Annotated in this window: 58 protein-coding genes and 1 tRNA gene (1 of these 59 cut by a window edge); 24 read left to right on the top strand and 35 right to left on the bottom strand. The window is 55.5% G+C overall.

Annotated elements, in window-relative coordinates:
- Positions 1–286: 286 nt before the first annotated feature.
- Positions 287–586, top strand: coding sequence for a hypothetical protein (locus ACT3TC_RS14220; protein WP_444640453.1), 300 nt, complete (start codon positions 287–289; stop codon positions 584–586).
- A gap of 94 nt (positions 587–680) precedes the next feature.
- Here the strand turns inward: ACT3TC_RS14220 and rpoH are convergent, their stop codons facing one another.
- From rpoH to ftsY, 4 genes are all read right to left on the bottom strand, one after another.
- Positions 681–1547, bottom strand: a complete 867-nt coding sequence (rpoH, locus tag ACT3TC_RS14225) for an RNA polymerase sigma factor RpoH (protein WP_087110047.1) — start codon at positions 1545–1547, stop codon at positions 681–683.
- Positions 1548–1780: 233 nt separating this feature from the next.
- Positions 1781–2827 (bottom strand): permease-like cell division protein FtsX, encoded by a 1047-nt coding sequence (gene ftsX, locus ACT3TC_RS14230; RefSeq protein ID WP_444640455.1) that lies wholly within the window; start codon positions 2825–2827, stop codon positions 1781–1783.
- Positions 2824–3492: a cell division ATP-binding protein FtsE gene (ftsE, locus tag ACT3TC_RS14235; protein ID WP_444640456.1), complete on the bottom strand. Its 669-nt coding sequence runs from the start codon at positions 3490–3492 to the stop codon at positions 2824–2826. Before ftsE ends, ftsX begins: the two co-directional genes overlap by 4 nt.
- Positions 3489–4949: a signal recognition particle-docking protein FtsY gene (gene ftsY, locus ACT3TC_RS14240; RefSeq protein ID WP_444640458.1), complete on the bottom strand. Its 1461-nt coding sequence runs from the start codon at positions 4947–4949 to the stop codon at positions 3489–3491. Before ftsY ends, ftsE begins: the two co-directional genes overlap by 4 nt.
- Before the next feature lie 90 nt (positions 4950–5039).
- On the opposite strand from ftsY, the gene rsmD reads away from it, so the two are divergent.
- A complete protein-coding gene (gene rsmD / locus ACT3TC_RS14245) occupies positions 5040–5648 on the top strand; it encodes a 16S rRNA (guanine(966)-N(2))-methyltransferase RsmD (protein ID WP_444640460.1) in 609 nt (202 codons plus the stop codon).
- A gap of 93 nt (positions 5649–5741) precedes the next feature.
- On the top strand, positions 5742–5924 hold the full coding sequence (gene zapB, locus ACT3TC_RS14250; protein WP_172118518.1) for a cell division protein ZapB: 183 nt from the start codon (positions 5742–5744) through the stop codon (positions 5922–5924).
- Here the strand turns inward: zapB and ACT3TC_RS14255 are convergent.
- The 7 genes from ACT3TC_RS14255 to prfB all read right to left on the bottom strand — a co-directional run bounded on the left by ACT3TC_RS14255 (position 5917) and on the right by prfB (position 12208).
- Positions 5917–6375 carry a GNAT family N-acetyltransferase gene (locus tag ACT3TC_RS14255; RefSeq protein ID WP_444640462.1) on the bottom strand — a complete coding sequence of 153 codons (459 nt, stop codon included), beginning with the start codon at positions 6373–6375 and terminating at the stop codon, positions 5917–5919. The genes zapB and ACT3TC_RS14255 overlap by 8 nt on opposite strands.
- A complete protein-coding gene (locus tag ACT3TC_RS14260; protein ID WP_444640464.1) occupies positions 6353–7192 on the bottom strand; it encodes a hypothetical protein in 840 nt (279 codons plus the stop codon). The genes ACT3TC_RS14255 and ACT3TC_RS14260 overlap by 23 nt, the downstream gene beginning before the upstream one ends.
- Complete coding sequence (locus tag ACT3TC_RS14265; RefSeq protein ID WP_172118521.1) at positions 7189–7497, bottom strand: BolA family protein; 309 nt, start codon at positions 7495–7497, stop codon at positions 7189–7191. Before ACT3TC_RS14265 ends, ACT3TC_RS14260 begins: the two co-directional genes overlap by 4 nt.
- 43 nt (positions 7498–7540) lie before the next feature.
- Positions 7541–8941, bottom strand: coding sequence for an MFS transporter (locus tag ACT3TC_RS14270; RefSeq protein WP_444640465.1), 1401 nt, complete (start codon positions 8939–8941; stop codon positions 7541–7543).
- Positions 8942–9086: 145 nt separating this feature from the next.
- Positions 9087–9473: a hypothetical protein gene (locus ACT3TC_RS14275; protein WP_172118523.1), complete on the bottom strand. Its 387-nt coding sequence runs from the start codon at positions 9471–9473 to the stop codon at positions 9087–9089.
- A 90-nt stretch (positions 9474–9563) separates the two neighbouring features.
- Positions 9564–11075, bottom strand: coding sequence for a lysine--tRNA ligase (lysS, locus tag ACT3TC_RS14280; RefSeq protein ID WP_444630226.1), 1512 nt, complete (start codon positions 11073–11075; stop codon positions 9564–9566).
- Between the two features lie 34 nt (positions 11076–11109).
- Positions 11110–12208, bottom strand: a protein-coding gene (gene prfB / locus ACT3TC_RS14285) for a peptide chain release factor 2 (protein WP_172118525.1) whose coding sequence is annotated in 2 segments (ribosomal slippage) — positions 11110–12132 and positions 12134–12208 — 1098 coding nt in all. Because the reading frame shifts where the segments join, the coding sequence is not laid out codon by codon here.
- Here prfB and ACT3TC_RS14290 point away from each other — a divergent pair.
- Entirely contained in the window at positions 12207–12377 is a 171-nt protein-coding gene (locus ACT3TC_RS14290; RefSeq protein WP_193055187.1) for a hypothetical protein, read from the top strand. The genes prfB and ACT3TC_RS14290 overlap by 2 nt on opposite strands.
- 99 nt (positions 12378–12476) lie before the next feature.
- Here ACT3TC_RS14290 and ACT3TC_RS14295 read toward each other — a convergent pair whose 3' ends face one another.
- The gene (locus tag ACT3TC_RS14295) at positions 12477–13829 is read right to left on the bottom strand and encodes an OmpP1/FadL family transporter (RefSeq protein WP_193055186.1); all 1353 of its coding nucleotides are present in this window, start codon (positions 13827–13829) and stop codon (positions 12477–12479) included.
- A gap of 304 nt (positions 13830–14133) precedes the next feature.
- On the opposite strand from ACT3TC_RS14295, the gene ACT3TC_RS14300 reads away from it, so the two are divergent.
- Entirely contained in the window at positions 14134–14562 is a 429-nt protein-coding gene (locus tag ACT3TC_RS14300; protein WP_444640466.1) for a MerR family transcriptional regulator, read from the top strand.
- Entirely contained in the window at positions 14559–17066 is a 2508-nt protein-coding gene (locus ACT3TC_RS14305) for a heavy metal translocating P-type ATPase (RefSeq protein ID WP_444640468.1), read from the top strand. Before ACT3TC_RS14300 ends, ACT3TC_RS14305 begins: the two co-directional genes overlap by 4 nt.
- A gap of 72 nt (positions 17067–17138) precedes the next feature.
- Here the strand turns inward: ACT3TC_RS14305 and ACT3TC_RS14310 are convergent, their stop codons facing one another.
- From ACT3TC_RS14310 to ffh, 11 genes are all read right to left on the bottom strand, one after another.
- Positions 17139–17756 carry a YitT family protein gene (locus tag ACT3TC_RS14310; protein ID WP_444640470.1) on the bottom strand — a complete coding sequence of 206 codons (618 nt, stop codon included), beginning with the start codon at positions 17754–17756 and terminating at the stop codon, positions 17139–17141.
- A gap of 69 nt (positions 17757–17825) precedes the next feature.
- Positions 17826–19580 (bottom strand): single-stranded-DNA-specific exonuclease RecJ, encoded by a 1755-nt coding sequence (locus tag ACT3TC_RS14315; RefSeq protein ID WP_193055418.1) that lies wholly within the window; start codon positions 19578–19580, stop codon positions 17826–17828.
- 63 nt (positions 19581–19643) lie between these two features.
- Positions 19644–21032: a threonine synthase gene (gene thrC / locus ACT3TC_RS14320; RefSeq protein ID WP_444640472.1), complete on the bottom strand. Its 1389-nt coding sequence runs from the start codon at positions 21030–21032 to the stop codon at positions 19644–19646.
- A gap of 6 nt (positions 21033–21038) precedes the next feature.
- Positions 21039–22355, bottom strand: a complete 1317-nt coding sequence (locus tag ACT3TC_RS14325) for a homoserine dehydrogenase (RefSeq protein WP_172118532.1) — start codon at positions 22353–22355, stop codon at positions 21039–21041.
- Positions 22356–22536: 181 nt separating this feature from the next.
- Positions 22537–23328 carry a DsbC family protein gene (locus tag ACT3TC_RS14330; RefSeq protein WP_444640474.1) on the bottom strand — a complete coding sequence of 264 codons (792 nt, stop codon included), beginning with the start codon at positions 23326–23328 and terminating at the stop codon, positions 22537–22539.
- Positions 23303–24184 (bottom strand): site-specific tyrosine recombinase XerD, encoded by an 882-nt coding sequence (gene xerD, locus ACT3TC_RS14335; protein WP_444640476.1) that lies wholly within the window; start codon positions 24182–24184, stop codon positions 23303–23305. Before xerD ends, ACT3TC_RS14330 begins: the two co-directional genes overlap by 26 nt.
- Positions 24185–24322: 138 nt before the next feature.
- Positions 24323–24679 carry a 50S ribosomal protein L19 gene (gene rplS / locus ACT3TC_RS14340; RefSeq protein WP_087110090.1) on the bottom strand — a complete coding sequence of 119 codons (357 nt, stop codon included), beginning with the start codon at positions 24677–24679 and terminating at the stop codon, positions 24323–24325.
- Between the two features lie 191 nt (positions 24680–24870).
- Positions 24871–25632, bottom strand: coding sequence for a tRNA (guanosine(37)-N1)-methyltransferase TrmD (gene trmD / locus ACT3TC_RS14345; protein ID WP_444640514.1), 762 nt, complete (start codon positions 25630–25632; stop codon positions 24871–24873).
- Between the two features lie 62 nt (positions 25633–25694).
- On the bottom strand, positions 25695–26240 hold the full coding sequence (gene rimM, locus ACT3TC_RS14350; protein WP_444640478.1) for a ribosome maturation factor RimM: 546 nt from the start codon (positions 26238–26240) through the stop codon (positions 25695–25697).
- 45 nt (positions 26241–26285) lie between these two features.
- The gene (gene rpsP / locus ACT3TC_RS14355; protein ID WP_009724081.1) at positions 26286–26534 is read right to left on the bottom strand and encodes a 30S ribosomal protein S16; all 249 of its coding nucleotides are present in this window, start codon (positions 26532–26534) and stop codon (positions 26286–26288) included.
- 296 nt (positions 26535–26830) lie between these two features.
- Complete coding sequence (ffh, locus tag ACT3TC_RS14360) at positions 26831–28258, bottom strand: signal recognition particle protein (protein ID WP_444640479.1); 1428 nt, start codon at positions 28256–28258, stop codon at positions 26831–26833.
- Positions 28259–28469: 211 nt separating this feature from the next.
- On the opposite strand from ffh, the gene ACT3TC_RS14365 reads away from it, so the two are divergent.
- Positions 28470–29267, top strand: coding sequence for a cytochrome C assembly family protein (locus tag ACT3TC_RS14365; protein ID WP_444640481.1), 798 nt, complete (start codon positions 28470–28472; stop codon positions 29265–29267).
- Between the two features lie 87 nt (positions 29268–29354).
- Positions 29355–30635: an HlyC/CorC family transporter gene (locus ACT3TC_RS14370; protein WP_172118542.1), complete on the top strand. Its 1281-nt coding sequence runs from the start codon at positions 29355–29357 to the stop codon at positions 30633–30635.
- Positions 30636–30667: 32 nt separating this feature from the next.
- Here ACT3TC_RS14370 and ACT3TC_RS14375 read toward each other — a convergent pair whose 3' ends face one another.
- Both ACT3TC_RS14375 and ACT3TC_RS14380 read right to left on the bottom strand, forming a co-directional pair.
- Positions 30668–31273, bottom strand: coding sequence for a 1-acyl-sn-glycerol-3-phosphate acyltransferase (locus tag ACT3TC_RS14375; RefSeq protein ID WP_140398993.1), 606 nt, complete (start codon positions 31271–31273; stop codon positions 30668–30670).
- Positions 31274–31326: 53 nt separating this feature from the next.
- A complete protein-coding gene (locus ACT3TC_RS14380; RefSeq protein ID WP_172118544.1) occupies positions 31327–31941 on the bottom strand; it encodes a TetR/AcrR family transcriptional regulator in 615 nt (204 codons plus the stop codon).
- Between the two features lie 190 nt (positions 31942–32131).
- Between ACT3TC_RS14380 and ACT3TC_RS14385 the strand changes: the two genes are divergently transcribed.
- Together ACT3TC_RS14385 and ACT3TC_RS14390 are read left to right on the top strand one after the other, a co-directional pair.
- Positions 32132–32818, top strand: coding sequence for an SOS response-associated peptidase (locus ACT3TC_RS14385; RefSeq protein ID WP_444640482.1), 687 nt, complete (start codon positions 32132–32134; stop codon positions 32816–32818).
- Positions 32818–35658: an insulinase family protein gene (locus ACT3TC_RS14390; protein WP_444640484.1), complete on the top strand. Its 2841-nt coding sequence runs from the start codon at positions 32818–32820 to the stop codon at positions 35656–35658. The genes ACT3TC_RS14385 and ACT3TC_RS14390 overlap by 1 nt, the downstream gene beginning before the upstream one ends.
- Positions 35659–35671: 13 nt before the next feature.
- On the opposite strand, the gene sbcB is transcribed toward ACT3TC_RS14390, so the two are convergent.
- The 4 genes from sbcB to minC all read right to left on the bottom strand — a co-directional run bounded on the left by sbcB (position 35672) and on the right by minC (position 39215).
- Positions 35672–37165, bottom strand: coding sequence for an exodeoxyribonuclease I (sbcB, locus tag ACT3TC_RS14395; RefSeq protein ID WP_444640486.1), 1494 nt, complete (start codon positions 37163–37165; stop codon positions 35672–35674).
- Between the two features lie 82 nt (positions 37166–37247).
- Positions 37248–37499, bottom strand: coding sequence for a cell division topological specificity factor MinE (gene minE / locus ACT3TC_RS14400; RefSeq protein WP_018918334.1), 252 nt, complete (start codon positions 37497–37499; stop codon positions 37248–37250).
- Complete coding sequence (gene minD / locus ACT3TC_RS14405) at positions 37496–38314, bottom strand: septum site-determining protein MinD (RefSeq protein ID WP_444640487.1); 819 nt, start codon at positions 38312–38314, stop codon at positions 37496–37498. Before minD ends, minE begins: the two co-directional genes overlap by 4 nt.
- Before the next feature lie 148 nt (positions 38315–38462).
- Positions 38463–39215 carry a septum site-determining protein MinC gene (gene minC / locus ACT3TC_RS14410; RefSeq protein ID WP_444640489.1) on the bottom strand — a complete coding sequence of 251 codons (753 nt, stop codon included), beginning with the start codon at positions 39213–39215 and terminating at the stop codon, positions 38463–38465.
- Between the two features lie 183 nt (positions 39216–39398).
- Here minC and ACT3TC_RS14415 point away from each other — a divergent pair, with 183 nt between their 5' ends.
- Positions 39399–42215 carry a DUF349 domain-containing protein gene (locus ACT3TC_RS14415; RefSeq protein WP_444640491.1) on the top strand — a complete coding sequence of 939 codons (2817 nt, stop codon included), beginning with the start codon at positions 39399–39401 and terminating at the stop codon, positions 42213–42215.
- 98 nt (positions 42216–42313) lie between these two features.
- On the opposite strand, the gene phbB is transcribed toward ACT3TC_RS14415, so the two are convergent.
- A complete protein-coding gene (phbB, locus tag ACT3TC_RS14420) occupies positions 42314–43060 on the bottom strand; it encodes an acetoacetyl-CoA reductase (RefSeq protein WP_193055168.1) in 747 nt (248 codons plus the stop codon).
- Between the two features lie 275 nt (positions 43061–43335).
- Here phbB and ACT3TC_RS14425 point away from each other — a divergent pair.
- A tRNA-Met gene (locus ACT3TC_RS14425) sits at positions 43336–43412 on the top strand.
- Positions 43413–43669: 257 nt separating this feature from the next.
- Here the strand turns inward: ACT3TC_RS14425 and ACT3TC_RS14430 are convergent.
- Complete coding sequence (locus ACT3TC_RS14430) at positions 43670–44650, bottom strand: D-2-hydroxyacid dehydrogenase family protein (RefSeq protein WP_444640493.1); 981 nt, start codon at positions 44648–44650, stop codon at positions 43670–43672.
- Positions 44651–44726: 76 nt separating this feature from the next.
- Positions 44727–45410, bottom strand: coding sequence for a GntR family transcriptional regulator (locus ACT3TC_RS14435; protein WP_193055166.1), 684 nt, complete (start codon positions 45408–45410; stop codon positions 44727–44729).
- 178 nt (positions 45411–45588) lie between these two features.
- Between ACT3TC_RS14435 and ACT3TC_RS14440 the strand changes: the two genes are divergently transcribed.
- From ACT3TC_RS14440 to ACT3TC_RS14460, 5 genes are all read left to right on the top strand, one after another.
- Positions 45589–46584, top strand: a complete 996-nt coding sequence (locus ACT3TC_RS14440) for a Bug family tripartite tricarboxylate transporter substrate binding protein (RefSeq protein ID WP_444640495.1) — start codon at positions 45589–45591, stop codon at positions 46582–46584.
- Positions 46585–46688: 104 nt separating this feature from the next.
- Positions 46689–47141: a tripartite tricarboxylate transporter TctB family protein gene (locus ACT3TC_RS14445; protein ID WP_226912029.1), complete on the top strand. Its 453-nt coding sequence runs from the start codon at positions 46689–46691 to the stop codon at positions 47139–47141.
- 1 nt (position 47142) lies between these two features.
- Entirely contained in the window at positions 47143–48657 is a 1515-nt protein-coding gene (locus ACT3TC_RS14450) for a tripartite tricarboxylate transporter permease (RefSeq protein WP_193055165.1), read from the top strand.
- Positions 48658–48661: 4 nt separating this feature from the next.
- A complete protein-coding gene (locus ACT3TC_RS14455; protein WP_193055413.1) occupies positions 48662–49714 on the top strand; it encodes an AbrB family transcriptional regulator in 1053 nt (350 codons plus the stop codon).
- Positions 49715–49971: 257 nt separating this feature from the next.
- Entirely contained in the window at positions 49972–50910 is a 939-nt protein-coding gene (locus tag ACT3TC_RS14460; RefSeq protein WP_444640497.1) for a co-chaperone YbbN, read from the top strand.
- A gap of 3 nt (positions 50911–50913) precedes the next feature.
- Here ACT3TC_RS14460 and ACT3TC_RS14465 read toward each other — a convergent pair whose 3' ends face one another.
- Positions 50914–52077, bottom strand: a complete 1164-nt coding sequence (locus ACT3TC_RS14465; protein WP_444640499.1) for a MalY/PatB family protein — start codon at positions 52075–52077, stop codon at positions 50914–50916.
- Positions 52078–52114: 37 nt separating this feature from the next.
- Here ACT3TC_RS14465 and ACT3TC_RS14470 point away from each other — a divergent pair, with 37 nt between their 5' ends.
- From ACT3TC_RS14470 to ACT3TC_RS14495, 6 genes are all read left to right on the top strand, one after another.
- The gene (locus ACT3TC_RS14470) at positions 52115–52546 is read left to right on the top strand and encodes a hypothetical protein (protein ID WP_444640501.1); all 432 of its coding nucleotides are present in this window, start codon (positions 52115–52117) and stop codon (positions 52544–52546) included.
- Between the two features lie 103 nt (positions 52547–52649).
- A complete protein-coding gene (locus ACT3TC_RS14475) occupies positions 52650–53474 on the top strand; it encodes a hypothetical protein (RefSeq protein WP_172119053.1) in 825 nt (274 codons plus the stop codon).
- 50 nt (positions 53475–53524) lie between these two features.
- On the top strand, positions 53525–53926 hold the full coding sequence (locus tag ACT3TC_RS14480; protein WP_172119064.1) for an acyl-CoA thioesterase: 402 nt from the start codon (positions 53525–53527) through the stop codon (positions 53924–53926).
- Between the two features lie 38 nt (positions 53927–53964).
- Positions 53965–54267, top strand: a complete 303-nt coding sequence (locus ACT3TC_RS14485) for a hypothetical protein (protein WP_193055160.1) — start codon at positions 53965–53967, stop codon at positions 54265–54267.
- Between the two features lie 12 nt (positions 54268–54279).
- On the top strand, positions 54280–54801 hold the full coding sequence (locus tag ACT3TC_RS14490; RefSeq protein WP_172119055.1) for a DUF501 domain-containing protein: 522 nt from the start codon (positions 54280–54282) through the stop codon (positions 54799–54801).
- A gap of 36 nt (positions 54802–54837) precedes the next feature.
- Entirely contained in the window at positions 54838–55383 is a 546-nt protein-coding gene (locus ACT3TC_RS14495) for an LOG family protein (RefSeq protein WP_172119056.1), read from the top strand.
- 29 nt (positions 55384–55412) lie between these two features.
- Here ACT3TC_RS14495 and ACT3TC_RS14500 read toward each other — a convergent pair whose 3' ends face one another.
- Positions 55413–55919 (bottom strand): hypothetical protein, encoded by a 507-nt coding sequence (locus ACT3TC_RS14500; RefSeq protein ID WP_441679765.1) that lies wholly within the window; start codon positions 55917–55919, stop codon positions 55413–55415.
- 19 nt (positions 55920–55938) lie between these two features.
- Positions 55939–56433 carry a tetratricopeptide repeat protein gene (locus ACT3TC_RS14505; protein ID WP_193055156.1) on the bottom strand — a complete coding sequence of 165 codons (495 nt, stop codon included), beginning with the start codon at positions 56431–56433 and terminating at the stop codon, positions 55939–55941.
- Positions 56434–56683: 250 nt separating this feature from the next.
- Here ACT3TC_RS14505 and ACT3TC_RS14510 point away from each other — a divergent pair, with 250 nt between their 5' ends.
- Positions 56684–56731 carry the beginning of an NADP(H)-dependent aldo-keto reductase gene (locus tag ACT3TC_RS14510; RefSeq protein ID WP_444640503.1) on the top strand. 984 nt of this gene lie beyond the right edge of the window, so only the first 48 of its 1032 coding nucleotides appear in the window; its start codon is at positions 56684–56686; its stop codon lies off the right edge, out of view.

Consider the following 56731-nt stretch of genomic DNA (forward strand, 5'->3'; position numbering starts at 1 on the left):
CTAGCACATACCTATGGCTAGGCGTATGGGAAAATAACCAACAAGCGATAGCATTTTACAAGTCACGAGGATTTGTCGTCATTGGTACACATGACTTCCTGATGGGTGATATTTGCGATACGGACTTCATAATGAAGCTAGAACTAACCAGTTGATATCTGATATCCAGAGCTTATCTTTTTCCTTAATCTTTAGACCTCAGGTGGTTCAAGCTCCAACACTTCGATGGCGGCCTATAGACACATCATCCATGCCAGATCAACCATTCCGCCAAAGGAAGGCGCTTTTGAATATTACCCACCTTGAGCACACGATTATCGCGCTGATCTTTCAAGGCTTGCTATGGCCGTTTGTTGGCCGCTGGGTGGCGGGTTGTTTGGTGGTGGCCATCTTTTTAGGCCGCGAGATAGCCCAGCATGAATATGCGGGTGGCGGGCCCAACGAGGTGTGGTACCTCTATGGTTTATTCAACCACTGGACGTTGGACTCGTTTTTGGACGTTGCAGCGCCCGCAGCAGCCTGCTGCTTTATCGCGTTAATACTGCCTGGTGGCGGGCTGTGGAAATATGTCAGAGCACGGCGTTAAAAAACCACTTCATACGCATAAAACAGCCATAAAAAAACCGGCGCTCTAATTGATAGAGGCCGGTTTTTGGCTATGAACAGCTAACTACGTAGACTTACGCCGCGATAGCATCGCCCATTTTTTGGCGCAGCTTTTTCATCGCGTTTTTCTCAAGCTGGCGAATACGTTCAGCGCTAACGCCGTACACATCGGCCAAATCATGCAGGGTCGCTTTATTATCGGTCAGCCAGCGGCGCTGCAAAATGTCCCGCGAACGCTCATCCAGACCTTTCAAAGCAAGCTGCAGACGGCGCGTTGAGTCTTCCTCAAAATCACTGTCTTCAAGCTTGGTCGCCGGGTCAGCAGAGGCGTCATCCAAAAAGTAAGCGGGCGCCTGATACGTGCTCTCTTCGTCATCGCTCGGTGAAGCATCATAGCCTGCATCATAAGCGGAAAGGCGGCCTTCCATATCCCGCACGACTTCCGGCTTAACGTCGAGGTCTTTAGCGATGGCATCTACTTCATCGTTGTTCAACCAGGCAAGGCGCTTCTTGGCGCTGCGCAGGTTAAAGAACAGCTTACGCTGAGCTTTCGTCGTGGCGATTTTAACAATCCGCCAGTTACGCAGTACAAATTCGTGTATCTCAGCCTTGATCCAATGAACCGCAAACGATACTAGGCGTACCCCCTGGTTAGGATCAAAACGCTTTACGGCTTTCATCAAGCCGACGTTACCTTCCTGAATCAGGTCTGCCTGGGGCAACCCATAGCCTGAATAACTGCGAGCAATATGCACAACAAAGCGCAAGTGCGAGAGAACCAAGCGGCGCGCAGCCTCTAAATCAGCTTCATCATAAAGACGAAAAGCAAGTTCGCGCTCTTCCTCAACGCTCAGCACCGAAATGCCGTTAACTGCTCGAATGTAGCCGCCCAAGTCGTGACCTGGAGAAAGCTGTCCCACCGGTAGAAGACTAGTGCTCATGTGCAGGTGGTCTCCCTTATCATCTATCGTGATTGACGTACGTAGTTGTAATGACGTCGTTGTATTTACGTCCGCACGCCTCAATTAACCATTAAGACCTTGCCTAAGCGGCAAAGTTCACTTGTTTCTGCTGCCTGTTTTGCCGAAATGTGCTATCGGCTTAAGCCAGATTGCGTCGGCGCTAGCCAGAGTAATAAAACATTATTACCGTTCGCAGACAGCGCCACACACGCTTAGCGGGGGCGGATACTGGAAAGATGACGGGTCACTGCCAGCCAAGCGCCCAACCAACCTAATAGTGTACTGCAGGATAGCAAAATTGTAGAGCCTGTGATATCCAGCTGCGGCAACGAAAAGCTTGCACCATAGCTAGCCGCTAACGCGGCGACCGGCAGCGACAGCCAGTGATTCCCCAAGCCCAGCAAACCCAGCGACAATATACCGCCCCCAAGACCATACCACGCCCCGCTGTATAAAAACGGGCGACGTACAAAAGCGTGCGTGGCACCAATCAGCATGACCACCTCGATTTCGCGGCGTCGGCTTTCAACGGCCAAGCGAATCGTATTACCGACCACCAAGAGCACCCCTAATCCAAACAGCAGACCTAGCGCTAACGCAACGCGTCGGCCAAGTGCAGCCAAATGGCGTAAGCGCTCCACCCAGGCCAAATCCACCCGAACCTCATCAACGCCTGTCAGAGAGGCTAACGAAACAGACAGTTGCTCCATGGATGCCAGCTCCACGCTTTGTGGACGCACCACGATGCTCGCGGGAAGCGGATTAGCATCCAGCCCCGCCAGCGCATCGTCCAGCCCCAGCGACTCTTGAAACTCGACCATACCCTGCTCGGCACTGATCAAGCGCGTCTCTAGCACCGCCTGCTCAGCGCTTACCGCCTCATCAATCCGCGCCGCTTGAGCCGGGTCAACGGTGGTTTCTAAGTACACCGTGAGGGTTGCGCTCTCATCCAGCTCGGCATCCAGCAATCGAGCACTATCCAGCGTCAGCCACAGCGCAGCCGGAAGCACGAGGGCAATAGCAATCGCGAGCATTGTCAGCAGGCTGCCGACGGGGTGGCGCAACAGCCGATAAAAGCTGTCCCAACTCATCGCCCGATGGTGGCGCCCCCAGGCACGTAAACGGCTTGAAAAACGCGTTTGCTGCGAATTGGCTCCGCGCCGTTTGGGAGGTGGGGCTTCCTGACGCTGGGTAGATACTTTGCGCCCCGCTTTCGGTGCAGCGCCTTTTGCGCGACGCGGTGTTGCCGATGGTTTCATACTGCGCCCTCATCAGCCACTAAGCGCCCATCACGCAAGCGCAAAATACGGTGGCGCAAACGAGCAATCAGCGCGAGGTCGTGACTTGCGATCATTACCGTGGTGCCGATGCGATTGAAGTCTTCAAAAAGCGCCATGATATCGGCGGAAAGCTGGGGGTCCAGGTTACCGGTTGGCTCATCGGCCAGGAGAAGCGCGGGCTTATTAACCACCGCTCGGGCAATGCCGACACGCTGCTGCTCACCACCGGAAAGCTCAACGGGCAGCGCCTTCTCACGGTGTAAAAGCCCCACTTTATCGAGCGCGGCGCGCACGCGGCGCGCCGACTCCCGCGGCTCAATGCCTTGAATATCCAGCGGCAGCGAGACGTTATGAAACACGCTTCTATCAAACAGCAGTTGGTGATCCTGAAACACCACCCCAATCTGGCGCCGATAAAAAGGCACCTGGCTTGCATGAAGCTGGGCAATATTGTGCCCCGCCACGATCACACGCCCACGGCTAGGCTTTTCAAGTCGCATAATCAGGCGCAGCAAAGAGCTTTTACCCGCGCCCGAGTGACCGGTCAAAAACACCATTTCACCGCGGGCCACACGAAAGTCCAGATGCGCCAGGGCTTCAAAGCGCCCTCCATAGCGCTTGCCGACATGCTCAAAAGCGATCATGCGCTGGCATCGTCCTCTTGGCGGTCAAACAGTGCGCTAACGAAGTCGTCTGCCTCGAAGGGGCGTAAATCGTCCAGCCCTTCGCCTACGCCGATAAAGCGAATGGGCGTCTCGAGCTGTTTGGCCAAGGCAAAAATAATTCCCCCTTTGGCCGTACCGTCCAGCTTGGTTAGCGTAATCCCCGTGATGGGCACGGCTTCGTGGAATGTGCTCGCCTGCGCAATCGCGTTTTGCCCCGTACCTGCATCCAGCACCAGCATCACTTCATGCGGCGCTGTGCTATCCAGCTTTTGCATCACACGATGGACCTTCTTTAACTCTTCCATCAGATGGCTTTTGTTGTGCAAGCGACCTGCCGTATCGGCAATAAGAATATCTACGCCGCGCGCTTTAGCGGCGGCGACTGCATCATAAATGACCGAAGCGCTATCGGCGCCAGTATGTTGAGCGATGACCGGTACGCTATTGCGCTCTCCCCACACCTTAAGCTGCTCAACCGCCGCCGCCCGGAAGGTATCCCCTGCGGCCAGCATGACGCTTTTTCCCTCGCGCTGAAAACGCTGGGTCAGCTTGCCGATCGTCGTGGTTTTACCCACGCCGTTCACCCCTACTACCAAAATCACAAAGGGGCCGTCCGTTTGCTTACTCAAATCAAGCGGCGTTGCCACCTGCCCAAGCATGGCAGCCAGCTCTTCCTGAAGCGCACGATAAAGCGCCTCAGGGTTATTCAACTCTTTACGCGAGACGCGTGCTTCAAGGCGTCCAATAATCTCGCTGGTCGCTTCAATCCCCACATCCGCCATCAGCAGTTGGGTTTCCAAATCCTCTAAAAGCTCATCATCAATCTGCTTTTTTCCCAAAAACAGATCGGCGATGCCGTCGGTTAAGTTAGCGCGCGTTTTGCCCAGGCCTGACTTAATTCGCGCAAACCAGCCCTTCTTCTCGCCACTAGTGGCCACCGGCTTTTCTTGAAGTGCAGGCTTCTGCTCGGGCTGGCCCTCCGGCTGAACGTCAAGCTCAGTCGGTTCCGGGTCGACTTCAGGCTCAGGAACCGGGCTAATGTCGGGCTCACGCGCTGGCTTAATTTCGGGTTCCGGCGATTCCGGCTTCACCTCGGGAGGCGCAGGTGCGGGCTCAACCTCAGGCTCAGCCGGCTCTGGCTTAACTTCAGGAGGCGCTGGCTTAACCTCAGGAGGCGCTGGCGCGGGCTCAACCTCAGGCTCAGGCGGTTCTGGCTTAACGTCAGGTGGCGCTGGCGCAGGCTCGACCTCAGGCTCAGGCGGCTCTGGCTTAACCTCGGGCTCAGGCTCTGTCACTGGCGCGCCATTTTCAACGTCGGCTAGCGGTTCCTGCGGCGGCGCGTCAAGCTGCGCATCATCATTGAGTTCCTGCGGGCGTTGCTCTTGCGGCTCCTGTTGGGAGTCGTGCTTTTTCTTACGTTTGAAAAAACCAAACATGGGAGTCATCCGACTTAAAAGGTGAACATTGTGACCATCCTACCACCGCCAACCAAGACTTTGGATAAGTAGCCCGCTACAATCCCCGATATGACACGACAACGCTCCTCTCGCCCATCCGCTTCCAAAGGCACGCCCACCCGGCAGCCTGGCAAGCTTCGTATTATCGGTGGTGATTTTCGCCGCCGCCAGCTACCTGTGCTTGACCGGCCCGGCTTACGGCCAACGCCAGACAGAGTACGTGAAACGCTGTTTAACTGGCTGGGGCAGCAGCTCTATGGCCAACATGTGCTGGACCTGTTCGCGGGCACCGGCGCACTGGGTATTGAAGCGCTTTCGCGCGGTGCCGCTCACGTTGACTTTATCGAACGTGACAACAGTGTAGCCGCCTACATTACTCAAAACCTGGCCACGCTTGGCGCAACCCAAGGCCAAGTCACTGCATGCGATGCAAACACGTTTTTGAGCCAGCCGCCTAGCCCTTATCACCTGGTATTTCTTGACCCACCCTTTCACAAGGGGCTTGCTACACGTTGCTGTAACGCACTGGAGACTCTTGGCTGGCTCGCGCCCGACGCCATGATTTACCTGGAAACCGAACGCTCATTAGACCCAACGCCTCCTGCTAACTGGCAGCTACACCGCGAAACCCAAGCGGGTGAAAGTACTGCCCGGCTTTATCAACGCCAGACCCCGTAAACAGCGCTTGCCGATGACGCCTACGGGCGTTACGCTCGCTTGATTCAACCTGTTGGCACGCCTGTTGTTTGTTTTTATAACCTGGAGGTTTACATGAGCCTGGAACTGTTCAATCAGCTTGAGCAAAAAGTCACCGATACGGTGGAAGCGTTGGAAATGATGAAGCTGGAAAATGAAGAGCTGCGCGACGAAAACACCAAACTCAAGCAAGAGCGCGAAGAGTGGGAACGCCGTTTGAACAGCTTACTCAGCAAGTTTGAAGGGATCGCTAACTAAGCGTACGCGACATTAGCAGTGCGTCTTCACGCCCGGCAGCACCCTGTACTGCCGGGTAATAGCCTTTACGCTGCCCATCCACCTCAAAATCAAAACGTTGATAAAGGCTAATCGCAGCCTTGTTGCTCGCCCGCACTTCCAGCAGTAAACGCTCACTTTGCCACTCAGCCGCTTTTAACATCACTGCCTGCATTAACCCATACCCCAGCCCTAAATGGCGGTGAGCAGGGTCTACGCCAATGGCTTGAAGCTCAGCATCAAAGGGTAAGCGCGCTACCAGCGCATAGCCTACCAGGACATTTTCTTGAAAACAGCCCACTACGCAGGCATCCGTATCGGTTAATGCCGCATTAAGCTGGCGCTCACTCGCTCCACTTTGGGCCTGCGCTTCAAGAGTGACTAAGCGTAGGCCGTCGCTTGCCTGAAGCTCAGCGATCATTGTCGGGGTCATTGAGTGTTTTCCACTGCTGGCCTAATGCGTGCAGCTGGGGCCAAAGGTCACGCTTGGCAGCGCCATTTTTAACAAGATGTTCAAGCGCTACGCCCTGCCATATCGGCAGTTCCAGCGTATCGCTACGCGCTTGCTGAATATTCAAAACGCTAAGGATATCAGCAGCGCTATCGTCTTCGGGTTGCTCCCCCCACCAGAGTACGCGCTCAAGCGCCCAGCCCTGTCGACTCGCACAGCCTGACATAAACGCAGAGAGCCCTTCTCTGGCTTCTTCAAGAGGGTCTTCTGCAAAGGTATTGGCCATTAACGGCCACTTAAACAGCGTGACGCTGGATAACGCATCCGGCGCGATACCAACGGCCTGCCAAATGTTGGCAAGCAGGCGCTGCGCCTGGGGCGTTATCTCGCCAGGGTGCAAGCTCAACCATCGCTGTCCTATACACACGCAGGAAAGCGAAAATTGCAGCGGTTTAGCTGATACCGCAGGCGTCGAGCCAGGTACGGCTTCAATGGGTACTGATTCAACGGGCATTGGTTCAGTAGGCGGCTTATCCGCTGGCGCTTGGCCGAGCAAAGCACGCACTGAAGAAGGCGCTGGCGCAGGCGAGTTAACGCTTGGTGCCTTGGGCTCGCTACGCGGGGTTGGCGCATCGTCAAGCAACGCCTGGAGACGCTCACGCGGGGGCGTTCTTTCCGGCGGCGTCTCATCCCACTCGCAAGCTTCGGTCGGCAGCGCATTGGGCAGTTGATAGCGCGATGCCCAGGCGGTAATGCCCATGGCATCCAGATAGTGGCGCCGGGTAACCTCTGGCGTCACTGGCCGCCGCCACGACAGTTGGGTGAATCAGGACGTTCTCCGCCTCTCGCCTGCCATTCAACCGGCGTATAAAGATGCAAAGCTAGCGCGTGCACCGGGCCGGAAAGCTCATCGGCCAACAGTGCGTAGATTTTCTGGTGACGCTTCACCGGCATCAGGCCATCGAAAATGTCACTAACCAGCGTTACCTTGAAGTGGGTTTCGGAGTTGGCGGGCACGCTGTGCATGTGGCTTTCGTTCTCCACGCGCACTACTTCAGGCACTAGCGCCGCTAACTTCTGTTCAATCTGTGCTTGCACCGTCATTAATGCTCTCCTCGATATTCAACATTTTTATTGTACGCGCTTACTAGCCACCAGACGATGCCCGGCGTTCAACCAGTGCACGCCGGGCAAGCGACACTCTTGAAAGGCTTGCCAAAAGCGCCAGAAACGACGTTGCCGCTCCCAGCCAGAGGGTTATCTGAACCTCAAACCCAAGCGCTAATGCTGCCCCAACTATCGCCACCCCAAACGACTGACCTACCGTGCGAATAGTGCTCATCACGCCTGACACACTGGCACTGCGCTCCGCCGGAAGGCTGCCCATCATTTCGCGGTTATTGGGTGGCTGGAACAGACCAAAACCGATACCGCACAGCGCCGTACGCCATAGGCTTTCCATGACGCCCATGGTTTCATCCACCAGTGCCAGCGCGACCAGACCGATAATGATCAACCCCAGGCCGGTGCTTGAAAGCACGCTTGGATTGATTCGATCCGCCAAACGACCCGCCAACGGCCCTACCAGCATGATCCCAAGCGGCCACGGGGTAAACAGCCAAGCGGTCTCCAGGGGCGAAAGCCCCATTTGCTCCTGATAATAAAACGACAGCGCGACAAAGGTCAGACCCTGACCAATAAACGCAAGGCCTGAGGCGGATACCGCAAGCGTAAAGCGCTTTTCAGCAAACATACTCAGCGGTAGCAAGGGATAAAGCGCGCGACGTTGGCGCATAATAAATCCGGCAGCACTTGCTATGGTAAGCAGTATCCAGGCGCCCAACAGGCCAAACGGTGCTGCGTGCCCCACCGCGTCCATGGCCAGAAAGAAACTCGCCAGCATCAGCATGGACAACAGCGCCCCCAGAACATCAAAACTTCCTTGCCGGGGCTTATCCCGAGGCAGTGCGCGCTTGGCAAACCATAACGAGCACAGCCCCAGGGGCAGATTAAGCGCAAACAACCACGGCCAGTCCGCAAAAGATAAAATAACACCGCTCAGCGTTGGCCCTGCGGCATAACCACCCGCGACAACGAGCGCACTTAACCCTAACGCACTACCCAATAGGCGTGAGGGAAATATCGCCCGGTAAAGCGAAGGGCCAATAGAGAGCGTGGCGGCGGCGCCTAGCCCCTGCAAGGCACGAAACACCAGCAGCGTTTCTAAATTACGTGACAGTGCCGCCCCCAATGCGCCCACCATAAACGTGCCAAGCCCAAACAGATAAATACGCCGCCGCGTTACCAGCTCGCTGACCCCGGCAAACACCAGTAAGAAGGCGGCACACACCACCTGAAACATGTTGGCGATCCACACCGAGCGTGCAGCAGAGGCGTTTAAGTCTGCTGCAATGGTCGGCAGCGCCAAATTAATCATGGTGGTGTCCATCACCGCCATTAGCGTGCCAGTAATCAGGGCCAATACCGCCAAGGCACGCTCCGGCCCGGGCAGGCCGTCGTCTCCAGGACGGGTTTGAAACAGTCGCATGAGTGGGGTATTCCTAAAACGAAACGGCTAACACGTTAAAACCGGCCTAAGCCGGTTTTAACGTGTCTGAGCACAACTGCCCAAGAGCAGAGAAGTGCGTCATGAGTTACGTCATGATGAGATAGCGCCTAACTAGTGCCGAACGTTAATCCTGGTCGCTGTCGAGCAGTAACGCATCATCAACGTCAGAAATTTCAAGCGCTGTCTCATCATCCAGATCGATGGCGAGATAACTGTGCTCAACGCTAAGAAATGACTTGAACAGCGCCCAATCAAGCGGCTCTGGCCATTGGCGCTCATCCTCTTCCCAAGCGCGCAACTCGGTTTCGAGGATTTCTACATAGCGGTCGTGCACGAAGGTTTCGAGCGCTTCCGGGGTATCCATTTCAGGAATCAGGTAAATGGTACTTTCACGTTCGACGTCGTCCAGTGTCAGGTCGTCGTCTCCCATGGTGGGTTCCAGCGCATTGATCCAGTCCACAAAGGGCTGGGTCGGCCTGACGCTCAGAGCGGAGCGGTTTAGCAGTTTCATGGGATTCTCCTCGCCGTCGAAACGTTGACCATTATGGGCGCTAAATCGCGCCCTTACCAACTTTTAGTCTACCTCATTCCATCCAGCGTGCTACTCAGCCTCAGGGCGCATTGCTGGGAACAGCAATACATCACGTATGGACGCGCTGTCGGTAAACAGCATGACCAAACGATCAATCCCGATACCCTCACCGGCGGTAGGCGGCATGCCGTACTCCAGTGCACGCACGTAGTCAGCATCGTAGTACATCGCTTCCAGGTCGCCTGCATCTTTCTCGGCGGCTTGTGCGCGGAAGCGCTCGGCCTGGTCCTCGGCATCGTTTAGCTCCGAGAAGCCGTTGGCAATTTCACGCCCGCCCACAAAGAACTCGAAGCGGTCAGTGACAAACGGATTAGCATCGTTGCGGCGCGCCAGCGGGCTGACTTCAGCCGGGTATTCGGTAATAAACGTCGGCTGGTCGAGCTTATGCTCGGCCACTTCTTCGAAAATTTCCGTTTGGACTTTCCCCAGGCCCCAGCTGTCTTTGACCTTGATGCCCAGCGCCTGAGCGGTCACGCGCGCCGCTTCAAGGCTACCCAGGTCTGCATCGGTAATGCCATCACCGTGATCCAGAATCGACTGTTTAAGCGTCAATCGCTTGAACGGCTGGCCAAAGTCGTAGCTTGCCCCTTGGTACTCAAGCGTGGTGGTGCCCAGCACTTCTTCGGCTGCAGTGCGCAGCATCGCTTCGGTCATATCCATCAGGTCGTTATAGTCGGCATACGCCCAGTAGAATTCGACCATGGTGAATTCAGGATTGTGCCGCGTCGAAAGACCTTCATTACGGAAGTTGCGGTTGATTTCGAAGACTTTCTCGAAACCACCCACCACCAAACGCTTAAGATAAAGCTCAGGCGCGATGCGCAGATACATATCCATATCCAGCGCGTTGTGGTGAGTCACAAACGGACGCGCCGTCGCACCGCCAGGAATCGCCTGAAGCATCGGCGTTTCCACTTCCATAAAGCCACGCGTTTCAAAGAAACGGCGCATGGAGCTGATCACCGCCGCCCGCGTTTCAAACGCTTTGCGCGACTGCGGGTTCATGATCAGATCCACATAGCGCTGGCGATAGCGCGCCTCCTGGTCCGTCAGGCCGTGGAATTTATCCGGCAGCGGGCGCAGGCTCTTGGTCAGAAGCTGGGCATCGACCATCATCACGTACAGGTCGCCCTTACCGGATTTATGCACCGGGCCGCGCGCCGCCACGATGTCACCAATATCCCAGCTCTTGATGTCATCAAGCACATCCGCCGGCAGGCCTTTTTTATCCACGTAAAGCTGGATCTGCCCCGCCACGTCCTGAATCACGATAAACGGACCGCGCTGGCGCATGATGCGCCCCGCCACGGATGCGTGATGGTCAAGCGTTTCCAGCTCGGCTTTTTCCTTCTCGCCCAGCCGTTCCTGCAGCTCAACGGTCAGGCTATCGCGGCGAAAGTCATTCGGGAAAGCACTCTTCCCTTGCTCTGCGGCCAGCTCACGACGCGCGGTGAGCTTGGCGCGACGTTCAGCAATAAGATGATTTTCGTTTTCAGGAGAAGACGCGTCTTGGTTAGCCATGGGGCACCCTATTCATGTTCGAACGCTAAAAAGATTACAAACCCTGCTTGAGACTGGCGACGATAAACTGGTCCAGGTCGCCGTCGAGTACCTTGTCACAGTTGCTGGACTGCACGCCGGTGCGCAAATCCTTGATACGCTGGTCATCAAGCACGTAAGAGCGAATCTGGCTGCCCCAGCCGATATCGGCCTTGGAGTCTTCCGCTTCCTGCTTGGCGGCATTACGCTTTTGCATTTCATGCTCCCAGAGCCTCGCCTTTAACTGCTTCATGGCGAAGTCACGGTTGGCATGCTGGCTACGCTGGTTCTGGCAAGCCACCACAATACCGGTAGGTTCGTGGGTAATCCGCACCGCTGAATCGGTGGTGTTAACGTGCTGACCGCCCGCACCGCTGGAGCGATACGTATCAACGCGCAGGTCCGAAGGGTTAATATCAACCTCGAAACTGTCATCAACTTCCGGGGACATGAATACCGACGCAAACGACGTATGACGACGGCCGCCGGAGTCGAACGGGCTTTTACGCACCAGCCGGTGAACACCGGTTTCAGTACGCAGCCAACCGAACGCATAGTCACCCTGAACATGCAGCGAGGCCGACTTAATACCTGCGACTTCGCCTGCGGAGATTTCGGTTATTTCAGCCTTGAACCCGTGGCTTTCTGCCCAGCGCAGATACATGCGCAGCAGAATATTGGCCCAGTCCTGCGCTTCCGTACCGCCCGAACCGGATTGAATATCCAGGTAGGCGTTATTTTCATCCATTTCGCCGGAGAACATGCGACGAAATTCGAGCTTTTCAAGCGCGACCTGAAGGCCATCAAGCTCTTGGCGCACTTCTTCAACCGTGTCCTCATCCTCTTCCATCTCGGCGAGTTCCAGAAGGTCGCGGCTGTCGCCAAGGCCTTGGTCCAGTTCGTCGATGGTTGCCACAATGGCTTCCAGGGAAGAGCGCTCTTTACCCAGCTTTTGTGCGTAGTCCGGGTCGTTCCAGACATTCGGGTCTTCGAGCTCGCGAGAGACTTCTTCTAGCCGATCTTTACGCTCGGCATAGTCAAAGATACCCCCTAAGAACGTCTGTCCGCTCAGACAGGTCCTTGATCTGGTTATGTATCGGGTTGGTTTCCAACATGGATCGCCCTGGCCTTGGTCAATATGACATGGTTCAAAAGAAAGACGCGCCGCTGTGGCATCTTGGCTTGATGATTCCAAGCCAGCACCACAGCGGCGAAATTCTGAAAACCCATTGTAACGAAACCTGGCGTTTCTCGCATCCACTCGCCATGACGACGAATGCCTGAACCCGGCGAGTGCCGGGTTCAGAAGTAGAGCTACCGATTTAGCGCGTGAGAAACGTATTTCACCAAGACGTCTAAAACATGGGCTTAAAAACGATCAGTTTAAAAACGATAGGTTAGCTGAGCACCGAAACCGTGGGCTTCGTTTTTATAGCCGGCGGAGTAGGTAGATGTAATGGGCGGTGTCTGCTGTCCAGCCACAGTGAAGCTATCCGTCTTTGTTTGATCCACTTGGGTTGAGCGCTCGGTTAGATAAGAGTAAGCGAAATCAAGCGTTAGGTCCGGTGTAGGGCTCCAGCCAGCACCCAGCGAGAAGATACGCCGGTCATCAGAAGGAATACGCACACTGCGTGTCGTATCCTGCGTTGGTGTAAAGTCCAGCGCTACCCCTGCTCGCAACGCCAGTTCAGGTGTCAACTGATACTCGCCGCCGGTGGAGAATGCCCAAGCATTGGAGTAATTTTGCTGTTCGTTAGTGATCTCTTCACGCTCAGTGCCGGTAACAAGGATTTGATCAAAGCGACTCCAGCGAGCCCAGGAAGCCCCAAACATGAGTTTGAGGTTGTCGCTCATTTGCTGGGTTATCGAGAAGTTAACCGTCTCAGGCGTAGTCAAGTCCAGTGCAGCCGTATCCGTTACGGTTCCAATACCTAACTGATCAAGCACAGGGGAGCTTGCGGAAAAGCTACCGTCCAAATTGAAGTCAACTTTTGAGCGATACGTTAAACCAAACGTGGTTTCAGGCACCGGTTGGTAAATCACCCCCAGGTTATATCCCCATGCGTCATCATCACCTTCAACACGTGAATCCACCTCAGTAACGATCGGAGCCCCATTGGCTGCCTGCCCAACCGCAACGGGCACCTGTCGGTGCAGTTCGCCATCAACGCGGTTATAGGTAATCCCCAACCCGACGCCCCACTGCTCGTTAAAGCGGTAGGAGACGGTTGGCTGGGCAGTCATTACCTTCACCTCCGTATAATTCCCCTGGTTACGCCCCTCGAAACCACCTTCATACTCTGTTTTTGAACCAAACGGTGCATATACGCCGAAACCAAACGCTAACTGCTCATTGACCGGTTGTGCATAAAAAGCAAAAGGAACCAGCGTACCGGGCACCATGTCACCTTCATTGGTTCCTTCTACTGACCCCAAAGGCAGTGAGCCCGCAGGCGTTTCCAAAGAACGCCCAGAGGTAGCATTATTGACATCGGTATTGACATGAAGATAGGTGCCCCCCACCGTGATCTGCGCACGATCAAGGAACGACATACCTGCCGGGTTACCGTACACAATAGAGGCATCGTGTACGTTAGAACTGCGCCCAGCATGACCATAGCCTTGGCCGCTAACGCTTTGCTCGTTAATTTGATAACCGCCAGCGTGTGCCTGGCTTGCGAAGACAGCTGCCGAAACCGCAGCTGCTAGAGTGAGCTTATTAAATTTATTATACATGGTTGGCCTCTTGTCCCGATGATCCTGTGGATGGCGACATCCGCTGGTACTGTTTTTATAGCGTAGGCATACACTTCAGTTTTCGCCCAATGTGGCCTTTGGTTCAAGGGCAAACGAGCGTTTTATTTTGTTTTTCGCTCATACATTAGTCGTACGACCGTTTTAAATCATTGTTTTATTCGTTTTAAGCCCTTTTTAGCGAATTATTGAACAGCCCTTCTTGACCTGCGTGTTACCCATAGGTTTTACACTACGTGCATTCCCACCGCTTACTAACAGCGGACAAAAACGTAAGGAGTGCGCGATGAAAGTCAGCGAGCTTGCCAAACAGGGCGGTGTAACGGCAGAGACAGTTCGCCACTACACCCGCGAAGGCTTACTTCTCCCGAGCCGCCAACCAGATAACGGCTATCAGCTTTTCTCAAGCACCGACCTTGAGCGGCTGCACTTTATTCAGCGTGCACGCAAGCTGGGGTTTAGCGTAGCGGAGATACGCGACATTCTCCTGCATGCCGACCAGGGCGACTCGCCCTGCCCGCTGGTGCGCGACCTGCTCGCCTGCCGCCTGCCGCAGATCCGTACACGGATTGCCGAACTTGAAGCGCTGGCCCAGCGAATGGAGCAAGCGCTGGAAAGCTGGGAGCACATGCCAGACGGCACACCTGATGGGCATAGCGTGTGCCGCCTTATTGAAAGCTTTCCCGATGAGTCCTCTTCCAGGGAGGCCTTATGAACGACACAACCACTTCACGTCATACGGTTTTCCGTACGGTAGGTGGCATGAGCTGCCAGGGCTGCGTTAAGCGGATGCGCGAGGCGATTCAGGCAGAAGACCCAGCGGCTGAGGTAGTGGGCACCCCAGCTGAAAAACGCCTTGAAGTTACTACAAGCCTGGACGATAGCCGCCTGAACACGGCGCTGGAAAAAGCCGGCTACCCGGCCAGCAGCGAACCCGCCTCGCCGACAGCGCCTGAAGCACCGCCAGAGGCAGCTGAGATACCGGCCACAGCTGCCAACCTGCGCTTGGCAATTAGCGGCATGACCTGCGCCAGCTGCGTTAAAAGCGTTCAGAATGCACTGAAAAATACCCACGGGGTAGAAGCCGCCAGCGTTAACTTCGCGACCCACACCGCCCAGGTAATGGGCAGTGCCGATACACAAGCCCTTATCAACGCAGTCGCCTCAGCGGGCTACACGGCGGAGCCAATTGTGGATATGCGTGAAGCCGAGCGCGTTCGCACCGAGCAAGATGCCACTACCTATCGGCAGCGGCTGCGGGGTAGCACCATCGCGCTGGCATTGGCCATCCCCCTGATGCTCAGCATGTTTATCTATCATCCCCACGTTATAGGCCTGGGCCGCGTTTACTGGCTGGTGATTGGTATCTTGACCCTGGGCGTGCTTGCCTTTCCCGGGCGCCACTTTTTTGTCAATGCGTGGAAGAATCTCAAACGCCACCAGGCCAATATGGATACATTGGTGGCGATGGGTACGGGCACCGCTTGGCTCTACTCCATGGCGGTGGTGCTGTTTGCACCCTGGTTGCCTGAAATAGCCCAAGGAATCTACTTTGAAGCCTCGGCGATGGTGGTTGGGCTTATCCTGCTGGGTAACGCCATGGAGCTTCGCGCCCGTGGGCGTACCAGCAACGCGCTAAAGCGCCTGCTTGATTTGCAAAGCCGCACGGCACGCGTCATTCGCGACGGCCAAGAGCAGGAAATAGACGTGGATGATGTTCGTGAAGGCGACCAACTCCGCGTGCGCCCCGGCGAGCGCTTACCCGTTGATGGCGAAGTCACCGAAGGCCAGAGCCATATTGATGAGTCCATGTTGACCGGTGAGCCGCTGGCCGTCAGCAAGCAAACCGGCGATGACGTCAGCGCAGGCACGGTCAACGGCCAGGGCGGGCTGGTATATCGCGCGACCCGTGTGGGCCGCGATACCCGGCTTGGGCAAATCACCGAGCAGGTCGCCAGCGCCCAGAATTCGCGCCCGCCAATTGGTGAGCTGGCGGATAAAGTATCGAGCATCTTCGTGCCGTCCGTCATCATTATTGCCGTACTGGCGGCACTTGCGTGGTTTAACGTTGGCCCTGAGCCACGCGTGATTCATATGCTGGTGGCGGCCACCACCGTACTGATTATTGCCTGCCCCTGCGCACTGGGCCTTGCTACCCCCATTTCCACCATGATTGGCGTGGGCAAGGCCGCCGAACAGGGCGTGCTGGTAAGAAGCGGCGAAGCGCTACAAACCGCCAGCAAGCTCACCACGCTGGTGGTGGATAAAACCGGCACGCTCACCGAAGGCAAACCCAGTGTCACCGATGCACAGCTGTTTGGCATGAATCAAACCACTGCGCTGGGCCTGGTTCATGCCCTGGAGCGTGGTTCTGAGCATCCGCTGGCGGCAGCCCTTATCGCTTACGCGGATGCTCAGGGCGCCGCGCCTGCTGAGATTCAAGGGTTTGAAAGTGTTACGGGTGGTGGCGTAAAAGCCGAAACCCGCGATGGAAAAGCGCTGCTGCTGGGCAATGCGCGCCTGCTTGAGGCTGCCGGAGTTGATCTTTCATCTGCCCAGCAAGCGGTTAACACGCTACAACACAAGGCGCGTACGCTGGTATATCTGGCAGTGGATAATCAGCTAGCGGCGCTCTTCGGGATTAGCGACCCACTACGTCACGATGCCGTCGCGGCCGTTAAGCGCTTGCAGCAGGATGGACTGAACGTGGTCATGCTGACCGGCGATAACCAGCATAGCGCCGCGGCGATTGCCCGCGAAGTAGGCATTACAACGTTCAAAGCGGGCCTGACACCCGAGGACAAGCACGCTGAGATTGAGCGCTTACAGCAGGCAGGCGAAATCGTCGGCATGGTGGGCGACGGTATTAACGATGCCCCGGCGCTGGCGCGCGCTAACGTCGGCTTTGCGATTGGCCAGGGGACGGATATTGCCATGGAAAGCGCGGGGATCACCCTCATGCGTGGGTCGCTTCACGGCGTGGCCTCAGCCATTGAAATCAGCCGCGCCACGCTTGCCAACATCAAGCAGAACCTGGTGGGCGCCTTTGGTTATAACGTGCTGTGCATCCCGGTTGCGGCAGGCTTGCTCTACCCGGTAACCGGCATGCTGCTTTCACCGATTATCGCGGGGGTCGCCATGTCGCTCTCCTCCATCACCGTGGTGAGTAATGCCAATCGCCTGCGGTTCTGGAAGCCCACTCAACAGGAGGCCTCATGAGCTTATTGGTTAACGCGACGGGCGTGGGGCTCATTGCCCTGGTCGTCTGGTGGTTCTGGCTTAGCTAGAGCGCTAACTCACGCCGATGTATCGCCCGGGCTTATGGTTAAGGGCGATAATCAAGTTCAACGTCAGCGCTCCCAGCACCGAGTAGCCAACGCGGTCTAACGGTAGCTGGGTAAGCGCTACCAGCAAAATCATCCCATCGATGCCTAGCTGCACATAGCCCGCCCGCAGGCCGTGGCGGTCCTGCAGGTAGAGCGCCAGAATGTTGATGCCGCCCAGGCTTGTACGGTGGCGAAACAGCATCAGCATGCCAATGCCCATCAATGCCCCGCCCATGAGTGCCGCATAGAGCGAAGGCACGCTTTCAAACTGCACCCAGCGCTGGGTTAGTTCAGAAAACAGCGACACCAGACCAATGGCAATAAAGGTACGCAGCGTAAAGCTCCACCCCATACGCTTGATCGCCAGGTAGTAAAACGGCAGGTTGATGGCAAAAAACCACAGCCCAAACCCCCACTGCGTCACGTAATTAAGCAGCAGCGCCAAGCCCGCAGTGCTGCCAGTTAGCAGCACCGCTTGGGTATAAAAGGTAACGCCCAAGGCAACGAAGAACGTGCCCAGCAGCATCGCCATTACATCCTCATAGAGGCGGTGCGGGTCCTTGGGTAAATCGTCCACGCGCATTTTTAAACGCCCTTATGAAGTGTGCTGGGGTGATGAACAGGGTTAATGAACCGGGTTGATGAAAGCGTTTTAAACTGCGCTTGCGTGCTCAACCATCAACTGCAACGACTCCCGCCCCCGCCAGCGGTTACGGTTAAGCTTGTAAGCGCAGTGCAGCGTGTCGCCGATGGCGAACGCGGGCAGCTCACCTGGCGTTAAGGCACGAAACCAGATTGCTTTACAGGTGATGGCACCCATGGAGAGCTCAAGCATCAAGTGCGCGCCATCGGCACCCACTGGGCGCAGCGCTTCGACGATAAAACGCCCTTCAAAAAGCGGTGCGTCAAATTCACGCCCATAGGGCCCCAGCGCGTCGATCTCCTCAAGCGTGGCAAGAGAGAGCTGCGCAGTAGAAAGCTCGCCGTCCGTCCATAGCCTGGGATAGAGCGAACGCCCCTCCAACAGCTCCGCTACGGCTTTGAGAAACGCCTGTTTAAACACGTCCAGCTGTTCGCGGGGAACGCCCACCCCAGCGGCCCCGCTGTGCCCGCCAAAGCGTGGCAGCGCCTCTGGGGCCAGCTCAAAAGTACGCTGCAACGCATCGCGCAGGTGCAAGCCATCGATTGAGCGCCCGGAGCCGGTGAGCATATTGGGTGCCGCCGCCTGCGTCAGCACCAGCGCAGGGCGCCCGTAAGACTGCACCAGCCGGGAGGCCACAATGCCTTGAACGCCGGGGTGGCCATCTTCCAGAAACACCACCACAGCAGGCTCATCGGCTAACAGCGCACTGGCGGCCAGCGCCCGTGCCTCTTCGGCCATATCAGCCTCAATCGCCTTACGCGACTGGTTATCCTGATCCAGCACTTCCAACTGACGATTAGCGACAGCGTCGCTCTCGGCCAGCATGAAATGCAGCGCGGCGTAAGGGTCATCCAGCCGCGAGCGCGCATTGATCCGCGGGCCCATCTGGAAGGCCAGGGTTTCGGCGTTGAACGGCACGCTGTCCGCCCCCAAGCGCGCGGCCATGGCGCGCCAGCAGGCGGCGTCCATGCGGTTGATCAGAGTTAATCCATAGCTCACCACGGCGCGGTTAGCGGGGCTTCCGCCCAGCGACACGCAGTCCGCCACGGTGCCCAGCGCCACATAGGAGAGCCACGGCGAAAGTTTGGGCGTAGCCTCGGGCAAGGCCCCCCACTCCACCAATACGCCACGTGCCAACGACATCAACAGCCACGCCACCATGCACCCGGCGATGGTTTTATCCGGATAAGTGCAATCGTCACGTGTGGGATTTACGCAGGCGTAAGCCGAAACGGGCGGGCCTTCCAATGGCAACGCGTGGTGATCACTGACCACCACGTCAATGCCTGCCGCTTTGAGTCGCGCGATACGTGGCTCGTCGCTGCTTCCGCAGTCGGCGGTAATCACCAGGGTCGGGAATGGCTTAAGCGCCAGCGTGCGCTCAACCAACGGCAAGCTGATCCCGTAGCCATCGTGAATACGGTGGCCAATCAGGCTATGCAGCTTGTGCTCGGGCACACCAAACAGCTCAACTAGCGTGCGGCGAATAACCACGTGGGAGGTAATCCCATCCACATCGTAATCGGTCAGAATCCCGATGGATTCACCCTCCGCAACCGCCTGAGCAATACGCTCGGCAGCGCGGCGCCCATCGGCAAGCTTTTCCGGGTGAGCCAGATAGCGCAGGCTAGGCGTTACCAGCGGGGCAAGCTCGCCCTGATAGCCGGGCAGCCGTGAGGCGAGAAGGCGCGCCTGAAGCTCGCTCAAGCCTTGTGCCTGGGCACGGGCGTAGACAGCCTCGTCCAGCGGACGAGGCTCCAACATTAGCTGCGTGGTGTGCTGAGGTGTAACGGGCGGATTGGCATCTGGCAAAGCAGTCATCATGTGTTAACGACGGTTATCCGCCACAAACTGCTGTACGGCGCTCAGCTCAGCTGGCAATACCGTGTAGCGCTCTTCACGCTCCAGCAAATCATCCATATGCGTGGGCAGCGGTACGCCCTGGAAGCCTGCTTTCACCACCGCTTCAGCAAACTTGGCCGGGTGTGCGGTGGCAAGCGTTATCATTGGCGTTGAGTGATCAGCGCGCACTCGCTCAGCAGCGCGGTAGCCCGTGGCGGTATGCGGGTCGAGCATTTCACCAGTACGATGATGCGCTTCGCGAATGACGTCCAGAATGGTCGCATCGTCCACACTAAAACTTGAGAACTTCTCACGCAGCTTGGCAAGCGGCGCATCGGCAAGTGCGGTGGGCTCTTGCTGAAAGCGCTCCAGCAGTGCCGCCACGGCCGCACCATCGCGCTCATAGGCGTCAAACAGAAGACGCTCGAAGTTCGACGACACCACGATATCCATGGAAGGCGCGAGCGTTGCCTCAAGTTCCTTCTTGGAAAAGTCGTTGGCGGCCAACGTGCGGTGCAGAATGTCGTTGGAGTTGGTGGCAATGATGAACTGCTTGACCGGCAGCCCCATTTTGTACGCCATGTAGCCCGCAAACACGTTGCCAAAATTGGCCGACGGCACGCAGAAGCTGACCTCGCGATGCGGTGCCCCCAGCGCGACACCCGCCGCTACGTAGTAAACGATCTGAGCCATGATGCGCGCCCAGTTAATCGAATTGACCGCCACCAGGCGCGTGCCGTTCAGAAAGTCCTGATTGGCAAAACTTGCCTTGACCATGGCTTGAGCGTCGTCAAAATTGCCTTCGATAGCAATATTGAAGACGTTATCGGCCAACACCGAGGTCATCTGGCGGCGCTGCACTTCGGACACCCGCTGGTGCGGATGCAGGATAAAGATATCCAGGTTGTCGCAGTGGCGGCAGCCTTCAATCGCCGCTGACCCGGTATCGCCCGAGGTGGCGCCCATGATCACCGCACGTTCGCCACGCTTTTTCAAAAAGTGATCCAACAGGCGGCCAAGCAGCTGTAGCGCGACGTCTTTAAATGCCAGCGTCGGGCCATGGAACTGCTCAAGCAGGAAGTGATTGGCGTCGAGCTGCTTGAGCGGCACCACCGCATCGTGAGTGAAGGTGGAATACGCGTCGGTCACGATGGTGCGGAAAGTGTCGTCGTCGATCTCGCCGTTTACAAACGGCTTCATGACCCGAAAAGCAATCTCGGCGTAAGAGAGCCCGGCCATATCGGCCAGCGCTTCTTTCGAGAGGGTGGGCAGCTCTTCCGGTACGTAAAGGCCGCCGTCGCTGGCCATACCGGTTAGTACGACTTCTTCAAAAGAGAGCGCGGGCGCCTGCCCACGCGTACTGATATAGCGCATAGTGGGTTACTCCCCTTCGCTCAGGCTTTCCACGCGGATGCGTGTCACCGGCCCGGCGATATCGGCCATCGCTTCGATTTCACGAATTGCTTCGTTCATCTGCTTCTCTTTGGTGCGGTGCGTCAGCAGAATAATCGGCACCAGCTCGCCTTCGGTTGCCTCTTTCTGGATCAGTGCCTCAATAGAGATGCCCTGCTCCGAAAGAATGGTGGCTACGCGCGCCAGTACACCAGGGCGATCCACCGCCAACAGGCGCAGATAATACGCCGTAATGATGTCTTCCATCGGCATAATCGGCAGTTGGCTGACATCTTCATCAATACCGCTGAACGCCAAATAGGGCACGCGATAGTGGTGGGCAGTTGTAATATCACGAGCCACATCCAACACATCAGCAACCACGGCGGAAGCCGTTGGTTCAGCACCCGCACCGGCACCGTAGTAAAGCGTGGGGCCTACCGCGTCACCCATGATGGCAATGGCATTTTTGACGCCATGCACATTGGCTAGCAAACGCTCTTTGGGGATCAACGTGGGGTGAACGCGTAGCTCAAGCCCCTGGTCGGTACGCTTGGAAATACCCAAGTGCTTAATAACGTAGCCCAGGTTATCGGCCTGCTCGACATCTTCAGCGGTAATCCGTGAAATACCTTCGGTGAAGGCTCTTTCAAACTGAAGCGGCACGCCGTAGGCAATCGAGGCCAGAATGGTCAGCTTGTGCGCCGCATCGATACCTTCCACGTCAAACGTGGGGTCGGCTTCGGCGTAACCCAGTGCCTGCGCTTCGGCAAGCACGTCTTCAAAGGCTCGGCCTTCGTCACGCATGTGCGTCAGAATAAAGTTGCCGGTGCCGTTAATGATGCCTGCCACCCACTCAATGCGGTTAGCACCCAAGCCTTCACGCAGCGATTTGATAACCGGAATACCGCCTGCAACGGCGGCTTCAAAGGCGACAATAACGCCCTTTTCATGAGCCGCCTTGAAGATTTCATTACCGTGAACAGCAATCAACGCCTTGTTGGCAGTAACCACGTGTTTGCCATTGGCAATCGCGGTGAGTACCAATTCACGCGCCATGTCATAGCCGCCAATTAGCTCGACCAGCACATCAACGTTAGGGTTAGTTGCCACCTCGAAAACATCGGTGGTTGCGTTAATACCGGTAATATCGCAGTCAGGGTGAATACTGCGATGAGCCACCTGCTCAATCACAATAGGGCGGCCTGCACGGCGTGCAATATCATCAGCGTTGCGCGTCAATACATTGAACGTGCCGCCGCCAACCGTGCCTAGCCCACAAATGCCTACTCTTACCGGTTTCAAAATACATCCCCTTTCGTGGTGGGCGCCCTTGGCGCCTGGTCTTAAATTCAGTGTCTCAGCGTCACCGCTCGTTAACGGTGCTCTCTATTGGTGGGCACTTGTTGGGCGTGCCTGTTGCTATGTTTCTGTTGCTACGTTTCTGTTGCCAGGCGCCTGCTTCAAAGCGCCTGACAGATCAGGCTTAGGTGTCGCCCAAGCCTAACATGACGGCAAGCCTTTCTGGCGGTACATAGCCTGGTACCATTTGGCCATCGGGCAGAATAATCGCGGGCGTGCCCTGTACACCCAGCGCCATACCCAGCTCATACTGTTCAGCCACCGGGTTATCGCAATCCGAAGGACCCGATAGTGGCTGGCGCTGCTGGGCACGGGTCATCGCTTCACTACGATTATCCGAACACCACGCTTGCTGCATGGAGGTCGCCGCATCGCTGCCCATACCCGCCCGTGGGAATGCTAAATAGTGTACCGCAATCCCGCGCTCATTAAGCTCAGGCACGGCTTCGTGAAGACGCTCACAGTAGGGGCAAGTGGGGTCGGTAAATACTACCACGGTGGCTTTTGGCTCATCGACACCGCGATACACAACGCGCTCAGACTCGGGGATGCTTGCCAGTGCCGCAACTCGCTCCTGATTTTTGGACTGCTCGGTTAAATTGACCAGCCCCGTCTCGGCATTTTCGAAAAGATCACCCACCAAAAAGTGGCTGCCATCGGCATTGGTGTAGAACGACTCGCCGCTTTCCAGACGCACGTGGTAAATGCCTTCCATCGGGGTCGTCGTTACGTGCTCAACCGGTATCGGCTGACCATTAACGCTCAGCGACTCACTCAGTCGTTGCGTGACGGCATCTGCGTGAGCGGCGACCGGCAAAACGCTTGCGATGGCGAGCGTGAGTAATGCCGTGCGTAAAGAAGGAGTAACCGTACGTTGACGCATTCTATCTTCAACCTCGCGGATGGTGTTCTGCATGTAAATGCTCCAAGCGGGCTTGGGCAACATGCGTATAAATTTGAGTCGTAGATAAATCGCTGTGGCCTAACAGCAGCTGTACGACCCGTAAATTGGCCCCATGATTCAATAAATGTGTCGCAAAAGCATGCCGCAGCGTATGCGGAGACAGCGGACGCGAGATACCAGCCGTGATGGCATGCGCTTTTATACGGTGCCAGAAGGTCTGTCGCGTCATGGCTTTATCATGGCGCCCTGGGAAAAGCGCTGACCTGGTCGGGTCGCTCATCAGCGCAGGTCTGGCCGTCTTCATATAGTGCGCAAGCCAATCTGCTGCTTCTTCCCCCATGGGCACCAAGCGGTCTTTATCCCCCTTACCGCGCACACGCACCACATTTTGGCGCAGGTTCACCGCATCGCCGGTCAACGATACAAGCTCCGATACGCGCAGCCCACAGGCATACAGCAGCTCCAGCATGGTGCGGTCGCGCACGCCCAGCGGCGTATCAACATCAGGCGCCATCAGCAGGCGCTCGACCTCCGCCTCTTCCAGCGTATTGGGCAGGCCTGGCTGCACTCTGGGAAGCTTAACATCCACCAGCGGGTCGCTAACCACATGCCCGTGTAAGCGCGCCCAGCGATAAAAACTTCTGAGGCTCGATAACAACCGGGCATTGCTTCGCAACTGGTAGCCTTGCTCTCGGCGGGCATCCAACCATACGGGAAGCCGCTGCCCCGTGGGAGACAATATATCCTCACCTTCTGCTACCAGATAGTGCTGCCACGCGGTTAAATCGCGCCGATAGGCGGCTAACGTATGATCACTGGCGCCTTGCTCTAACCAAAGGGCGTCCAGGAAAGCATCAATGACGCTCATACGTTAATCGTCTCCTGCTGAGTATATGAACACATAAACAAAACCCCGCCCCGCAAAGCGGTGACGGGGTTCTGGTATCCGGTGCGACACGTGCCCAAGACGTACGTCAAGAACAGTGCGCGCCCGAGAAAGCGTCGCTTAGGACAGCTTTTCTTTGATACGTGCTGACTTACCGCTACGCTCACGCAGGTAGTACAGCTTGGCTTGACGCACGTCACCACGACGCTTGACTTCAAGAGAGTCAACCAGCGGGCTGTAGGTCTGGAAAGTACGCTCAACGCCAACACCGTGAGAAATTTTACGTACGGTGAAAGCGGAGTTCAGACCACGGTTACGCTTGGCAATAACCACACCTTCAAACGCCTGCAGACGCTCGCGGGTGCCTTCCTTAACTTTTACTTGAACGATAATGGTGTCGCCCGGCGCAAAAGAAGGAATCTCTTTGCCCATCTGCTCGTTTTCGATCGCCTGGATCACCTTGTTCTTGCTGCTCATCTTCATACTCCTAAATAACGGAATGGTTTGCCACTCAGTTGTGGAAGGGGCAAACCGTGATCCCGGCGCTCGAATCGAGCCATACGGGAGTCGTTATGGGTGACACAGGTCCGTAGGCTTGCCGTCAATATGTAGACGACGTGCCCTTTCCGTCCTGCACCGCCGCTCTGCACCAGGTCGTTGAAAATAACCTACTTGGCAGACAGAGCGTGTTCCTCGATAAACTCGTTCAGCAACTGCTGTTGCTCAGCATTAAGCGCGCGCCCTTCTAACAGATCGGGACGGCGCTGCCATGTGCGGCCTAACGACTGCTTCAACCGCCAGCGCTTGATGGCTGCATGATTACCGCTTAGCAGCACATCCGGCACCTGGCGCCCGTCGATATTTTCTGGACGGGTATAGTGCGGGCAGTCCAAAAGACCGTCATTAAACGAGTCTTCGATAGCGGAGTCCTGATGCCCCAATACACCGGGAACCAACCTCGCCGCTGCGTCAATCAGCACCATGGCGGGCAGCTCACCGCCGCTCAGCACATAGTCGCCAATCGACCACTCTTCATCGATGTCACTCTCCACCACACGCTCATCAATCCCTTCATAGCGCCCTGCCACCACCACAAGGGGGCCAGCAGCGGCTAATGCCTGAGCGCCTTTTTGATCAAGCTTACGCCCCTGGGGCGAAAGGTAAATCACCGTAGGCACCTGGCCGGTGGCTTGATGTGCCCGTTCACGGGCATCGTGGATAGCGCCACGGAGTGTATCGACTTTCATCAACATACCCGGGCCGCCGCCATAAGGGCGATCATCCACACTGCGATGGCGGTCGGTGGCGTAATCTCGCGGGTTCCAAAACTCTAGGGCAATACGTTGCTTCTCTATCGCCCGGCCCACTACGCCCTGCTGGGTGAGTGCATCGAACATTTCAGGAAACAACGATACTACGCCGATCCACATAGCGGGCGTATCCACATCATTGCCAAGCACCGCTGTTTGCATATCGGCCGCTTCGTCATTGATCAAAACTCAGGGTCCCAGTTAACGACCATACGGCCATCTTCAAGGCTGATTTCGACAATCACGTCATCAGGCAAAAACGGGAGTAGCCGCTCGCGTTTGTCGATCGCGTCGTCATCGCCGCGAACCACCATGACATCGTTGGCGCCGGTTTCAAACAGGTAGCTTACCCGTCCTAACCGCTCGCCGGCTTGAGTGAAGACAGCCAAGCCTTCAAGCTCATGCCAGTAATACTCATCGGCTGCCAGTGTAGGCAGTGCATCTTTGGGCAGTAAAATATCCGCTTGCGCCAGTGCTTCAGCGGCATTGCGGTCATCTACGCCTTTAATCTGCACAACAAGGCCTTTACCTTGCCGACGTCCCTGAACAATGGTCATTCGCATCAGGGTTTCCCCTTGGCGCACCCACCATTCGGGATAATCCAAAATGCTGTCCATGGGGCTGGTGTAAGAATACACCTTGAGCCAACCCTGCACCCCGCGGGGGCTAGTCAGCTTGCCTAACACCACATGCGTGTCGTCAGTTTGGCTTGTTTCAAAACGCGTCATCGACGACCTCAACGTACAGCAGTCCAGACTCTACCGTGAACAGACTTACGCCTGTTTACGCGCTTCTTTAACCAGCTCAGCAACACGACCAGACAGCTGGGCGCCTTGGCTCTGCCAGTGAGTAACACGTTCTAGATCAACGCGCAGACGCTCTTCCTGACCACGAGCAACCGGGTTGAAGAAGCCGATACGCTCGATGAAACGGCCGTCACGGGCGTTACGCGAGTCAGTCACAGTCAGGTGATAAAAGGGACGCTTCTTGGCGCCACCACGTGCCAAACGAATGGTAACCATACGATAACTATCCTTCGGTTGAGGTTACGAGAGTGGAAAATAGCGCAAACCGCCACCAGAACACTCATCATACTGTTTTCTTGATACGCGGCTCACTTGAAGATAAGTGGCTGCTTTGTACCATTTTAGGCCTTCACAACCAGATGTTACGGCAATGCTTACGCATATTTTGCCAACACCCACGCATGAAGAGGCCGCATTCTACGCAAATGCGCCCTGATTGGAAAGCCTGACAGCCAGAAAACTCACAGGCCGTCAACCTTACCGACGTCGCCGCAGCGCCTAAACTAATGTGCTTAGCGCCAAGGCAGGCCACCGGGGCCACCCATACCGCCACCGCCCATGCCGCCCATTCCACCTGGGCCGCCAGGACCTCCGCCGCCGCCCATCATGCCGGACATGCCGCGCATCATTTTCTGCATGCCGCCTTTCTTGCCCGCTTTCTTCATCATCTTCTGCATCTGCTTGTGCTGCTTGAGCAGACGGTTCAGGTCGGGCACCTGCAGGCCAGCACCGGCGGCAATCCTGCGCTTGCGCGAGCCGTTGATGATATCCGGCGCGCGGCGCTCCTTGGGCGTCATGGAGTTGATCAGCGCTTCAAGCTTACCCAGCTCCTTTTCAGGGCCTGGGCCTTGAGCCATTTCGGCCATTTGCCCCATGCCAGGCAGTTTGCCCAGAAGACCACCCATGCCGCCCATCTTTTTGAGCTGCTGCAACTGGTCGCGGAAGTCTTCCAGATCAAAGCCATCGCCTTTTTTGACCTTGCTGGCAAGCTTGGTAGCTTTGTCTTTATCAACCGTGCGCTCGGCTTCCTCAATCAGCGACAGCATGTCGCCCATGCCGAGGATGCGTGATGCCACACGATCCGGGTGGAAGGGCTCCAGAGCGTCAACTTTCTCGCCCACCCCCATAAACTTGATGGGCTTGCCGGTAATATGACGTACCGACAACGCCGCACCGCCACGCGCATCGCCGTCGGCCTTGGTTAAAATAACCCCGGTCAGCGGCAGCGCATCGTGAAACGCTTTTGCGGTATTAACCGCATCCTGGCCAGTCATCGCATCGACGACAAACAGCGTTTCTTGCGGTGAGATCGCTTTATGCAGCGCCTGGATCTCCGCCATCATGGCTTCATCAATTGCCAAGCGACCCGCGGTATCTACCAGCACTACATCGTGGAACTGGATTTTGGCGTGCTTAATCGCCGCTTCGGCAATATCAACAGGCTGTTGGTCAGAGCGCGACGGGAAGAAGTCAACTTCGACCTCTTTGGCCAGCGTCTCCAACTGGTCGATGGCTGCCGGACGATAAACGTCAGCCGACACCACCAGGACTTTTTTCTTCTCGCGCTCGCGCAGGTAGCGGGCAAGTTTGGCTACCGACGTGGTTTTACCCGCCCCTTGCAAACCGGCCATCAACACAACGGCTGGCGAGCCTTTGAGGGTTAGGCCTTCGTTGGCCTCGCCCATAATGGCTTCCAGCTCCTGCTGGACGATTTTGACGAACTGCTGGCCGGGCGACAGGCTCTTGGACACCTCCTGCCCAACCGCCCGCTCGCGAACGCGTTCGATAAAGGCCTTGACGACCGGCAGCGCTACGTCGGCTTCAAGCAGCGCTTTGCGCACTTCGCGCAGGGTATCTTTGATATTGTCGTCGGTCAGGCGCGCCTGACCTTTAATCGACTTCAACGTCTGGGAAAGACGCTCACTGAGATTCTGAAACATGGGGCCTCTCTGCCTCCGTCGCTGTCGCCGGGCCTACGCCCCTAGACTGATGTACATGGATTATACGCGCTCACGCCTTGAGTCTCCATGACTGTCCGCGCGGGCTAACGATGGCTGTGCGATACTGCTTTGATTGGTTATAGTAGTCGGTACACGTTAACTTAACTGTTTTTTACTGCAACGCGCGAAATGCGCGCACGGATATAGCATCATGCAGGCGCTGCCTTTCGCCACGATCGCTTTTGTGCTCTATGTTGCTGCTGCCACTTGGCAGGGCATGACCCTTTTTCGCCGCGTGCCGCCACGCCAAGGCATGGTGCGCCTGCTGGGCGCCTTGGGCCTATTGCTCCATATCCCGGTGGTCGTCCAACTGATGGGGCAATCCCCAGGCCTCCTGCCTGGATTTACCACCAGCGCGACGCTTTTCATGGCGGTCGCCGTTAATGTGCTGTTGATAGCGAGCCTTTTCAAGCCAGTGCTTAACGTCGGCATCGTTCTCTTTCCTTTAGCGGGTGTCGCGCTGATTACCGCCACCTGGCTCCCCAGCCACACTAGCCACACGGGCCTGACACCCGGCATTCTACTGCATGCCATTAGCTCCGCGCTGGCGTTTGCCATGCTCGCAATTGCAGCGATACAGGCAATCCTGGTGGGATTACAAAACCAGGCGCTGCGCCATCACCATATTCGCGGCATCGTGCAGTCGCTTCCTCCGCTAACCACGATGGAACGCGTCCTGTTTGAGTTGGTCTGGGCGGGCATTTTGCTACTAACGCTCTCGATTGTGAGCGGCTTTATCTTTCTTGATAATATTTTTGCCCAGCATTTATTACATAAAACCGTTCTCTCGCTAGGGGCGTGGGTTATTTTCACAACCCTACTGATTGGCCGCTATCGCTTCGGTTGGCGCGGTATGCGTGCAGTACGGTGGACGCTGGGTGGTTGCACGCTTTTGATACTGGCCTACTTTGGCAGTAAGTTTGTGCTTGAGATACTGCTCAATCGCTAAGCCCATATACACGGCTATGGCTGTCTTGACACACCTTTTTCTAGCTTCTACAAACCGTGCTTGATACGGCATAAAGGAATTTTCGACTTGAGCGACGACTTCCCCTTGGGATTACTATTCGGCCTTCTTGGCTTACTAGTACTGCTATCGGCTTTTTTCTCCAGCTCTGAAACCGGCATGATGTCGATTAATCGTTACCGCCTGAGCCATCAGGCCAACAGCGGTGATCGGCGCGCCAAACGGGTCATGCGCCTGCTTACCCGCCCTGACCGCTTGATTGGCGTCATTCTAATCGGCAACAATTTCGTCAATAACCTTGCGGCATCCATTGCGACCATCATCGCTATTCACTTTTTCGGCGAAGTATCAGGTCCGGCGATTTCTACTGCCATTTTAACGATTACCATTTTAATTTTTTCCGAGGTTACCCCCAAAACCTACGCGGCGATTAAACCTGAGCGTATTGCCTACCCCAGCTCTATGGCGCTGGAGCCGCTTTTGAAGCTGCTTTATCCGCTGGTGTGGCTGGTGAATATGATCTCGAACGGCCTACTGCGCCTACTGGGCGTGAAAAGCGTGGAGAATGGCGGCGACAACCTTACCCGCGACGAGCTGCGTACCGTGGTGCATGAGGCCGGCACGCTGATTCCCTACCGCCACCGGGCCATGCTGCTGTCGATCCTGGACCTTGAGAATGTCACGGTCAACGACATTATGGTGCCGCGCCATGAAGTGCTGGGGATAGATCTGGACGACTCGCTGGAAGATATTCTGACCCAAATTCGTACCAGCCAGCACACCCGCTTACCGGTATATAAAGGCGATATCAATAACATCATCGGCATGCTGCACTTGCGCAATGCCGCGCGCTTCTTATCCCGCGACGAAGTAACCAAGGCGGCCATTGTCCAGGAAGCACGCGAACCCTACTTTATTCCTGAGTCCACACCGCTCCATACCCAGCTGCTTAACTTTCAAAAGCAGAAGCGGCGTATCGGCATCGTGGTAGATGAGTATGGCGATGTCGAAGGGTTGGTAACGCTTGAAGATATTCTGGAAGAGATCGTTGGCGAGTTCACCACGGACGTATCGGAAGATGAAGAGATTCATCAGCAGGACGACGGCAGCCATGTCATTGAGGGCACGGCCAACATCCGTGAAATTAATAAAATGCTGGGGTGGCACTTACCAACCGATGGTCCCAAGACCCTGAACGGGTTGATTTTAGAGCACCTTGAAGCGTTCCCCGAAGGCCCCGCCAGCCTGCAAATTAACAATATCCGTATGGAAATACTGGAGATCCGCGACAACCTGATCACCTCTGCCCGCTGCTGGCAAAACGTGCGTCTTCCAAGACGCCAGCCCTGACAGCACTTGGGACAACATGAACAGGTAGCGCGTTAGCGCGCGTCAATATCTTTATCGGCGGCCACTTTTAGCGCTCGCACCCGCGTTTCCAAATAGCCACGCAGCGTAACCCCATCCACCTCTTGCACATTAATGGGTGGGCCAAAATGCAGGCTAACCGGCGCCCTAAAGCGGCTTGGCCACTTTTTCAGCGCTTTACCGTTGTAGTGTGATGTCCAGGAGCCCCACAAGCCTGCCAGCCCGGCAGGAATCACCGGCACATTATCGCGTGCCAGAATAGTTTCCAGCCCACGCCTGAAGGTATGGATATCACCGTCTGGCGTTAACCGCCCTTCCGGAAATACCATAACGACTTCCCCTCGGCGCAGTGCCTGGCTCACTTCATCCAGCGTACGCCGCAAGGCGCCGGGGCTACGCCGCTCGGACTCAATGGGAATAGCGCCGACAAGCTGAAACCACCACTTGAGCCAGGGCGAATCGAAAATTGGCTGATCCATAACAAAACGCAGTGGCCGAGGGCTGCCGCCCCCCAGGACCAGAGCATCCATAAAGCTTACGTGGTTGCACACAACCAGCGCACCGCCGCGTTTGGGGAGGTGATAACGCCCATGCACATGCAAGCGATAGCAAAGTCGCATAGCCAGATAAATCAGGCTACGCAGCACTTGGCGGACAGCATTGACCCACCATCTCACGACGCCGGCTCCCGGCGTCGAAGCCCTGCCAGCACCGTACTGACCAACTGATCCAGCAGTTCATCCACTTTAAGCTGCTGGCCTTGCCAATACCCCAAGCGTTCATTTAAGCCCAGCTGTACCAGCCCATGTACGCTGCCCCATAGCGTGCGCCCCAGCCGCCGAGCTTCGAGATCGTCAAGCGTGGGCTGGTACTCTTTGAGGGCGGATTCCACCTGAGTAAACAGCGCTTCAATGAGATGGCTTTGACGCTGATCAAGCTCCCCTTCTTGCGCCAAAGGATAATCAAACAGCAGCTTCCAGCGGTAGCAGTCTTGCTCGGCGAAGTGCCAGTACGCATGCGCCAGCGCACGCAGCCAAGGTTCTGGCGCGTCTGCCGATAATGACGTAATGGTCTGCTTCAAGCCCGCCAACGTTTCGACGTTAACGTGCTGCAATAAGTTGTTAAAGCTGCCGTAAAGTTTAAGCAGCGTACTGGGCGCGCAACCAACCTCTCTAGCCAGGGCACGCAGGGATAAATCGTGGACTGACTGTACAGCCAACCAATCATCACAAGCTTTCATGACCTGCGCATGGAGGGCATCGGGCGCATGCTGTCTAGGACGGGCCATGGCGATCTCTTCAGGTCAACGAATAACAAGAAAGAATGCCTCACAGCGCTTTAGCGTGAGCAAGGGGTGATATAGGATACCTTATATCGAACACTGTTTTCGACACTAAAACGCCACATTTAGCGCATTCTTGTGCATCTGTAATCTCTCCCATGACATGATTGAGCCGATTCTGCTTAAGGAGACTGGCATGACCGGACGCCTACATGTACACAACTTACCGCTCAAGCGTCTTCTGCCCTCACTCAAGGCGACATCCGCGCTGGTGGAATCCCCCAATCTGGCACCCCGCCAACCCGTTTCGGCTATTCGTTTAGCCCAGGGTGAATTGCAGCTCGAATCAGTTTTTTGGGGGTTAACCCCCCCGTGGTTAACGGTGCTGGATCACGCTCCACACTGCGCTAGAGCTGAGACACTCAGTTCAAAAGCCATGTTCCATGAAGCGTTTCAGGCTCGCCGCTGCGTGATTCCTGTCAGCGGTTTTTACGTCTGGAAAGCACTGCCGCGACACAAACAGCCTTATCTGGTCACAGAGGTTAGGCGCGCGCCCTTACTGCTCGGTGCGTTATGGTGCCGCTACCATACAACACTTACCGCGTTTACTGACTCAACAGCACTGATTAGCGTACCGGCCAACGCATGCCTGGCACCGCTTAGCGACCGATTGCCGGTGGTCATTCCTCCGCATGCGTTGACCACATGGCTTGATCCCGATAGCCCTTTGGAAACCGTTAAAGCGTTATTAACACCCGCACCCTTGGAACTATTAGGTGCATTTCCAGTATCCAAGCATGTCAACAATCCTGCCTATCAATCAGCCGCTTGTGCCCACCCGGTTGGGCCAATGCTGCAATGGACCGTCCCACAGGAGCCGTAATGTTACGACCGAAAAGTAGACTATTTTATTCGCGCGTTGTACTGGCAGCGGTGCTCAGCACCGTATGGTTTTCCCCCGGCGTGCTGGCCGCTGGTGATGATCCGATAGAAGACACTGTCATCCCGATTGCCAGCCCCTTTGACAGTCGCGACTATCGCGTGCTGACGCTTGAAAATGGTCTACAAGCACTATTGGTCAGCGATCCTGACGCCGATAAAGCCGCTGCATCCATGAACGTACGAGTCGGTAGCGCCCAGGATCCTGATGATCTGCAAGGGCTTGCCCATTTCCTTGAACACATGCTGTTCCTGGGTACCGAGGCGTATCCCGCTCCAGACGCCTATCAGCGCTTTATTTCTGACCACGCGGGCTCCCATAACGCCTTTACCGCTCAGCAAGATACCAACTATTTTTTTGATATCGAGCCCTCCGCTCTGCCGGAAGCGCTTGATCGCTTTAGCGAGTTTTTCCTGTCACCGCTGTTTAATGCCGACCACTTAGAGAGCGAGCGCAATATCGTTCATTCTGAGTACATGGCAAGAATTCGCGATGAGTCCCGACGCGAAAACGACGTGCTTAATCAATTACTCAACCCTGACAATGCCACCACAGGATTTGCCGTTGGCAGCCGCGAGACGTTAGCCAGCCCGCCGGCGGGAGAAGCGACGCTACGCGAACGTGCCATCGATTTTTATCACCAACATTACGATGCCAACGTAATGAACCTGGCCGTCGTAGCCCCTCAGCCGCTTGATACACTCGAAGAGTGGGTGGTGGAGCGTTTTGCGGATATTCCTGACAATGGCCTGAGCGTTCCTACGATTGATGCACCGCTGGTAGATACCGATACCCTGCCACGCTACGTTGAGCGTCAGTCACTGCAAGATCGCCGCCAGCTGCGTTTTTACTTCCCCATCCCTGATCCCGAAAATGAGTACCACGCAAAACCCACTCATTTAATGTCGCATTTGTTGGGCGATGAAGGGGACGGCAGCCTTTTGGCGGTACTGCGTAATGCAGGTTTGGCCGACGGCCTGTCCGCAGGTGTTCAGCGCGGTGATGGTCAGGACGCCCTGTTTACGGTTTCCATTAGCTTGACGCCCGCCGGTGCCGAGCGGCTTGATGATATCCAGGCTACGCTATTTGCCGCCATTGATCAGCTGCGTGACGATGGATTGGCTGACTGGCGCTATACTGAACTGCGCGATTTGAGCGAGCAGGCATTTCGTTTTCAACAGCACGGCGCACCCCAGCAGGAAGCTACTCAGCTCGCCATGAATTTGTCTCGCTACCCGGTTGAGGATGTGCAGTATGCCGCGTATCGCATGGATGCACCGGACACTGAGCGCCAGCAAGCGTATCTGGCTGCGTTAACGCCGGACAACATGCTGCGCTTTTACTCTGCGCCCGAGGTGGAAAGTGACACGGTTTCGCCCTGGTTCTCGACCCAGTGGCGAGAACAACCGCCTGTTCAAGAAGGTCTCGCGCTTGAGGGTTTAGCTCTGCCTGAACCCAACCCCTTTATTGCCAGCGACCTTGCCCTTATTGAAGGCCAGGACGAGCACCCAAGCCTAATGATCGACACGCCATTCTTTAAGGTTTGGCACATGCAGGACTCACGCTTTAATACACCAAGCGTTGAGTGGCGGGTCAGTTTGCAGTATCCCGACGCCAGCTATTCGGCCGAAGAGGTCGTACTGACGCAGTTGCTGGCTGGGTGGCTAAACGACAGCTTGAATGAATCACTTTATCCCGCATGGATGGCCGGTCAGTCGTTTAGCGCCTACCCGCACGCACGTGGGATGACGCTATCATTTTCCGGTTGGCGTGATGGCCAGACACCGCTTATTGAGCAAGCCATTGATCAGCTTAAAACGGCTGAGATTAGCGAAGGCGCCTTTGATCGCGTGCAATATCAGCTGCAGAGAGAGCTGGTTAATGCGCCGCAATCATCGCTTTATGGCCAGGCAAGCCGCACGCTGGGTGAAGCCCTGTTGACCCCACGCTGGTCGACAGCCGAACTACTTGACGCCAGTCAGCGCCTTGACCAGCAGCATCTTGAGAACTTCCGTAAGCGCTTTCTGGGCGGGCTCTATATCGACGCCATGGCGATTGGCAACCTGGATGAAGCACTCGCCCAGGAGCAAGCCGAGCGGGTGCGCAGCAAACTGCGCCCAGGCTTGACGCGAGAAGATATTCCAACGCTTAGCCCGCTGGCTATTGACACGACTTCCAGCGTACTGCACCCGCACAGCACCCGCGACGAGTCCCTGGTGCTGCGTTACTTACAAGGGCGCGACCAAAGCCCTAAAGAACAAGCAACCATTAGTGTGATTGCCCAGTGGCTGGAGACGCCCTTTTATCAACAGCTGCGCACGGAAGAACAGCTGGGCTATATTGTGAACGCGGGTTATTCACCCCTGCTTGAGGCACCTGGCATTGCACTACTCGTTCAATCGCCGGATGTGGACAGCGAAACGGTCGCTGCGCACATGGATGCCTTTTTAGCTGACGCTGGCGAAGCACTTAAGCAACTCGACGATGCTGAACTCGACGCCTATCGCAAAGCGGTCCATGCCAGTCTGAGCGAGCGTGATACCAGCCTTGCGGGCATGGCCAACCGTTACTGGCAGGCCACCGCGCTGGATGAGATCCGCTTTGACCGTCGTGAAGAGCTGGCCAACCTGGCACTTGAGGTTAGCGCTGCGGATATTCAAGCTGCATGGCCAGAGCTACTTGGCCACCAGCTTGATATACGCTTCAACCCGGGTGATGAGCCCAGCGATGTAATGCCTTACCGCGAAGCGCTAACGCCGTTTGCCAAGCGCAACACTCCGTAAATGAATGTGCCGCTCAGGCATCGAACGCCTGGGCGGGCATCATGGCCTCGACAAACATCACCAGTTCTTCAAGGATCTGCCGCTCACGCTCGCTGAGCGGCTGCTGATTGTAGCGCTCGATCTCCCGAGCAAAGGCCTTAAGCGTAAAGCCGGACATCGCCGGATCATTAATACGCATCCAGCGAAACGCCTCCCACTGCTCGCGCTCGTCACCTTCCAGCGTGTCAGGGTAGCTACGCGCCCGATAGCGAAACAGCATCTCCTCAAGGCGCGGGTCCTGAAAGGCAAACCGCTGCCCTACCAGATCCCAGGGTTCCATCTTACGCACCTGCTCCATCTGCTGCCGGTCGGCGGCGGAAAAGAAGCTGCCGGAATAAAGCATCATGTCAGGGTCGTGGGGTGCGTCATCAAAGTTGGTCTTAAAGACCTCGGCCACTTTAGGCATCACCCCTTGGGCGCTGCGCAAGGTTTTCCAGTGCTGACGGCACGTTGCAATATCCAACCCAAGGCGCTCAACAATCGCGCCATACGCTCCTTTTTGCGGCCCCTCTATGTCCTTGAGCACGCTCGACGGAAAGATCACCGGGCAACGGTTGATATGAATGACCTTGAGTGGAATACGCGCCTCACCTTCTGCTAAATCCTGCTGACTGACAAAGACGCGCTCGCGTATTTGCTCAGGCGAAAGCGTAAGGAAATCGCTTGGATCAACACTCAGGTCGTACACGATCATCCCATTAGGGTTGGTAGGGTGCTCAGCTAACGGCATTACCAGGGCGCTGCAACCACGGCTGGCCGGGTAGCGGCGGGAAATGTGCAAAAGTGGCTTGGCATTAGGCAGGTCAAGCTGCTGGGCAACCGCGCGCTTGCCGCGCAGGCCAAGCAAGTAATCGAAGAGCTTAGGGTTACGCGTTTTTAGCAGTCGCGCCAGGGCAATGGTTGCCCGAACGTCGGCCACCGCATCATGCGCACCTTCATGCTCAATCCCGTTGGCTTTGGTTAAATGCTCAAGCTTAAAGCTTGGCGCACCATCTTCACGTAGCGGCCACTCAATGCCGTCCGGGCGTAGCGCGTAAAATGCGCGCACCACATCAATTAAATCCCAACGGGAGTTACCGTTTTGCCATTCGCGGGCGTAGGGGTCGATCAGGTTGCGATAGAACAGGTGACGAGACACTTCATCATCAAAGCGCAAGCTGTTGTATCCTGCAACACAGGTGCCCGGCTCGCTCATGTGGCGCTGCACTTCACTGGCAAACTGCGCTTCAGGCAGACCGTGACGTCGCGCTTTTTGTGGGGTAATCCCGGTAATCAAACACGCAGCAGGATGAGGCAGGTAATCGTCTGCTGGCTTGCAGTAGAGCTCGATAGGCTCACCGATCTCGTTTAAGTCCGCATCGGTACGCAGAGCAGCAAATTGAGCGGGCCGATCTCGACGCGGATCGGCCCCGAATGTTTCATAGTCATGCCACAAAAAACTGGCAGGGGCGGCATTAGGTGGCGCCATGAACAAGCACTCCGCAAGGCAGCAAAAACCCTAGCCTAGCACACCCAGCGCCTTTCTCGCCGCCTGTTACCCTCCTGTCTTGTCAGCTTTTGGGCAACGTCACATTCAGCTCAAGTACTGAGCAGTTATCTTCGCTATCCAGCGAAATCTGAATGGCATTGTCGTCAACATGTACATAGCGACGAATAACTTCGAGCAGTTCGCGCTCAAGTAGCGGCATGTAGTCAGGCTGACCACGCTGGCTTCGCTGATGCGCCACGATGATTTGTAACCGTTCTTTGGCCACCGAGGCGGATTTCTTGCGCTCACGCTTCAAGAATTCCAAGAGTTTCATCGACGGTTACCTCCAAACATACGGCTAAGCAGACTTTTGCGCTGCACCTCATGAAAACGTAACGGAATCTCCTCACCCATCAGGCGTGAAACGGTATCCGTATACGCCTGACCTGCATCACTTGATGCATCGTGAGTGACCGGCACCCCCTGGTTCGAGGCGCGAAGCACAGCTTCGGACTCAGGAATCAGGCCCAGTAAGTGAATGGCCAGAATTTCACGAATATCCTCAAGGGTAAGCATATCCCCGGAGGTCACCCGTTCAGGGTTATAGCGAGTAACGAGCAGATGCTCTTTAATCGGATCACCACCCTGCTCAGCACGCCGGGTTTTTGATGCCAAAAGGCCCAAAATACGGTCAGAATCGCGTACTGACGAGACCTCTGGGTTGGTGACCACAATCGCTTCGTCGGCAAAATACATGGCAAGCTGCGCACCACGCTCAATACCGGCAGGCGAGTCACAGATAATAAAGTCAAATTCTTCTCGAAGCTTTTCCAGCACCTCCGCTACCCCTTCTTGGGTTAGCGCATCTTTGTCCCGGGTTTGTGAAGCGGGCAGGATATACAGATTTTCAACGCGCTTATCACGGATCAACGCTTGGTTAAGGCCAGCTTCGCCCTGTATAACATTTACAAGGTCATACACTACACGACGCTCGCATCCCATAATCAGGTCAAGATTTCGAAGCCCTACATCAAAATCAATGACCACGGTTTTTTTACCACGTAGGGCCAGACCTGTTGAGATTGCTGCAGCGCTAGTGGTTTTACCGACCCCCCCTTTACCTGAGGTCACAACAATAATTTTAGCCAAGATTCACTTCCTTCTTGAAGTCGTTCATCGCGAGCGCATGACGCTGAACGAATAACGGAAACGTCAATGTCACAAAAGCCCTACTGTAACGGATAGGCAAGGCAGCGTCGCTAAGCATTAAGCATGGATGCACGCTGCGTTGAAAGCATCAACCCAACGGCTTAATTTCAAGCTGCTCTTTTATAAAATGAACTTCTGCAGCGCAGCCCAAAAGCCGGGGGTCAACATCTTCGAGGCGTTTGTAATTCCCAGCCACCGAAAGCAGCTCAGCCTCAAGCTCGCGGCAGTAAATACCGGCTTGAGTATTACCATGAATACCGGCCAGCGCCCGCCCCCGCAGAGCACCGTAAATATGAATACTACCAGCTGCTAATACTTCTGCACCCGCATTGACGGCACCAATTACGATCAGATCCCCATCCGGTGCGCTGACTTGCTGTCCAGAACGAACAGTGCCGCGATAAAGTCGTGTTGCCGCACTCTTGGCCTGTGCCTCAATACGGTCGTCGTCAGGGGCATTGTTTTTTGAGGTTTCCTCTTTGCTGCTGACGCTCTCCAGTGCTCGAGCACGCGTCTCCTCTGTAGGTGCAAACCAGCCAAGCCCCAATGCCCAGGCCGATTGACGTACCGGCTCTGAGCCGCCGCGTACGGCTACCGGCAAAAGTTTATGATCTCGGCAAACGGCGCATATCCGCTCCAGGGCCAAGTGTGGTTCATCAAGCTTTTCCACGCTAAGCACAACCGGTGTATGCTGAAAGAATGCCGGAGATTGAGATAGTTTACCGGCCAGCTGCCGCCGGATATGCTCAGGGTCAGCGCTACTTAATTCCATGACGGTCATCGGCAGCATGCCGCCTTTAAAGGTAAACGCCACGTTGGCACTATCGGCGTTGAGGCTCATAGCCGAACTCCATGTCATGTTCAGGTAAGATAAAGGTAGCGCAATTTGGCGCCTTTGGGTGTGAAGAATCAATTTCTATCACACCCTAGTAAGGCAAAGCTAAGCGACAGCGCCGGTGACTGCAACCGCTGTTCAATAATGGCTAATTTTTTTCATGCTACGCACCTCTACGCAGGATGATCCATGCACGGACTGTTAAGACGCCTGTTCGCTCCTCGTTGGCAACACCCCGACCCCGAGGTACGCCGACAGGCCCTCTCTCGACTTGCCCCCCACCAGGCTGAACAGCGCGAAGCGCTGCAAGCACTCGCGCACGATACTGACAGCAGTATCCGCTTGGCGGCACTGCTCGCGCTGGATGAAGTCGAAGGATTGGTGGCGGCTTACCCTGACCACAGCCAGCAAGAGGCATGGTTCAATGCCGTGAGCCAGCGGCTTAGCGGTCTTGAAGGCAGTACCGAACTGCAACAACGCCAAGCCCTGGTGGAAGGGCTGGACGAGCCGCGGCTTTTAAACGTGATTGCCTTACAAGGCGACAACCTTGATCTGCGCCTGACCGCTCTTGCCCGGCTAACCAGTGAAGACGACTTGATTAAGCAAGCGTGCCAAAACGGTGTCGCGGCTGTTCGTCATCGCGCCGCCAAGCGTATTGAGACAGAAGAGGGCCTAAAGCGCCTGCTTAAAGATGCGCGACGTGATCGTTATGTAACTCGCCTTGCCCGCGAAAAACTCGGCCAGCAGCGAACCGATGCCGAATGGCTGGCTCGCCAACAGCAGCAGCTGGAGCACCTTCTTCACCAGATGGAACAGCAGGCTCGCGCGCCTTGGGAGCCGCTATATGGCGGTCGCTTTCGCCATTTAGAGCGCGAATGGAAGAACCTGACGCCCCCGCCCAGCGCCGAGCAAGAGCAGCGCTTTCATCAAGCCATGCTGAGCTGTCGTAAAACGCTTCACGACCATGAAACGCAGGAGCAGGCTCGCCAGCAGAGCCTTGCCCGCCGAGAGGAAGCGGATCAGACACGTGATCAGCTGCTTGATGGGCTAGAGGAGACGCTTGAAAGCCTTCATCATGCTACCGAGCTGACCGTCCAGGATATTGACAGCCTGCGTGCCCAACGCCAACTTTTCAGCCAACGCTGGCAAGTACTCTCGGACGTACACTCGCCCAGCGAACCTGCAAGCCAACGCTACACGCAAGCCATTATTCAATATGAGCAGTGTCTGGATGCCTGGCAGCGCTGGCAAGATGTCAGCGTTGTGCTTGAGAAAGCGCTTGCGGATAATGACCACCACGCCATGCGTCGCCTGCTTAACGAATGCGACTGGCCAAAAGCATTTACGCCGCCCGCGTTGATACAGCGCGCTCAAGCAACACTTGCCAGCGAGCCACACACACCGGCAGCTAGCCCACACGCCTCGGTTTCATTAAGCACTTATGAAGCAGAGCTCGATAGCTTTGAGCACCTGCTTGAGCGTGGCGCCTTCAAAAGTGCCAGCCATCTTCACCAGCGCTTAAAGCCGCAAATCGAAGCCCTGCAAATGGCGGAAGCCAAGCCGCTGAAGGCACGCTTAAAGCAGTCCGGCGCGCGCCTTGCCGAGCTACGCGATTGGCGCGGCTTTGTCGCAGGGCCCAAGCGCGAGCAGTTATGCTCAAGCATTGAAGCACTGGCCAACGACCCGCACATGGCGGAAACCGCGCTTGACCGCCACCACCGCCAGCTAGTGAAAGAGTGGAAGTCGCTGGGCGATGCCGCCGCCAATCGCGAACAGTCCGCGCGCTTTCGTGCCGCATCTGACCGCATCCATGAGCGGCTAGCCCCATGGCGCGACCAACTAGGCCAAGAGCGTGAAGCGAACCTGCAGGCCCGCGAGCAGCTGTGTGAACAGCTTGAAATACTGCTCGCCCAGCCAGCGGAGGACGCTGACCCGGATGTACTACGTGAAATTCGCGACAAGGCACGCCATCAATGGCGTCACTACTCGCCGGTGCCTCGCGAGCGCTCTGAGGCTGTTGGTCAGCGGTTTGGGAAAATCCGCCATCAGTTGCAAACATTAATTGATCAGCGGGCCGAGCAGATCGCCTCTCAAAAGCAGGCGCTCATTGACGAAGTGCGGGCGCTTCGTCACGACCAGCAGCAGCCTTTGGCTCAACGTATTACACAAACCAAGCAACTACAGCAGCACTGGCGTCAGTTAGGGCGCGCACCCAAAGGGGCGGAACAAACCCTTTGGAAGGCGTTCCGGCACGAGTGCGATCAGCTGTTTGCTCAGCGCGAAGCCCACAAGAGTGAGCAGGCTGCCCATCAGCAACAGCAGCTTGAAGCCATGCAAATACTTATCGATCAAATGGACAGCTGGCAACCCACTACCGCCCATGAAACCAGCACGCTGGACGACTTTTTGAACCAGGTCAGCCAGCTTGAGCCACTGCCGCGAAACCGGCGTAGCGAAGGCATGCAGCGTCGCCTAAGCGGTATTGTGCGTGCCAAGCGCGAGCGTTTGAGTCGTCTGAAGATTGCAGATACCGTTCAGCAATGGCAGCTTATTTTACCGCTCGTTAACGCGCACTTGTCCGCCGATCAGCGCTATTTGGACGGCGGTGCCGCAGAAATTATTAACGCTGACGATATCATCAGCACGCCACTTCCCAGCGTATTTGCAGAGGCGCATCAGACGCGTAATCACCAGCGTCAATCCACGCCACTCCCTTTGTCGCTGGACGATGAGGCAGCACGGGCAGACGCCATTTCTCGGCTGCGGGTGCATCTGTCTTTATTAACCAGCGGCAGCATCCGACAAAGCGACGAGCCTTTGCGCCTGGCGATCCAGGTAGAGCGCTTGAATGAAGGTATTCGCCAAGAGCGTAGTCGCGAAGAAGAAATTATCGATGTCTTAGCCGCGCTATTAGCGCTTGGCCCGGTATCGATTGCGCAGTGGGAAAAAGAAGCCAGGGAACTGGATAGCTTATTGCGCGACCTGGGGCATATCCCGCCCCCTTGATCGCCCCATCAATGCGACAACAACAAAGCGGGAGGCGATTCGCCTCCCGCTTTGCATGCTCCCTTGTGAGGGATAAGCCGTCGTTTAGGCGTGGTGGCCTAGCCCATAAACTGCCCACCGTTAATATCGATGTTAGCGCCGGTAATAAAACCAGACTCTTTATCGGCAAGGAACGTCACCAAGCGACCAATCTCTTCCGGCGTACCGTAGCGTTTCACCGGAATCGTTTCACGAATGGCTTCACGCACAGGCTCCGGAATTTTCATAATCATGTCGGTGGCAATATAGCCAGGCGATACGGTATTTACCGTAATGCCTTTGGTGGCCGTTTCCTGCGCCAGCGACATGGTTAAACCGTGCATACCGGCTTTAGCGGCAGCGTAATTAACCTGACCAAACTGCCCTTTACGGCCATTGATGGAGGAGATATTAATAATTCGGCCATAGCCATTTTCGAGCATCATCTCGATCACGCTGCGGCACGTATTAAAGACGCTATTAAGGTTGGTATCGATGACCTGATACCACTGTTCGTAGGCCATTTTTTTCATCGTGCCGTCGCGGGTAATACCAGCACAGTTTACCAGCACGCTAATTGGACCGTACTGTTCGTGGATCTCACGCGCAGCATCCAGGCATGCGTTATGGTCAGACAGGTCGACCCCGAGTGTTGTAATACTCTGATAACCGGCAGCTTGCTGGGTGTCCAGCCAGGTTTTGGCTTTTTCGGGATTGTTATACCCTGCCACTACCCTATAACCCGCATCTGCCAACGAACGACAAATTGCCGTGCCGATTCCACCAGTTCCACCAGTTACCCAGGCGACGGGGGCTTGATTGGCCATTGACTACCTCCCTGATATGACAAATGGCTTGGACGCTAAGTACTGTTATGGTTCGTAAACCATTTCGAATAAGCGTCAAGCGCTTGTATCACCAACAGCACGCCACCGATTTTATTGTCAGGCGGCCTACCGACAGTAAGCTTTTTATTGGGACCATGGGAAGCATAGCTTTACTCTTTGCATATTGCAGTACGATGAATATCAGCCTTTTGTGCTGTGTTTTCTACAAAGGGTTGACGTGGCGCAAAAAATCCGTAGAATACGCCTCAAGTTGATGCGGGGTGGAGCAGCTTGGTAGCTCGTCGGGCTCATAACCCGAAGGTCATCGGTTCAAATCCGGTCCCCGCTACCAATATTTTAAAAGGCAGATCAGTTACTTACTGATCTGCCTTTTTTCGTTTACCCTCCCCTCTCTTCGCATCTCCCCAGCACTACGCCACCGCACACCGTTATGCCGAGCGCATCACGCCGACGCTCGACATCGAATACCCTTACCGAAAAACCAAAGCACAGCTCCCAACAAGCCACACAAGCAACTTACCGGGCTGTCTCAGGCAACCTAACTGTACATTCAAGCCCCCAAAATTAGCGCCGAGACTCACTGGCCGGTTACACGCCTTCTTTTTTCTTGTCAGGGGAAATACTAACGATATTTTGCGGCTCTCCCTTTACAAAAAACGCATGGATATTATCAACCGACCCATTGAGAAAACGCGAAAAGGTCTCTTCGGTCTTCCATGCCATATGCGGCGTTATCATGACATTATCCAATGCCGCAAAGGCATTATGCTGCGGTAGCGGCTCTTCACAGAAAACATCAAGCCCTGCCCCACCAATCTTCTTACGCTGCAAAGCATCAATGAGCGCCGCTTCGTCAATAATGGGCCCGCGTGATGTATTGACCAGAATCGCATCAGGCTTCATTAGCTCAAAATGCTCCGTCGTCAGTAACCCTTCCGTTTCAGGCACAAGCCTTACGTGGATACTAACGGCGTCCGCTTGGGTGAGCAGGCTTTCTAATGACACGTACTCTGCTCCCACCTGAACGGCTCGCTCCTGGGTCAGTCTGGGGCCCCATGCAATGACTCGCATACCAAAGGCCTGCGCCATTCTCGCCACGGCACAACCAATCTTGCCCAGACCAATCAGGCCAATGGTTTTACCGCTCAAATTACTGGTAACAATCGCTGGCCACTCTCCAGTGGACATCCGGCGATCTACCTCAACAATCCGCTTGGTGAGATTAAGTAAAAACGCAAAGGTCATCTCGGTTACCGCCGCCGTAGACCCACCCGGCGTCGTTGCAATCGAAATCCCCGCTTCGTCCACTGCATCTTTATCCACATGAGCCAGCCCCGTACCGGTTTGGGCGATCAGCTTTAGGTCAGGTAAAGCCGCGATAAGGTCTCGATCAATCAAGGTGCGCTCCCTGAGCGGGATAATCGCATCGGCCCCTTGAAGCCGACTCACCAGGGTTTCAAAGGCAGGCACATCACCATAGACCGATACCTCAGAGAATTCGCGCAAGCGAGATACGGCAGGGTGCTCCTTCATACAGCCTTCCCAATCATCAAGAATCACCGTCTTCATATACACTCCTTCTCTAGCGCAGGCCAAGGCCGGACATAGCATTGCCTGAGCCGCGTGGTTATCGCTCAATCACTGTTTAATTAAGGGCATCTCTCTTGGGCAACTGCTCTTCAAGCGCTTCCCAACTGCTCTGTATATGCCGCCGCATCAATAAGCCCGCCACCTCCACATCACCTTCCGAGATAGCTGAGGCTATGCGCTCGTGCTCATAAAGTGCGATTTTTCCACGCCCTGTAACATGTCGATGTTTATTCCTTAACAGGGTTAGCTGCGGGCGAAGCTCGTGGGTTAAATAACGCTGAATGAGTGGATTACCGGACATTCGTGCGGTAATTAAATGAAAATCATACTCCTCAGACTCCTGAAGATAGGCTCCCTCAGGATGAGATGTCACTTGACTGGCATGTAACTGCAGTAACGTAAGGTATTCATCGGCAGTGGATGCATTGGCACGACTGGCCGCCAACATGGCGGCTTCAGCCTCAAGAGCAGCTCTGACCTGGTAGATCGCCCGGGCATCTTCGTACCGCATTTCACGCACGTGCGCCCCACTGTTCGGCACAATAGTAACGAGCCCGCACTCGCTAAGGCTTTTGAGCGCCATACGCACCGGCCCCCGACTAACACAAAAGCGCTCAGCCAACGCGACCTCTCCAAGGCGAGTCCCAGCCTGCAGTTGCCCTTTAAGTATTTCATCGTACAAGCCACTAGCCACTCGCTCAGCTGCCAAACCATGCGTTTCTTCTTTTATTGTAGACAAAATACTTATCCTCCGAAGACAACACTCTATATAATTTTCAATAATTTCCAAAAAATATCTTAAAAAATAGATCTTTTGTTTACATATCCGAGGATTGACAGGAACTACTATATGTATTTCTATATTCACGCACAAATGATTGTCTTACAATTGCCTATGATGAAGCGGAGTGACCACCATGATCGATAAGAAGAAAGTCATCGCTACAGCTATGCTGGGTTTCTCCCTGGCGGCTGCAATTACCCCCCTCACCGCCGCAGCCCAGGAAAGCTGGCCAACACAGAAAATCACTTTCGTTGTTGCGCTTGGCCCTGGCGGGTCCGCTGACCGCACCGCTCGAGCGCTGGCTCAACGGCTCCAGGAAGACCTGGGCACGCCGATTTCAGTCATTAATCAGAATGGCGGCGGTGGTCACGTAGGTCATACTTACTTCCACAACATGCCTGCTGATGGCAGCTATTTCCTTGCCTCTTCAATCCACCCTTACGTCTCTAATGCGATTCTTGGCTTTGATGCCACTTATGATTTGTCAGACTTCGCATTCATTAACGGGCAGTGGAATGATTATGATCTTTTCGCCGTTAATGCTGATACGCCTTATGAAACGCTGGCGGATTTCATGGCGGCAGCCAAGGAAAATTCAGGAAAACTTAGAGTTTCTGTCGTACCTGGCTCGACCGGCGCTATCAACCTTGAACTGGCTCTTGAGGCCTTTGGTCTCGATAAAACAGACGTCAACATTGTCACCTATCAGTCTGGTGGCGCTGCGCGCACGGCGGTCGCTGGCGGGCAGGTAGACATGACCGTATTAGCTGCAGACGGCACGCTATCAATCCAGGAATATATACGTCCTCTTGCCCTCGCGGCTGATACCGCATCGGAGGACTGGGATGCACCAACGCTTAATGCAGCGCTTGAAGAGAGCGGTCACGAGCCGGTTCCGGTGCTTGCAGGATCAATGCGAGGCCTTGCCGCGCATGCTGACTTTAAAGAGAGCAACCCCGAAGCATTCCAACAAATGGTCGATGCCTATCACAATGCGCTGCAAGATGAGGCGTTCGTTAGCCGACTAGAAGCCCAGGATATTGGTGCAGAGTGGCTTGGTCCTGAACGTACGACAGAGATCATTGAGTCCAACTTTGAAATTTTGAAGCAATACACATCAGAAGAATAAATGATTTCAATGCTGGCACATGTGCACTAATGCTTTTCGCTTAATCGTCACGGGACCAACTTACGCTTGGTCCCATTATTATTTCAATGTGGAGGCGCTATAAAATGGTGACAGGAAAGATTTCTGCAACACATGCCTTTTTGTTAGGCCTTGTACTGGCTATAGCGGGCTTTATTACCTGGAGCGCTACTCAGGCTTCCACAACGCTGAACAATCTGGTGGTAGTGGCCCCCACCGCGATAATCATCGGCCTTCTGTCCATTGGGATTGTCGCTAAAATCTTGCTGAAGCCAGTTCCAGCTCCCTCATCCAGCAGTACGGATAAACCATCGTTATGGGGCGACATACTGCTTCTCGCAGGGTTTGCCGTCTTCTGCTTTGCGTTAACCAATGTCGGCTTCGACGTTGCTACTTTTGTCTTCGTCTGGGTTGGCATTCTTATGTGTGGGAGTAAAGGTAAATGGCAACCGCCTTTGTACGCACTTTTGTTTACTGTTTTTCTCGTCAAGGGCTTTGGCTCTCTCTTCCCTTACCCCATGACCACACTAGTGCTTTAACATGATTGATCAATTCGCATTATCTCAGGCGTTTTCCCATCTTTTTACTGATCTAAGCCCTTGGCTTTGGGTTATTCCGGGCTTATTAATCGGTCTCGTTTTTGGGTCGATTCCCGGGCTGCAAATTTCCATGGCCATGGCCGTTTTCTTGCCCGTAACCTTTGGTATGGATTTTCTTCAAGCCATGCTGTTTTTAACCGCCATATTTACTGGCGGTGCCTACGGTGGCGGGGTAACCGCTATTCTTATGAACATCCCGGGGTCATCCTCGTCAATTGCGACGGCATTTGACGGATACCCTATGGCGCGAAAGGGACAACACAATGAAGCCTTGGGCCTGGGCCTGTGCGCTTCAGTTGTGGGCGCTTTCGTGGGTTATAGCCTGCTGATGTTGTTAATCAATCCACTGGCTGCTTTTGTACTTAAGATAGGCCCGCTGGAAATGGTCGTGGTGGTTTTGTGGGGATTAACCCTCATCGCGACACTCAACGATAGCAGTATGGCCAAGGGTCTGCTGGCTGGCTTCCTGGGGCTCATGCTCAGTCAAATTGGTATGTCCACGACGGGTATTATGCGCACAACGATAGGCAACCCCTATCTCCTTGATGGCATACCAGTAGTACCCGCCATGATCGGCATCTTCGCCGCTTCTGAGTTGTTACGCCTGAGAGGAAGCTCATTTCTGGTACAAAATGAGGCTCAACGTAATATATCTTTTGCGCTTATTCTCAAAGGCGTTGGGCAGACATTTCGCCATCCCGGCATCTTACTACGAGGTAGCCTCATCGGCGCAGTGATCGGCGCCATCCCAGGCGTGGGCTCATCGGTAGCTAACCTGGTCTCTTATGGCGAGGCCAAGCGAACGTCGAAGACGCCTGAAGCGTTCGGCCAAGGAGCACCCGAGGGTGTCGTGGCGGCCGAGTCCGCGAACTCCAGCTCGGAGGGAGGCTCAATGACGGCGCTATTAGCGCTTGGCATTCCTGGTGGGGCTGCGACTGCAGTGCTTCTGGCCGCATTCTCTTTTCACAACATTATTGGTGGGCCATCGTTTATAAGAGACCAGACCGATATCGTCTATTCGATTATTCTCGGCAATCTGGGCCAAGTAGTACTTCTCGCGTTTTTGGGATTACTTAGCCTGCGCTTACTGGGCATGGTGGTGCGCGTTCCCTTGGCTTACCTAGTGCCCAGTGTATTAGCAATGTGTGCCTGGGGCGGCTATGGCATAACCGGCACTATCGCTGGGCCGCTAACAGTTGCCGCATTTGCAGGACTTGGCTGGCTCATGCGACAAAACAACTATCCCGTCGCGGCAACAGTCATCGGTTTACTGCTTGGCCGCATGATGGAAGGAGAAGTCGTGCGCACCTTACAGGTGTCCGGTGGCCGACCTTTTGAATATATGATGGAGCGGCCCATTGCTCTTGCTCTTTTCATCATAATGCTGCTTGTTTTAATTGGAGCCCCCGCATTAAAAGCCTTCCGCTCTCGCCGCGCTAGCCATGAATCTAATTAAACAAATGCCTCCTCAACTTCGAGGAGGCATTACCTTTGGCATCGGCACGTTAGGCGGACTCGCTTTTTTTGCACTCTCTCTACCGCTGCCATGGGTACTGGGCAGCCTAACGGCATCACTCTTGTGCACTCAGACGACGTCTTTTCAGCCTCGTTTTCCAAACCCTTGGCGCAGTTACGCTATGGTCGCTATCGGCACGATGCTAGGAACCAGTTTTACCCCAGAAATCGTACGACAAGCCGGGGACTGGACCATAAGCCTGATTGTCATGAGTGTGTTATCGCTGGCATTTTGTTTCATTGCCTATCAAATATTCTATCGCTTCGGGAAAATGGATAGAGTAACTGCTTTGTTCGCCGCCATACCCGGAGGACTCTCAGTCGTTTCAGTTTTGGCAGAGAATTACCGAGCCGAAGTCAGCCGCGTAGCCCTTTGTCATACCGCGCGCTTAGTGGTATTGCTAATTGCAGCGCCCATCATCATCCAGGCGACATCCGGTATTAACCTCGCTGACGCTAGTCTTGCAAGCTTCACTCACGCGGAAGCAATCGACCCTATTAACCATGGAATCCTGGCCCTGGTGGCGATAGCCAGCGGCTGGCTAGCCTGGCGATTAAACTTTCCCTCAGCGATGCTATTGATTCCATTGCTCAGCTCGGGATTACTGCACGCGACTGATCTTTTAACGGTGCATGTCCCTCCCTTGCTTTCCAGCGCAGCACAGATTGTCATTGGCGCAGGAGTAGGAGCGCGATTCGCGAATTACTCCCTTCCACAAATTTTAAAAGATGGCTGGCTAGCGGCGGTGATCGGTGTACTCCTTACCTTTGGCTCCTTCGTTGCAGCCCTGTTGTTTGCGCCCATTATAGGGTTGGACAACACGCCTTTGTTCTTATCCTATTTACCTGGGGGGGCGCCGGAACTTGGCGTCGTAGCGCTTGCGTTGTCCATAGATCCCGCCATGGTGGCAGCCCACCATGTACTGCGTGTTTTCTTGATCGTAGCGATGCTCCCCCTCATCGCTAGTTGGCTAGGAAAACAAATGCAGCAAGGCTAACGATAGCGCTTACGAGACAAATGGTGATGCTATCGCGCGCTACACGCATTGGCGTCACCGTCTCGTCGAAGCCACTCTCAAGAGCTGGCGATATAAAGTGCTAATAGACTCCTTTAGAGCAGTGCTTGCGCCTATATTTTTCCTCTTGGCCCAGCCTTCTCTTCAGATTTACATGATTAGCACCGTTCCGGCTTGAATATGGCGGTGACTGCCTGCATATCATAAGCAATTATTTTTCTGCGAAGCTGAGTTTACCCATGTCAATCATTGATCCTCGCACCGGCAAACCGCTGACAGCGGATACCGCAAGCACGAATACTGCTGACACCGAACGTGCGCCAGTGCGCCCTGAAGATGTGATCATCGAACTTGATGCGAGCAACATTCAGCAAGTGCTGGAAGCGTCAATGCAAGTGCCAGTACTACTGGGCTGCTACTCACCAGCCGATAGTAGCTGCGCCACACTGCTGACTGTACTGGAGAAGCTGGCGCTCGAATACGCGGGCACCTTCCTGCTTGGTAAGCTAAATACAGACGCTAACCCGGAAATTTCTGCACAGTTGGGTGTGCGGGCGGTACCGGACGTTAAACTGGTGAGCCAGGGCGGCCTTGTGGATAATTTTCAGGGCGCACTGCCCGAGAAAGAGGTGCGTGAATGGTTAGGCCGCTACTTCCCTGCCCCGGCCGATGCACCAGAGAGCCCTGAAGAGCAGGCCGAGGCGGCGCTTGAGCAAGGCGACACCGCAACAGCCCACGGCATTTACCAAGACCTGGTGACGCAATACCCGGAACACTACGCCTACCAAGTGGCGTTTGCCCGCGTATTAGTGGCTGAAGGGCGCGGAGATGAGGCGCGCAGCGTGCTGGAAAATCTCCCCCCCGAAGAGCGCGATGGCCCCGCAGCACGTGGCGTACGCGCCAGCATTACGTTCAGTGAACAAGCGCTTTCCGCAGAAGACATTGCGGCCTTGGGTGAGCGCGACGATAGCGAAGCGCAGTTCCAGCGCGCCCTGCGCCAAGTGGCCGATGGTCAATACGATGCAGGGCTTGAAGCACTGCTTACGCTAATGAAGCACGACCGTACCTACAACGACGACGCGGCACGTAAAACGCTGCTGCAGGTGTTTGATGCGCTAGGCGCCGACCACCCGTTGACGGTCGCCTATCGCCGCAAGCTGTTTGCGCTGCTTTATTAATGGCTAAGGCTTCAATAGCGCATCCATGCGCGTTAATGCTGCTTCCAATTGAGCACCCGTAGTACCAAAATTTAGCCGTACAAAGCCGGGGTAGCCAAACGCTGCCCCATCTGAAAGCGCCACCCCGGCCTGCTCCTTGAGCGTTTGGTAAGGCGTTTCTCCCAGCCCCGCTTCCCTCATATCAAGCCAGGCCAAATAGGTTGCCTCCGGTGCGCTTAGATGCACACCCGGCCAGTTGGCAACGCGTGCTTCAAGCGTGGCGCGGTGCTGACGCAGCACATCCAGCAGCGCTTGACGCCACGGTTCACCCTCGCGATACGCCGCTTCTGCCGCCACTAACCCCAGCACGTTAACATCGGGCAACAGGCCCTTGCAGGCAGCGGCAAACCGCTGGTGCACTTCAGGGTCAGGGATGATCGCACATGCGCTGCTTAACCCCGCTAGGTTAAAGGTTTTAGAGGGCGCCCAAAGGGTAATCGTGCGTTTGGCTAGCTCAGGAAACATAGCCGCTAACGGGCGATGCTGAGCATCTTTATCCAACAGTAGATCGCAGTGTAGTTCGTCAGAGACAACCCATAGATCGTGCTGTTCAACCAGTTTCACCAACGGCGCCAACTCTTCACGGCTCCAAACCCGCCCGGTCGGATTATGTGGATGGCACCAGAGTAATATGCGTGTTTTGGGCGTGATGGCGGCTTCAATCGCACTAATATCCAACTGCCATGGCTCGCCTGGGCGTTTAGGCGCGGCCAGCATGGCCTGCTGGGGCAAACGCCCGGTACGCTCAGCGACGGCTAAAAATGGTGGATAAATAGGCGCTACCGTTAGCACGCCATCGCCTGGCTGGGTTAACGCCAGCGTGGCGAAGTGGAGCGCGGCCACGACACCCGGCAGCCAGTGCTGCCAGTCGGGCTGGATCGTCCAGTCATAGTGCGTAGCGCTCCATGTGCAGAGCGTTTCTGTTAACGTAGCAGGCACTTCTCCGTAGCCGTAAACACCATGAGCGACCCGTGCTTGTAGCGCCTCAATCGCCGCGGGCGGCGAATAAAAATCCATGTCGGCAACCCATAGAGGCAGTACTTCACCGTTATAGCGATGCCATTTTTGGGATGAGTAGCCACCTTCGGGGTGGCGTCGCTCGATAGGCGTGGCAAAATCAAAAGCCATAACAGATCTCACTTATTGACGAAGGTTGGTAACGAGCATGCCGCAAGATGATTTCTATACCAAGGTGCGCGCAGGATTATCAGCGCTATTGCGGCAATGGCAAGCGCTTGGTCAGGCCGATGCTGACCAGTTAGCGCTCATACTGGCGGAAACCGCACGGGTTGCCAAACTGGGCACGCCGGACACGACGCCTGATGGGGCAATGCTTAAACACTGGAGCCAAACACGTGAGGATGACATTCCGCTGTGGGCACCCCGCACAGCGGTTTTTCTGCTCAACCAAATGCCTGCCAAGCCAACACCTCAAAGCGAGGCTGAAGCCAGTGCCTGGGCTTACTGCTGGCTGCGCAACCGCACGTTTAACACGTTAGAGGCCGCGCACTCTGCGCTTCCAGCCCACCTTCAAGTACCACTAAAAAGTGCTTTGGAGGCGGCCTGGCGCGATCAGCAGGGACTACGTTTAGTATAAAAAAACGTTAATGCTTTCGATAGCGCGGCTTGTTGTGCAGCGGGCGGATATACTGGCTGACAAACGAAGAAAAATGTTTAATCAATTATAAGGATAGTCATTGATGCTGGACGTTCCGATTAGCTGGCAACTGGCCAAAGTAGCGGTGTCAGTCACGATGGTGCTGGGGCTGGGGGCGATTGCTGTACGTGTGAGCCCCAAAGTGGCAGGGCTTTTATCAGGCTACCCTTTGGGCACCGCGCTGGCACTGTTCTTTATTGGCTTGGAGATATCCCCAACGTTTTCCGCTGAAAGTGCCATTCATACACTAGCGGGCTTTACCGCGACCATGGCACTTGGCGCGGGTTACTGGCTTTGCGGCCGTAAGCCCGGCTTGAAGGGTGTCGCCAGCGGAATGGCAGGCGCGATCACTCTGTGGCTTATGGCAAGCCTGGTGCTTGCCCAGTTCGATTTTACTCGCTTGACGGGTACGCTGGTGACGCTTTGCGCTATTGTATTTTTTACGTGGATTTTCCGGCGAATACCCGACAGTCTGGCCACTGCACGTCAGTCTTTCTCATGGGGTGCTTTATGCATTCGCGCCTTGCTGGCGACGCTTATTGTTTTTGCCATCACAAGCCTTGCCCATTGGGTACCGCCTGCCTGGGCAGGCACGTTGGCGGCTTTCCCCGTCACCATGCTGCCTTTCCTGCTAATTTTGCATATAACCCAAGGCCCCGCGCCTACCGCGACCGTTATCAAACACTACCCCGTGGGGCTGGGCTCGCTGTTAAGTTACGCCCTGTGTGTCTCTTATACGTATGAAACGTTGGGGCTTGCCTGGGGCACGCTGGCCGGATTTTTGGTAGCAACGCTATGGCTGCTGGGCTGGCTACAGGTCCAACGCTGGTTTGCCAAGCGACGCGAAGGCAACAGGCAAACTGCTTGACCTAGCGCTTGCCTGAATTTACAACTCCTGCCAACGATAAGGTGATTGCCATGTTTACCCGTACGATTGAGCCGGCGTTTTACGATACCGATGCGCTGGGCCATATTAACAATACGCGCCTACCCGCCTGGTTTGAGCTAGCCCGCAACGACCTATTCAAGCTTTTTACACCTGACCTGAACCCGAAGCAGTGGCGTTTGATAATGGCGCGGATGGAAATAGACTACCGTGCAGAACTGTTTTACGGCCATGACGTCGAATTACGCACCTACTTAACGCGGCTGGGCAATAGCTCATTTACCGTCACTCAGGAAGCACGCCAACATGGCACGCTCGCCAACCTCGGCCACACGGTGATGGTACAGTACGATCACCAGGCTAAATGCGCCGTACCTATTGAGGGCACGCTGCGCGACGCCTTGTCGACTCACTTACAAGATGCGCCCGCCTAACGCACCAACCCGCCGGACGGGGCGACCAGGAGCACAGCATGGCCATTCGCTATAATCTCTGGCTGGACCCTGACAATACTGCGCAGCATCGCGCTGTCGAAGCGGATATTGAGCGCTATTTTATTGAGCGCTTTGCAGACTATCCGCATATCCGCTTGTTTGGGGCTGACCCTTACGATTATGATGCCCCGTTTAACCGCCTTTATGACGTACTAATGGCGCGGGCCGCCGAGTATTGCGAGCGGACATGGTGCTATGTAGCGTCTCCTGAGCAGTTGAATCGCTGCTTTTTTCGTGCTGTTGGCCGCTCCAATAAATTTGTTCAAGACGACCGTTCGTGAGAGACCAACCTAATGGTGATCCGCACCAACCAGGCGCCCGATGAGCGTCAGCTGGCGATTATTACCCAGCAGTTAGGCCGCGCACCACGTGGCATCGAAGCCGTTGCCGCCACTGATAGCGAAGGCACACCGCTGGTGCTGCGTATGGCGCCGATTGTAGACAGCAAACCCTTTCCTACCCTGTACTGGCTCTGTTCTGATGTACTAAAGGTAGAAATTTCACGCATTGAAGCGGTGGGGGTTATCAAATCACTTGAGCAGCGCCTGCAAGAAGAGCCAGAATTTCTAGCGCATTATCAGCAAAGCCATCGTGACTATGTAAAAGCCCGCTGGGATTATATGAGCGACGCCCAGCGCGCCGAGGTTGCACGGCTGGGATACACCGATGTGTTGACCGAGCGTGGCATTGGCGGTATCAGCAACTGGCAACAGATACGCTGCCTGCACACTCAGTATGCCCATCATTTATGTGGCGATAATGTGATTGGTCAGTGGATGGATGAGCACTACCAAGTAGACCAGCACCTTCCATAACACCGCTTCTCTCATAAGCGTTAAGGAACCCAATTAATGTCCCGAATTTGCGTTTATCTCGGCTCACGAGAAGGTAACAGCCCGGCTTATCGCCAAGCAGCCCAGGCATTAGGTACTGTGCTGGCAGAGCGGGGGCACACCCTGGTATACGGCGGCGCGCGTATTGGCCTAATGGGCGAGCTTGCTAATGCGTCGCTGGCGGCAGGCGGCAACGTGATTGGCGTTATGCCGGACCATCTGGTAGAGCGCGAGCAAGCGCACTTTGGACTCACCGAACTGATCCGCGTGCCCAACATGCATGAACGCAAAGCCACCATGGCCGCTAACGCCGACGCATTTATTGCCATGCCAGGCGGTATCGGTACCTTTGAGGAGCTGTTTGAGATTTGGACCTGGGGCTATTTAGGCCTGCATGAGAAGCCCATGGGCCTACTGGACACCGAGGGGTTTTATACGCCACTACTGGCATTTCTCGACAACACCGTGACGCAGGGTTTTCTAGCTCAAACGACACGGGATATGCTGCTGGACGCGGTAACACCAGAGGCGCTACTTGACGCGCTGGAGAGCCAGCTTAGGTAGAGGTGAGCGAAGCGGGCATGGCAAGCGCGCTACGCGCCGCGGATAACGTTGCGGGTGCGCTGATAGGTGAGCTGGAGCAGACGGGCATCGTCTCCCGCTCGGTGACGATGGATATCGACCTCGGTAATCATGGCCTCTTTGGTACCGCTCCATATCGCTTGCTGCTCTTCGCTCAACAAAATGCGCAGCGCCTCCAGGCGGAAGCGAGGCAGCATGCCGGCATGGTGGAACAACAGCGAAAGCCAGGTATTATCGTAGCCCCAGCTGTCGCTGTACGCTTTGCCTAACCCGCTTAACTCATCGTTGAGCCATTGGGCCACCTGACGAACAGGGTGCCCTTCCTGGTACAAGCGATCACGCGAAATACCGTGCAAGAGCTCTGCTTTAGGGTCCCAGTGCGTCCACTCATCCAGTGGCTGAATAAGAAACGCGCAGCAGCTACCGTCAGCACGTGCAATGCCGACTTCTATGGGATAACTACCACGCCCAAATCCGGACGCTTCAATATCTAATACAGTGGGTAGCGTCTCGGACACTGACTTCCTCATTCAATCATTACGCGGCGGTCACATCGTTGTGCGGATGATGCTCAGCGAACTGTTCCCAGTAGGTAGCCTGGCTCGCATCTATGCTTAAGCCTAGCTCACCCAAACGATAGGCGCTGGCCAGCCGCTCAGCAGCCAAATAGTGACCGGACTGCGCCGCACGGGCATACCACGTTACCGCATAATCTTCACGGCGCGGGTACTGCGCGCAGCCGTGCTCGTAGATCTGGGCCACCTGGTACTGCGACTTCACATCACCCGCTTGAGCGGCTTCCACCACATAGCGTGCCCCCCGCGCTTTGTCCTGCGGCGATAAGCTACGATGAAACAGCATATGCCCGTAAACGGACAGTGCATCAGGATGCCCCGCTTCAGCGCAGCGCTTGAACAAACGCATGGTAAGACGCTGTGTGCGCTCTGAACGCGGTAACAACCAACGGTTTTGAAACAGCCGTTCAGCTAAACGAAACTCTAGCCGAATAAACAAAGATGATGCCTGCGGCATGGCAAACCACCCTGCCAATTTGTTGAGATATTGAATTAGCGGTCACTACATCATTTGACTGCCAATCACACGAAAAACCGGGGTCAGCCGGCCAATGGGGTGGCAAGCATACGCCTGCCTTTGCGACGACTCAACCCCATTGATTTGCTGCTTTCAAATAGCCTCGCTAACATGCCTCTCACACACCGTCATTCATCACCTTTACAAACGCCCATTCGGCGATAATTTTCGCTTTAGCGAGGAGACAAAAATGCAAACGCGCCCACTTGGCAGAACGGGAATTGAGGTCAGTCGGCTC

The organism is Halomonas sp. AOP27-A1-41 (assembly GCF_052378605.1).
In the GTDB taxonomy this organism is placed as follows: domain Bacteria; phylum Pseudomonadota; class Gammaproteobacteria; order Pseudomonadales; family Halomonadaceae; genus Vreelandella; species Vreelandella citrativorans.

Coding starts and splice junctions, on each gene's coding strand:
- rpoH (WP_087110047.1), bottom strand. CDS start 1,547: ATGAGCACTAGTCTTCTACCGGTGGGACAGCTTTCTCCAGGTCACGAC.
- ftsX (WP_444640455.1), bottom strand. CDS start 2,827: ATGAAACCATCGGCAACACCGCGTCGCGCAAAAGGCGCTGCACCGAAA.
- ftsE (WP_444640456.1), bottom strand. CDS start 3,492: ATGATCGCTTTTGAGCATGTCGGCAAGCGCTATGGAGGGCGCTTTGAA.
- ftsY (WP_444640458.1), bottom strand. CDS start 4,949: ATGTTTGGTTTTTTCAAACGTAAGAAAAAGCACGACTCCCAACAGGAG.
- rsmD (WP_444640460.1), top strand. CDS start 5,040: ATGACACGACAACGCTCCTCTCGCCCATCCGCTTCCAAAGGCACGCCC.
- zapB (WP_172118518.1), top strand. CDS start 5,742: ATGAGCCTGGAACTGTTCAATCAGCTTGAGCAAAAAGTCACCGATACG.
- ACT3TC_RS14255 (WP_444640462.1), bottom strand. CDS start 6,375: ATGACCCCGACAATGATCGCTGAGCTTCAGGCAAGCGACGGCCTACGC.
- ACT3TC_RS14265 (WP_172118521.1), bottom strand. CDS start 7,497: ATGACGGTGCAAGCACAGATTGAACAGAAGTTAGCGGCGCTAGTGCCT.
- ACT3TC_RS14270 (WP_444640465.1), bottom strand. CDS start 8,941: ATGCGACTGTTTCAAACCCGTCCTGGAGACGACGGCCTGCCCGGGCCG.
- ACT3TC_RS14275 (WP_172118523.1), bottom strand. CDS start 9,473: ATGAAACTGCTAAACCGCTCCGCTCTGAGCGTCAGGCCGACCCAGCCC.
- lysS (WP_444630226.1), bottom strand. CDS start 11,075: ATGGCTAACCAAGACGCGTCTTCTCCTGAAAACGAAAATCATCTTATT.
- ACT3TC_RS14290 (WP_193055187.1), top strand. CDS start 12,207: ATGGATCGCCCTGGCCTTGGTCAATATGACATGGTTCAAAAGAAAGAC.
- ACT3TC_RS14295 (WP_193055186.1), bottom strand. CDS start 13,829: ATGTATAATAAATTTAATAAGCTCACTCTAGCAGCTGCGGTTTCGGCA.
- ACT3TC_RS14300 (WP_444640466.1), top strand. CDS start 14,134: ATGAAAGTCAGCGAGCTTGCCAAACAGGGCGGTGTAACGGCAGAGACA.
- ACT3TC_RS14305 (WP_444640468.1), top strand. CDS start 14,559: ATGAACGACACAACCACTTCACGTCATACGGTTTTCCGTACGGTAGGT.
- ACT3TC_RS14310 (WP_444640470.1), bottom strand. CDS start 17,756: ATGCGCGTGGACGATTTACCCAAGGACCCGCACCGCCTCTATGAGGAT.
- ACT3TC_RS14315 (WP_193055418.1), bottom strand. CDS start 19,580: ATGTTGGAGCCTCGTCCGCTGGACGAGGCTGTCTACGCCCGTGCCCAG.
- thrC (WP_444640472.1), bottom strand. CDS start 21,032: ATGCGCTATATCAGTACGCGTGGGCAGGCGCCCGCGCTCTCTTTTGAA.
- ACT3TC_RS14330 (WP_444640474.1), bottom strand. CDS start 23,328: ATGCAGAACACCATCCGCGAGGTTGAAGATAGAATGCGTCAACGTACG.
- xerD (WP_444640476.1), bottom strand. CDS start 24,184: ATGAGCGTCATTGATGCTTTCCTGGACGCCCTTTGGTTAGAGCAAGGC.
- rplS (WP_087110090.1), bottom strand. CDS start 24,679: ATGAGCAGCAAGAACAAGGTGATCCAGGCGATCGAAAACGAGCAGATG.
- trmD (WP_444640514.1), bottom strand. CDS start 25,632: ATGTGGATCGGCGTAGTATCGTTGTTTCCTGAAATGTTCGATGCACTC.
- rimM (WP_444640478.1), bottom strand. CDS start 26,240: ATGACGCGTTTTGAAACAAGCCAAACTGACGACACGCATGTGGTGTTA.
- rpsP (WP_009724081.1), bottom strand. CDS start 26,534: ATGGTTACCATTCGTTTGGCACGTGGTGGCGCCAAGAAGCGTCCCTTT.
- ffh (WP_444640479.1), bottom strand. CDS start 28,258: ATGTTTCAGAATCTCAGTGAGCGTCTTTCCCAGACGTTGAAGTCGATT.
- ACT3TC_RS14365 (WP_444640481.1), top strand. CDS start 28,470: ATGCAGGCGCTGCCTTTCGCCACGATCGCTTTTGTGCTCTATGTTGCT.
- ACT3TC_RS14375 (WP_140398993.1), bottom strand. CDS start 31,273: ATGCGACTTTGCTATCGCTTGCATGTGCATGGGCGTTATCACCTCCCC.
- ACT3TC_RS14380 (WP_172118544.1), bottom strand. CDS start 31,941: ATGGCCCGTCCTAGACAGCATGCGCCCGATGCCCTCCATGCGCAGGTC.
- ACT3TC_RS14385 (WP_444640482.1), top strand. CDS start 32,132: ATGACCGGACGCCTACATGTACACAACTTACCGCTCAAGCGTCTTCTG.
- ACT3TC_RS14390 (WP_444640484.1), top strand. CDS start 32,818: ATGTTACGACCGAAAAGTAGACTATTTTATTCGCGCGTTGTACTGGCA.
- sbcB (WP_444640486.1), bottom strand. CDS start 37,165: ATGGCGCCACCTAATGCCGCCCCTGCCAGTTTTTTGTGGCATGACTAT.
- minE (WP_018918334.1), bottom strand. CDS start 37,499: ATGAAACTCTTGGAATTCTTGAAGCGTGAGCGCAAGAAATCCGCCTCG.
- minC (WP_444640489.1), bottom strand. CDS start 39,215: ATGAGCCTCAACGCCGATAGTGCCAACGTGGCGTTTACCTTTAAAGGC.
- ACT3TC_RS14415 (WP_444640491.1), top strand. CDS start 39,399: ATGCACGGACTGTTAAGACGCCTGTTCGCTCCTCGTTGGCAACACCCC.
- phbB (WP_193055168.1), bottom strand. CDS start 43,060: ATGGCCAATCAAGCCCCCGTCGCCTGGGTAACTGGTGGAACTGGTGGA.
- ACT3TC_RS14430 (WP_444640493.1), bottom strand. CDS start 44,650: ATGAAGACGGTGATTCTTGATGATTGGGAAGGCTGTATGAAGGAGCAC.
- ACT3TC_RS14440 (WP_444640495.1), top strand. CDS start 45,589: ATGATCGATAAGAAGAAAGTCATCGCTACAGCTATGCTGGGTTTCTCC.
- ACT3TC_RS14445 (WP_226912029.1), top strand. CDS start 46,689: ATGGTGACAGGAAAGATTTCTGCAACACATGCCTTTTTGTTAGGCCTT.
- ACT3TC_RS14450 (WP_193055165.1), top strand. CDS start 47,143: ATGATTGATCAATTCGCATTATCTCAGGCGTTTTCCCATCTTTTTACT.
- ACT3TC_RS14455 (WP_193055413.1), top strand. CDS start 48,662: ATGCCTCCTCAACTTCGAGGAGGCATTACCTTTGGCATCGGCACGTTA.
- ACT3TC_RS14460 (WP_444640497.1), top strand. CDS start 49,972: ATGTCAATCATTGATCCTCGCACCGGCAAACCGCTGACAGCGGATACC.
- ACT3TC_RS14465 (WP_444640499.1), bottom strand. CDS start 52,077: ATGGCTTTTGATTTTGCCACGCCTATCGAGCGACGCCACCCCGAAGGT.
- ACT3TC_RS14470 (WP_444640501.1), top strand. CDS start 52,115: ATGCCGCAAGATGATTTCTATACCAAGGTGCGCGCAGGATTATCAGCG.
- ACT3TC_RS14475 (WP_172119053.1), top strand. CDS start 52,650: ATGCTGGACGTTCCGATTAGCTGGCAACTGGCCAAAGTAGCGGTGTCA.
- ACT3TC_RS14480 (WP_172119064.1), top strand. CDS start 53,525: ATGTTTACCCGTACGATTGAGCCGGCGTTTTACGATACCGATGCGCTG.
- ACT3TC_RS14485 (WP_193055160.1), top strand. CDS start 53,965: ATGGCCATTCGCTATAATCTCTGGCTGGACCCTGACAATACTGCGCAG.
- ACT3TC_RS14490 (WP_172119055.1), top strand. CDS start 54,280: ATGGTGATCCGCACCAACCAGGCGCCCGATGAGCGTCAGCTGGCGATT.
- ACT3TC_RS14495 (WP_172119056.1), top strand. CDS start 54,838: ATGTCCCGAATTTGCGTTTATCTCGGCTCACGAGAAGGTAACAGCCCG.
- ACT3TC_RS14505 (WP_193055156.1), bottom strand. CDS start 56,433: ATGCCGCAGGCATCATCTTTGTTTATTCGGCTAGAGTTTCGTTTAGCT.